This is a genomic window from Chryseobacterium sp. MP_3.2 (genome assembly GCF_035984805.1).
GTDB lineage: Bacteria > Bacteroidota > Bacteroidia > Flavobacteriales > Weeksellaceae > Kaistella.
Window position 1 is genome coordinate 1 of the sequence record NZ_JAXCHW010000008.1, and the last position, 57,671, is coordinate 57,671.

Below are 57,671 nucleotides of genomic sequence, written 5' to 3' on the forward strand. Positions count from 1 at the left end.
ATGTCGGACACCCAGACTTGTTCTGGCCGCTGAATCTCCAGATCTAAAATCTGATTCTGGTGTTTTCTAAACCGATGATGTGAGTTTGTAGTAATGTGATAAGCGCGTTTTGGCATAATCAACAGATGGTTTGCTCTTAAAATATTGATCAATTTATCTCTGCCAATTTTTAGGTCTAATAAATTTTTCTTTAATAGAAAATATAATTTCCTCGTGCCCATTCTTGGGTGTTCTTTCCTAATTTCTATTACCATAGAAACTACTGTAGAAGCAATAGATTGCCTTGCTTTTCTCTTTTTTAGTTTCCGATAATAAACCTGTCTATCCACCCCGAACAAATTACAGGCAAACATTATTGTTTGTTTTTGTTCTTCTCTAAAATGATCGATTGTTCGGGTGAGGAGTTTTTTCGTATGTCGATTTGATATTCTTTTTCCGCAATATCAATCATCATATCGAAAATAATGGCTTTCTTATCTGCCACAAAAGCTTGCTGTTCCAACAAAGCCTTCTGCTTTTCTAGTAATTTAACCTGGACTTCAAGTTCCATTACTCTCTGCTCTGGTGATTTTGGCATATTGTGAAGTGTTTGATTGTCCCAATCAAAGTTACCAAATTTCTTTAGCCAATTAACAACAGTCTTTCTGCATTGGATATCATACTTCTTTGCAGCATCGCTAACAGAGAGTTGACCTCTTTCCACCTCTTGTACAATTTGTAATTTAAAGGACATCGAATAATCCTTTTGAGTGCGCTTTACATAACGCGTAACTTCCTGTTCTTTCATAATGATACTTTTTGTGTATCGCTATTTCAGGACTAGACATCTTAAAAATAGAAAAGCCCTGAAAATTTTCAGGGCTTTTTTTATAATTTTTTTAGCCGCACAATTAACTTGTGTAGCCTGTGAAAGCCTCTTCTAAGGTGGCGTATTTGCCTTTAAATTCGTCCACGGGAGAATCTTGAATGATCTTCCCTTGGTGCAGTAAAATAACGCGTGTGCAGATTGCTTCTACTTCCTGCATGATATGTGTAGATAGGATAATCGTTTTCTCCTTGCCAATCTCTTTTATCACATTCCTTATTTCAATGATTTGATTAGGATCCAAGCCGTTTGTGGGTTCGTCTAAAATTAAAAGATCTGGGCGATGTAAAATTGCTTGTGCTAATCCCACACGTTGCTTATAACCTTTCGAAAGTTGACTTATTTTCTTGGATTTTTCTGGAGTGATCCCAGCTAAGTCAATCACTTCTTCAATTCGATCTCGGGAAACTTGATGAATCTCTGCCACAAAATTTAAATACTCCTTCACATACATCTCATTATAGAGCGGATTGTTCTCCGGAAGAAAGCCGATCTTTTGTTTGCTTTCAATTGCATTTTCCGAAACATCGATGTCCTGAAATAAAATGTGACCTTCATCAATTTTCAGCGCACCCACAATTGATTTCATTAAAGTAGATTTTCCCGCACCATTTGGACCTAAAAGACCAATAATTTCATTGGTGTTAATTTCTAAATTAATTTGATCCAAAGCGATTTGGTTTCCAAATTTTTTGGTGAGATTTTTTATTTGAAGGGACATAATAATAAATTAAAATACAAATTTAATCAAAGTGAAAGAATGGAGAGCTCAAAATTTCTATTAGAAGGTTTTTATTTGAATCAATATTTTCATTGATAGGCATAAAAAAAACTTCACAAATACATGTAAAGTTTAAGTGAGCGCGACAGGATTCGAACACCGAAAAACTGGTACAAGCTCTGTGACCGTCCCAATTAAAATCGGGGTGCTCTATCCAGCTGACATATTTAAATAAAAAAAACTCCACAAATAATTGTGAAGTTTAAGTGAGCGCGACAGGATTCGAACCTGTGACCGTCTGCTTAGAAGGCAGATGCTCTATCCAGCTGAGCTACGCACCCATTTCTGGGTTTTTAAATTCATTATTGGGATTCATGAATTTTTTAAAAAAAAGAAAACTCTCGAAAGAGTTTTCTTTAAAGTCGGGGCGGCAGGATTCGAACCTGCGACCTCCTGGTCCCAAACCAGGCGCGATGACCGGACTACGCTACGCCCCGAAGAATGTTTTACTGAGAATTGCGGAGAGTAAGGGATTCGAACCCTTGGTACAGTTTCCCGTACGCTTGTTTAGCAAACAAGTCCTTTCGGCCACTCAGGCAACTCTCCATTGCAATGTTTATAAGAGCTTCTGTTCTGTAATTGCGAGTGCAAATATAAAATAGTTTTCATGATTTACCAAAAGTTTTTACTTAATTTTTTTTGTATTTTTGGAACTCATTTTAACTCAACAAAATAAATATGCGTAATCCATTATATGTCATAGGTTTAGGAATTATGGTCGCTTCTTGCGGTTCCCAGAATAATGTTCAAAAAAACACAGTCAAGGCGAAAACTCCCGTTTCAAACATAAATACACCGCCAAAGCCGTTGGCAAAAGTTCCATTAAAAAAAGTTGTACAGAGAGAAGGCAACAATGATTTTTACAGAGTAAATATCGCAGATGTTACCAAAAATGACAATACCATCAGTTATGGATCTATCGTATCCGCAAATCCTCCTGGGTACAAAGTGGTTAAAACTTTCTTCCCCGCAGTAGGTCAGAATTTTAGACAGAAATACATCATTCTCCATTATACGGCTTTAGACGATGACAAATCGGTTAGAGTTTTAACAGAGCAATCTGTAAGTTCTCATTATTTGGTGAATAATTTAGGAGATAGAGAAATTTATCAATTAGTAGATGAAAATAAAAGAGCTTATCACGCCGGTATTAGTGCATGGAAAAATGATAAAATGCTTAATGATACTTCAATCGGTATAGAGATTGTGAATTCTGGATATACCGTAGATGCTTCTAATAACAGAATTTTCCCTGAGTTTGATGATAAGCAAGTGCAGAAAGTGGCCGCTTTGGTAAAAGATATTGCAAACAGATACATGATTTCTCCTAACAATATTTTAGGACATTCTGATATTGCACCCACAAGAAAGCAAGATCCAGGACCAAAATTCCCGTGGAAAAAATTATATCAGCAACACCAAATTGGAATGTGGTATGATGAAGCGACCAAAGAAAATTTTTTGAATCAAATCATGCTTGAAGATCATGCTTTTCAAATGACCACCCCTCCTTACATTTTTAAAGTTCAAACTGCTCTAAAAAAGCTTGGCTATGATATTAATCCTTCTGGAAGCTATGATGATGCAACTAAAAAAACGGTGGAGGCGTTTCAATTTCACTTTCGGCCCGAAAATTTTGATGGCTTGATGGATACAGAAAGTTGGGCTATTTTACAAGCTTTAAATCAAAAATATCCCTAAAAATAGGTGCGTGTCTCTTAATTCCTTATTATCTTTAAGGTTTTAATTTTTACATCTAAATACGGACGGTTTAGGCCGTCCGTATTTTTTTAGAGCATAAATACACCGCAATTATAAATAAAGTAATTTAAATAGTATCAAAATAAACTTATGGAACATTTTAGAAGTGAAAGTGATTTGCTAGGAAGCTTAGAAATTCCTGCAAATGCATATTATGGGGTTCAAACCCAGCGCGCCATAGAAAATTTTAAAATTTCTGGACAGTATTTGTCTTCCTATCCTTATTTTATCAAAGCTTTGGCAATGGTTAAAAAAGCCGCGGCCAAAACTAATTATGAATTGGGATTATTGGACGAAGGATTGTTTCAAAAAATCGCAGAAGCGTGTGATGATCTTTTGAATGGAAAATACCATAGCGAGTTTCCGATTGATATGATTCAAGGTGGAGCCGGAACTTCTGTGAATATGAATGCCAACGAAGTAATCGCAAACATTGTTTTAGAAAAGTTGGGTAAGGAAAAAGGAGACTATCAATTCTGTTCGCCTAATGATCATATCAACTTGTCTCAATCCACAAATGATGCTTATCCTACGGCGATAAAAATGGCACTTCTCCACATGAATAATGAATTGGTAGCGAAATTAAAAAAAACAATTACCGCTTTTCGGGAGAAAGGAGTAGAGTTTCAAGACGTTATCAAAATGGGAAGAACGCAACTTCAAGATGCCGTTCCCATGACTTTAGGTCAGGAATTTGAAGCATTTGCCGCAACTTTAGAAGAAGATATTTCTAAATTAAATGGAAATGCCAATCTTTTTGTAGAAATTAATATGGGAGCTACTGCCATTGGAACTGGATTAAATGCGCCAGTTGGCTACGCAAAACTCTGTGCAAAAAATTTAGCCGGTATTTCTGGTTACGCTATAGTTTCTGCACCAAATCTGGTTGAAGCAACACCCGATACAGGATCCTACGTCATTTATTCTTCTGCCATGAAGAGATTGGCGGTAAAACTTTCTAAAATTTGTAATGATTTAAGATTGCTTTCCTCTGGACCTAGAGCCGGATTCTTCGAAATTAATTTGCCGCCTATGCAACCTGGATCTTCCATTATGCCCGGTAAAGTAAATCCTGTAATCCCAGAAGTAGTTAATCAAGTTTGCTACAAAGTCATTGGAAATGATTTAACTGTGACTTTCGCGGCGGAGGCTGGTCAATTACAATTGAACGTGATGGAGCCTGTTTTATCCCATTCTATTATGGAAAGTATTAATTTCCTGGGGAATGCTTTGGATACTTTAACAGAAAGATGCATCACGGGAATTACCGCCAACAAAGAAGTGTGTTTGGCGCAAGTGAAACACAGTATTGGAATTGTAACTGCTTTAAACCCTTATATCGGGTATAAAAACTCTACGGAAATTGCAAAAGAAGCCTTAGAAAGTGGCAAAAGCGTTTACAATTTAGTTTTAGAAAAAGGAATTCTCTCTCAAGAAAAGCTTGATGAAATTCTGGATCCGAAAAATATGTTGAAGCCTCATCAATTCTAATTCTTCATGAAAAAAATTGCCACTTACTTAACATTAACTGCCGCGCTTACTATGACAAATGCTCAGAAATTTGAAACTATAAAAATAACAGACAACACTGGATATTCCTATGAAACCGTTCAGAATGACCCGAATGGAGTCCGAATTTATACCTTGAAAAATGGATTGGAAGTTTATCTCGCCCAAAATTTTGATGCACCGAAAATTCAAACCTACATTCCGGTAAAAACCGGAAGTAATAATGATCCTTCAGACAATACGGGTTTAGCGCACTATTTGGAGCACATGATGTTTAAAGGAACATCGAAACTTGCAAGTTCGGATTGGGCAAAAGAAAAACCGCTTTTAGATCAAATTTCCAATTTATATGAGCAGCATAAAGCCGAGCAAAATCCAGAAAAGAAAAAAGCGCTCTATAAAAAAATTGACGAAGTTTCCCAGGAAGCCAGCAAGTTTGCCATCGCGAATGAATATGACAAAGCAATTTCTTCTCTTGGAGCCTCTGGAACTAATGCGCATACATGGCTAGACGAAACAGTTTACAAAAATATTATTCCAAGCAATGAATTGGATAAGTGGTTAAAGGTTGAAAAAGAGCGTTTTTCGGAATTAACGCTGAGATTATTCCACACAGAACTAGAAGCCGTTTACGAAGAATATAATCGTGCCCAAGATAATGATGGAAGATTGGTCAACTATGAATTGATGGATGCACTTTTTCCGAAACATCCAAACGGTCAACAAACCACCATCGGAAAATCAGAACATTTAAAAAATCCTTCCATGGTCGCAATTCACAAATATTTTGATGAATATTATGTGCCTAATAATTACGCGATGGTTCTGGTTGGAGATCTAGATTTTGATAAAACCATAAAAGCTGTAGATCAATATTTCGGTACTTTTCAATACAAAGAATTACCGAAGAAGACAAAAATTGTGGAGAATCCAATGACAAAAATTGTTGAGAGAACGGTAAAAAGTCCTTCTGCACCGCGTTTACAGCTAGCTTGGCGCTCAGCCTCAAATGGAACGGGCAACGCAAGATTAGCCGATATGGTGGCGAATATTTTGAGCAATTCAGGTGATTCTGGTTTGATTGATTTAAATATTAACCAAAGTCAAAAAGCCCTGCGTGCCATGGCTTATGAATCTCCTTTTAAAAATTATGGTAATTTTTCCATGGTCATTATGCCCAAAAATGACCAAACTTTAGAGGAGGCAAAACAATTGCTTTTGGATCAAATTGATTTGGTGAAGAAAGGTGAATTTCCAGATTATTTAATTCCCGCCATCGTGAATGATATGAAAATCCAACGCATGAAATCGTATGAAACCGCAGATGGATTGGCTACCAATTTATACAGTGTTTACATCAATGATATCACGTGGGAACAGGAACTCAACGAGATTAACGAATATTCAAAAATCACGAAAGAAGATGTAGTAAAATTTGCGAATGAATTTTTCAAAGACAATTATGTAGTCATCAAAAAAGAAAAGGGAGTTAATGATAAATTGGTTCGCGTAGAAAATCCAGGAATTACACCTATTAAATTAAATAAGGAGTCTCAATCTCCGTTTTTGAAAAGCATTCTTGCCCAAAAATCGACCGATGTTTTACCTGAATTCGTGGACTACAGGAAAGTTATTACTACGGACACGATTAAAGGGAAAAAAGCAAGTTTTGTAAAAAATAAATACAACGATATTGCACAAGCTCACTTTATTTATCCATTCGGGAGTGATCACGACAAGGAATTAGGTTTGGCGACTCAAGTTTTACAATATTTGGGAACCAAACAACATTCCGCAGAAGAACTGAAAAAAGAGTTTTTCAAGTTGGGTATTTCGAATGATTTCCGAACGTCTAATGATCAGCTCATCATTTCCCTCAGCGGTTTAGAAGAAAATATGCCGAAAGGAATTGAGCTGTTAAAAAATTGGATGGCGAATGCAAAACCAGATCAAAAAATTTACGATCAAAATGTAAGAACTATATTAGAAAGTAGGGAAGTTGGTAAAAAAGACAAAGGCAGAATTATGGCCGCGCTTTCTAATTATGCTAAATATGGAAAGTTCTCTCGCTTTACAGATGTGCTTTCTGTAGAAACTTTAAAGGGAATTAAATCTGAAAAGATGACTGCAAAAATTCAGAATCTTCTGCACATGCCGTATCAGATTTTCTTTTATGGAAAAGATTTTAAGAATTTTAAAAAATATGCAGAAACCTTTGTAGAAAAGGAAACCCAGAAAGTTCCAGAGAAAAAAATCTATCCAGAACCAGGCATGGAAGGAAAAGTTTATTTCACCAATTATGATATGGTGCAAACTGAAATGAGTAAAATTGCGAAAGGCAAAATGGTGAATTTGAAAAATTTCGGAAAAATAAATGTGTTCAATGAATATTTTGGACGAGGTTTATCTTCCATCGTTTTTCAGGAAATCAGAGAAAGCAAGAGTTTAGCCTATTCTGCCTACGTTTCTTACTCTGCAAATGGTGAACTCAATCATCCAGATTACATCACCACTTATATCGGTACGCAAGCGAATAAATTACCTTTGGCAGTAAATGCGATGGATGAATTGATGGCCAATCTGCCGCAAGTTCCAGCGCAATTTGAAAATGCAAGAAATGCAGCTTTGAAACAAATTGGTGCGGGACGAATTAACAGAACGAATATTTTCTTTAGTCGATTAAATCTGCAAAAACTCGGAATTGATTATGATTTAAGAAAAGACATTTACGCAGAAATTGAAAAACTGACGCTTAAAGATCTTACGGAGTTTTACAACCAAGAAATGAAACCTTTAAAGTACAACACCGCAATTATCGGGAAAAAGGAAAATCTAGATATGGAAGCGATGCAGAAAATGGGAACCTTTCAAGAAGTCTCTCTAGAAGAAATTTTTGGGTACTAATTCTTTAGGAATATTATTTAAAATGAAACTTCGGTTTCATTTTTTTTTGTCTTTATATAATTGATGTGAAATAAATACCTTTTAAATTTGTTTTACCTAAAATCATCCTCTTGGGCCTCAAAAAAACTTTCTTCCTATTTTTAAGTTCCTTTGTATTGATCGATGCGCAAGAGAATTTAGCATTCAGCAATGATCAGTTTAGTGGAATTAATTCCGCGATTCTTACGCCTACCCAACCTTTTTTAAATCCCAATCCATGGGATATCAATTTATTTTCCGCGGATGTTTTTCTGCAGAATGACTATGCTTATATTTCTAATCAAAGTTTTCTTGGCCTCCGCAACGAAGAAATTATTTCCAGGGATTTAAAAAATGGAATTACCGGAGAAAATACAGCGGGCGTTTTAGATTTTTACAATGATGATTTTGGCTCTTACCATATCAGCTCCGATGTTTTGGGGCCTTCTTTTTCCTTAAAATCAAAAATTCGGAAAAAAGTTTTTCAGCTGGGAATATTCACCAGATTTCGTACCCAAACTTTTGCTTTAAAAGTGGACAACTATCTAAAATTCGGTAACCAAAGTTTATCCGAACCCAATAATTATACCTTGCAACCTTTGAAAATAAATCTCATGAATTGGGGTGAAATCGGAATGAATATCGCCACAGAGATTTTCGAAAATTCTTCTCAAAAATGGATTGTCGGTGCTAATTTTAAATATGAAATGGGTTATGATGCCTTCATGGTTAACAGTAAAGATGCCTTTCAGATCAACAGAACGAATGAAGAAGTGGCAGGAGTTCCAACGAAAACCATTGACGCGTCTGGATTTAACATTGAAACAAGTTTTGCCACTAATTACAATTTTGAAACTGAAAAATATGAATTCAAAAAAATTGGGCAAGGTTTCGGTTTAGATGTGGGATTGAGCATGATTGATAAGGAGGAGGATTCTGATGATTATAATTTAAAAGCGGGTTTTTCCATTTTAGATATTGGTCAAGTTAATTTTCAGGGGCAAAGGCATTTGCTTCAGGGGAATAATCTCCGCGTGGTGAATAATCCAAATCTAGACAATACGAAATTTGCGAGTCCACAGCAATATTTGGAATTGCTGAGCACAGAAGTTTACGGAGATTCGAAAGCTTCCTTCCAGGGAAATGACTTTTCTACTGGTCTGCCGACAAGTGTGCATTTCAACTTGAGTAAAAATATAAGACCCAATCATTATGTAAATTTTGATTGGATCCAACGAGCTCCAGTTTTTAGAAATTCATTGAAGAGAAGCAACATCACAAATGTTTCTTATACTGTGCAAAGGCCTGTGATTGGTTACGGTGCATCTGCAAGTTTGTATGAATACCAGAAATTGCAGTTTGGTGGTTACTTTAAAATTGGTCCTTTAATTTTAGGAAGCTCTAACGTTTTGCCCTTGCTTTTTAAACAAAAAAAATTACATTCTGGAGATTTTTTTATTGCCTTGAAAATATATCCATTTTGGGATAATGAGATGAAAAGGCATCGACGTGCAAATTGCAATTGTGATTAACTATTTCAACTTAAAACAAATTTAGGTTGATTTACCCTCTATTTTGGGGTGATTTAACTGAACCTCTTTTCAGTTTTACTTCCTAGATTTGTAATACAAATAAGGGGTAGAAGCTAAGAACACGCAACTTAAACTAAAAACCATGATCCTACCTGGAAACTTCAGATTTTTTCTGAAGTTTTTTTTTAATTATTATTCCAACAAAAAAAATCCCAACAGTGTTGGGATTTTCTACAATTACTAAAATGTAGCAAGTTTTATTTCACAATCTTCATTTCATTGATGAGCCATTTTGCGTCGGCAAATTTATCAATGATAAAAAGAATGTATTTGGTATCTACCATAATATTTCGGCTAAACCGCGGATCAAAATTAATATCACTCATGGTTCCTTCCCATTGTCTGTCAAAATTTAATCCGATAAGATTTCCGTACGCATCCAAAGCTGGACTTCCAGAATTACCACCAGTTGTATGGTTAGTTGCCGTAAAGTTCACTGGAACATCTCCGGTTTTATCTTTATAAATTCCATAATCTTTCGTATTATAAAGCTGAATTAATTTTTTCGGAACATCAAATTCATAATCTCCAGGAACATATTTTTCCATAATTCCTGCCACGTGCGTTTGGTAATTATAATGAACTGCATCTCTTGGCGATGAACCTTTTATTTGCCCATAACTCACTCTCAAGGTTGAATTAGCATCTGGGAAAAATTTGCGTTCCTTGTCAGTTTCCATCTGTTGCGCCATGTATTTTTTCTGCAGCACATCAATCTTCTCTTGAATTTCATTATTCGGACCGTCCGTAGTTTTCATATAATTCTCTCGCATTGCTGCAAAAAGTTTCATGAGTGGATCATTTTTAAGATTTTGAACCAAGGCATTTGGATCTGCAAAAACTTTGTTGATGTCTGTGTAAGTTGTCGCACCATTGATCATTCCACGTCCTGTAATTACGGAGTTCTTGGAAAGCTTTTCAATCGTTACTAAATTCTGACTTTCGTTTTTGTATTGTTCAAAGTCGGCTGGTAAAAATTTCACGGGAGTTTTATTAGCGTACAATGCCAATAGCTTTGCAGTAACTTTCGCGTCCAATACAGGATCGTAATCTTTATAGATTCCAGCAAGTCGATTTTTGAAAGTTTCTGTGGCCTTTGCATCTAATTTTCCACTTTCCATTGCTGGTAAGTAGTTGTAGTAGAAATTAGCGAGTGTGAGTGTTTCAGCATTTCGCACGGTTTCGGAATAGTAAGCTTTGTTCAACGCGTAAGGCGCTTGCTGAGCATATAAAATATTTAACTCTTCAATTGTAGACTTCAGAGCTGGGTTTTTCGCCATCAATGTTGCCTCATATTTTTTCTTTTTTCCTACAGCGTCAGATTTTTTTAAACCTTCTACTTCACCAATCCACTTTTTCCAATAATTCGCAACTGAAGCGTATTTCGAGGCATATTTAATACGAGTTTCAGCATCGGAACGCATTTTCTCATCTAAAGTTTTTAAAGCTACTTCTCGTACAGAAATCATAGCTGGATCAATCTCCGTCATGATTTTTTCTACTGCGATGGCAGGTAGATATTCTGTAGTTCTTCCTGGAAATCCAAAAACAAATGTGAAATCATTTTCTTGCTTGTCCTTAATAGAAATTGGTAAGAAATGTTTCGGTTTGTATGGAATGTTGTCTTTGGAATATTCTGCAGGTTTATTGTTTTTGTCCGCGTAAATTCTAAACATGGAAAAATCTCCCGTATGTCTTGGCCAAACCCAGTTATCCGTATCCGATCCGAATTTACCAATACTTTGCGGCGGTGCTCCTACCAATCGAATATCTTTGTAAGTCTCGATGAGATAAGCATAATATTTATTCCCGTAATAAACAGGTTTAACCGTCATTTTTTGCCATTCTTCTAATTTGAAAGTAGCTTTCACCGCCTCCATATTTTTATTGATGACATCTTGGTAGGCTTTACCTTCAAGACCTTGGGTTCCAGCCAAAACTTGGGCGGTAACTTCTTTAATGTCTGCAATGAAATCTACCGTAACGCCAGGATTAGGAAGTTCTCCGGTCATGTTTTTTGCCCAGAAACCATCACTTAAATAATCGTTTTCTAAGGTTGATAATTTTTGAATTTGTGCGTATCCACAGTGGTGATTGGTCAGTAGCAAACCTTGAGGAGAAATAATTTCTGCGGTGCAGCCGCCATTAAACTGAACCACTGCGTCTTTAATACTTGGTTTTGTGGTATCGAAAATTTCTTTTGCGGAAATTTTCATCCCTAAATTTTTCATTTCTTTTTCGTTGAGCTCTGTCGGAATCCACATTCCGCCATATTCCTGCGCATATGCCATGACCGCCGGAAAAAGAATTGCAGCAAGCAATATATTTTTTCTATTCATTTTTAAAAATTTCCCTAAAAATAAGCATTTTTTAATAATTACCAGGCAGGTAAAAGCTTGGGCAATTCTAAAATTAAAGATGAAAGATAAAAAATAAGGAAAAGGTATTATATTTGAATCTAATTTTTTTAAAAACGACCATGGATCTTTCTACTCAAATTACCTACCTTTTTATTTTAGCAATTCCTATTGCATGCATTGCTTGGACGGTGACCCATGAGGAAATTTTTCGGGAGCCGCGAGAATTTTGTGTCAGAAAATCGCAAGATTGTAAAAGCCTGGTCCAAAGAAAATTTTTCTATCTCTTCACCTGTGAGTATTGTTTCAGCCACTACATCACTGCCATATTCTTATTTATTGTAGAATATAAATTGCTTTTTACTGATTGGCGTGGTTATTTAGTTTCTCTTTTTGCGTTGGTTTTTGTGGCAAATGTGTACATGAGTTTGTTTGCTTTTATAAGACAAAGTTTAAAAGTAGAGAAAATTGAAGCCAAATTAAAAGACGATGAACTAAAGGAAGTAAAAGAGGAGAATAATTAAATCACCAAAAGCAATTAGTTATTTTCTACATGCTCATCAACTACAATATTTTTTGTGTTGCGATTAAGACTCGCTTGTTCTGCAAGTAATTTTGGATCATCTTGCGTATCGAAAAAGAGCCATTCCATGGCGCGTGGAAATTCTTGTGACCAGTAAAACTCTTGATGTCTTCCTTCTGGATTAATGCTGATTTTAAAAGTGAATTGCATAGAATGTGCACCTTCCCAACCTTCCATCGTTTGTTCAAAATCCTGAATTCTTTTCGTCATTTGTGATCCTTCCATTTCCCCACCGTACATATAAACTTTGATGTCGTAAGGATTTTTAAAGTTCATTTGAGGATAGTTATGTTCCGGATTTACCCATAGAGAAGGAGAAAATATTAGCAGTTTCGAATACACTTCTGGATAAAGAAAACCACTGTAAATACTTATTAAAGCACCCAAAGAACTGCCGCCAATTCCCGTGTGTTCTCTTTCTGGTTTTGTGCGATAGGTACTATCAACATAAGGTTTTAAAGTATCTGCCAAGAACCGGATGTATTTTTTACCCTCCGCATTTTTCGTAATGGAGTCATGATCCAAAACGTATTCTTTCATCCGATCTTCATTACCATTTTCGATGGCGATGATGATGACATCTCCACGACCATATTCCGTGAGGATAGACATTTTTTTATCAATTTCCCAGTTCCCGAAGGCAGAACCTTCATTGAAAAGATTTTGTGCATCTTGAAGATAAAGAACAGGGTAAGTTTTATCCGTAGAATGATAATCATGGGGCAATAGTGCCCAGATTTTTCGCGTTCGGTTGAGTTGAGGAATAAAAAAATCTTCCGAAATAATTTCAGCAAGAGGAAAAAATTCGCTTTTAAAGGGCGCCCAATTCGTTCGCCATTTCTCTACATTATCTATGGTTTCTTTTACAGACCTTGCTTTTTTTCTATTGCGGGTAATGTTACCTAAGCGATCAATTTCTACATTTTCCCAACCACCACGGGAATATTTATATTCTATAATTTTTGGGAGAATTTTATCCTCAATGGTAATGGTGTAGGTATTTGCATCTACCTCTGTAAGTTGAAAATTTGCATCGCGGGGATTCCACTGATTAAAATTTCCGGTAATATAGACTGGTCTTTCATCTTCTTCATTTGATATGAGGGTAAATTTCATAATCCTGCGGTAAATATTTTCAGGGGCTAAATTTAAGGTTTTTTTCATCAGGTCTAATTTCTTTGCATGATGATTTTAAGTGCAAAAAATACTTTATCGAAATAAAATCCTCAGCATTTTTGCAGATAATGCCGCTAATTTGGGCACTTATAGAATGGTTTATCCTTAATTTTTAAATATATTTGAAGAGCAATTATTTATAGCTCAAAAAATCCTCAATTGTAACAGTAAAATATGCACCTCATGGAAAATGTTATTGCTTTTTCGCTCTTTACGGAGCACGATATTTATCTTTTCCGAGAGGGCAAACATTTTAAATTGTATGATAAATTTGGGTCGCATAGTGTAGAAGTTCAGGGGGTAAAAGGTGTTTATTTCTCTGTGTGGGCACCGAATGCAAAAACAGTTTCCGTCATCGGAAATTTCAATCAATGGAATGATAATGCCCATGTTTTATTTCCGCGTTGGGATCAATCGGGTATTTGGGAAGGATTTATTCCCGACCTAAAATGGGGAGACATTTACAAATATGCCATTCGCACTCCGAAAGATGTTGTTTTAGAAAAAGGGGATCCGTTCGCTTTAAGTTGGGAACAAAATGTACAGGCTTCTTCCTTGGTTTCAACCACTTGGTTCGAATGGAAAGATGAAAATTGGATGGCAGATCGCTGGAAAAAAAACACTTTAGATGCGCCTATTTCTGTGTACGAAATGCATCTCGGTTCTTGGATGCGAGGTACAGATGATCCAGAAAAATTCTTTAATTACCGCGAAATTGCAGAACGCTTAATTCCCTATCTCATCGAAATGAATTTTACACACGTAGAATTTATGCCGGTGATGGAATATCCTTACGATCCGAGTTGGGGTTATCAAATTACAGGATTTTTTGCAGCAACTTCGCGTTTTGGTTCACCTCAAGATTTGATGTTTTTGATTAATGAACTGCATGAAAATAATATCGGCGTAATCCTGGATTGGGTTCCTTCTCATTTTCCGGGTGATGCGAATGGACTTCATTTTTTTGACGGAAGTTATTTGTATGAACATGAAGATCCCCGAAAAGGTTTTCATCCCGAATGGAAATCCCATATTTTTAATTACGGCCGACCAGAAGTAAAATCATTTTTAATCTCAAATGCTCTTTTTTGGCTAGAACGTTATCATGCGGACGGACTTCGTGTAGATGCCGTAACCTCAATGCTTCATTTGGATTACGCGCGAAATGAAGGAGAGTGGGAAGCGAATATTGAAGGCGGAAACGTGAATTTAGAAGCCAAGAAATTTCTTCAGGAATTTAATACTGCAGTGTACAAAGATTTTCCAGATGTAATGACCATTGCCGAAGAATCTTCGGATTTTCCTTTGCTTACGAAACCTGTTCACGATGGTGGAATTGGATTCGGTATGAAATGGATGATGGGTTGGATGCACGATACTTTGAAATATTTTAAGCAAGCTCCTATGGAGCGTAAATATGTCCACAATAAGATTACTTTCTCCAGCATGTATATGTTTAATGAAAATTACATGATGCCTCTTTCTCATGATGAAGTGGTACATGGGAAATCAAGTTTAATCTACAAAATGCAGGGTGACGAGTGGCAAAAATTTGCAAATCTTCGTGCGCTTTACACCTATATGTTCACGCACCCAGGTGCCAAACTTTTATTTATGGGTGGCGAATTTGCTCAGACCAACGAGTGGAATTTTACGCAGTCTTTGGATTGGCATCTACTGGATTTTCCTATTCATAAAGGATTGCAGACCTATGTGAAAGATTTAAATAAATTGTATAGAACAGAAAAGTCATTTTTCGAAAATCAATTTAAGCCCGATGGATTTGAGTGGGTGGAAGCAAATGATGCAGATAATTCCATTTTTATTTATTTGAGAAAAGGGAAAGATGAAAACGAAGTGACTATGACAGTTTTAAACTTGACTCCGCGCGTTTTCGATTATAAAATTGGCGTAGATGAAGGCACAAATTGGGAAGTAATTTTAAATTCTGATGAGGAAAAATACGGTGGAAGTGGAGTGAAAGCAGAAATTGTAGAAGAAGAAGATGATGAATGGATGTATCGGCCAAATGCTATTATTCTAAAAATACCAGCCTTATCTGGTGTAGTTTTAAAGCAATTGAAAACGCGGAAACCTAAAAAGGAAAGCGCAGTTTTAAAAACTACCAAACCTACAATGCAAAAAAAAGTAACAAAACCTTCCAGCAAAACTATGAGTAGAAACACTACAGAAATTTCTGTCAGTCAAATTTTTGAGTCAAATGCGGAAGAAAAAATTGATTCTAGAGCTGTGGAGCAGGGAAAACCAAAAGGTGGTTCTAAAGTCGGGAGTAAATTGCCTAAAGTTACCGCACCACCCGCCGCAAAAGTGATTCGCAAGAGTAAGGTCGGAATTTCTAAGATGCAAATTTTCGAACCCAATACCGAAAAAATGATAGACTCCAGAACAGTGGAGCGGAAGCAACCAAAAGCGATTAAAAAGAAAGCAGGTATTTCTAAGAAAAATGAAGCTGAATTTCCCCAAGATATATCCGGTATTAATACTGAAGATGTAAAAGAAAAAAATAAAAAGCCAGAATAACCTGGATTCAATATAACTAAAGCGCAATGAAAATTTTTAATCTTTCCATGGAATGTTATCCTGTTGCTAAGGTTGGTGGTTTAGCCGATGTAGTAGGAGCTTTACCGAAATATCTCAATAGAATTGAAGGTATTGAATCCAGCGTTGTGATGCCGTGGTATAACAAACCTTTTGTTCATGATCACTCCTTCGAAATTATTTTTGATGGTTGGATTCATCAGAGTCATCACACTTTTCAGGTGCAGGTGATGAAAGAGAGAGAAAATTCTTTAGGTTTTGATTTGTATTTGGTAAAAATTCCAGGACTTCTGGATCGAGATAATCCTTATGGTTATTGGGATGAAAGCCAGCAGTTTTTAGCATTTCAGCACGCGGTTCTGCATTGGTTAAGTGCCATGCAAATTCGTCCAGATGTTTTGCACTGCCATGATTATCATACAGGACTTGTTCCGTTTATGATAGAAAACTGTCCTGAATTTCGTTTTTTGAAAGGCGTAAAAACCATTGGAACCATTCATAATGGGGAATATCAAGGTCAGATGGTATGGGATATGGCGAAATATTTTCCTTGGTTTTATGGGGAGAATTGGGGGTTGCTGGATTGGAATGGTTACATCAATCCACTCACAACCATGATTAAATGTTGCACTGCTTTCAATGCAGTTTCTGGCGGCTATATGGATGAACTTTTTCAGGATTTCCGAGGTTTAGAATCATTAGTGCAACAAGAGTATTTAAAAGCAAATGGTATTATTAATGGCATAGACACGGAAGTTTGGGATCCATACATTGACCCGTTTTTAGATTTTAACTATAAAAAAGAAAATGCAGAGCAAGGCAAATGGCAAAATAAAAAAGCGCTGTGTGAGGAATATGGATTGAATCCAGATTTGCCCCTATTCAGCTTCATCGGCAGATTTGCAGGGGAGAAAGGTGCAGATTTTTTACCAGAAATTGTGTGGAAAAGTATTCAGCAAAGTCAAGGTCAACACAACATTATCATTTTAGGATCGGGTGACAAGAGCATAGAAAATGAATTGAGCAGTCTTAATGCTTCCTTCTCCAATTTCGCTTTGGACTTAGGATACAAAGAATATTTATCTCATAGAATTTATGCTTCATCAGATTTTCTTTTGATGCCATCTCGCGTAGAACCTTGTGGATTAAATCAGATGTATGCTATGCGGTATGGAACGATTCCCATTGTACGATATACGGGAGGTTTGCGAGATACGGTAGAAGATATTTCTACGGGTGGAAGTGGAATAAACTTTGGCTCGGCGTCTGCGGAAGATGCGGTAAATGCCATCCACCGCGCCCTGCATATTTTTAAAGATCGCGATTTAATGGAGCGTTTGGTTCAAACGAATATGTCCTTTGATTTCTCTTGGGAAAAATCCGCGGAGAAATATCTCGCGCTTTACCGAAAATAATTTATAACCCCTACCATAAATTTCTCTGGAAATTAGAAGTAATTCCCCACTGCGAAACCTTTGTGGTACCATTGTTGTAAAACATATGCTAAATACAATAATCTCAATCACCGTGCGCAAAATCAACTATTTTTTCTATTTTCTGCTCCCAATTATCAGTTTTTCCCTTCTTATTCAATGTAAAAAAAATCCCGATTTAAATGCGGTTTCCCAAAAGGATGATTTAGGTCAGTCGCAGAAAGATTCCCTAAAAAATGTTGAGCCAGAAAAACCTGCTATAAAATATTCTTCATTTATTTTTCCAAAAAATAAAAAAGATTCTGCCATGACAGTTTTTAATGAGAAGTATTCCGGGGAAGAACAAGACATTATTTTGGCTTTAAACAGATTAGATAGCAAAAACAAATGGCGTGCAGATACCTTAATGATTCCAGATCAAATGGATTCTACCTTGATGGCGTATTCGCCTTTTCCATCTACGCTAGAAAGTTTAAAAGAAGTGAAAAAGATTATCTTTTTTTCTTATCCCATTCAAGCTTTCGGAATGTATGAAAATGGTAGACTTGTGAAATGGGGACCAACAAGTTTGGGTAAAAAATCTGCGCAAACAAAACGTGGGTTGATGTTTGCAAACTGGAAAAAAGAATTGGCAATCTCTACTGTTGACAGTGATTGGAAATTACCATACAATGTCAATATTCATAATAAGCTCGGAATCGGATGGCATCAATATGATTTACCGGGATTTCCGGCGTCTCACTCTTGTTTAAGATTATTGGAAGCGGATGCTAAATTTCTTTACAGTTGGGCAGAACAATGGACTTTAACCAAAGGAGGCGGTTCAGTAGTTACTAATGGAACACCCGTAATTGTCTTCGGAGATTACAATTGGGGTGGTAAAAAAGCCTGGCGAAATTTAGCGGACAATTCCAAAGCCAATGATATTTCTGTAGAGGAAATGAACGAATTAATCCAACCTAATTTGGATAAAATTTTAGAAGAGCAAAAAAAGGCAGAAGCGGTAAAAGCTGAAAGGCAATCTATTTCTGCAGATGATCCTCAGAACTAATTGATTCAAATTTAAGAATAGATTCTTCGGCAAATTCCCGTAGTTTTTGCATTTCTTTTCTCGCTTTCAGTTGGCCTAATCTTGCAATAATGTATGTTGTAATCAATAATCCAAGCATCACAAAAGAAACAGATAATGCCCACGGAAAGTCATTGCTCTTGATTTGTTTTTCCACAAACCAAAGGGTAATCACCACCATCCAAAGAATACCCAAAATAAAATAAAGGAACATAAAGAAAGTCCAGACGGCGGACGTAGGACCAAAAATCCCTCGAATAACCGTTTTTTCTTCCTCGGAATCAAATTCTGTTCGCAACGCTAAACACGGTTTCCAATAAGGATCTTCCTCATTTTTAACGCAAATAATTGCGGCTTCACTATTGATATTCCCACTAAATTCCTCGGAATTTTCTACTAAAAATTTCTTCAAATGTTCCGTGTAATTTTCTTTAGACATCTCCGTAAAAATTTTAAAACGGGGTCTGGAGCGAATGCTATCTAATACGGTTTCTTCAATTTTCATCTTGGTAAGGAATAGGGTCTTTTAATATGAGTGTGCGTTCTTCTATCACGGATTTGTTTCGCATAATTTTAAATTTTATGGCTGTTCCATCTTCCTTCTTTAAATAGTCGTAAATCTTTTCTAAGGTTAAATTGCCAACTGGCCGTTTGTTAATCTCAATGATTTCATCGCCTTTTTTCATTCCAGCATCGGAGCATGGCGAATCTTTTCTGCAACCAGCAACAGAAAATTTTGGTTTCAAAACAAAATTATAGGCGAAATTCTCTGTTACTACTGTTTCATTGCGTGCATTGGTTGCTTTGCCGGTAGAAACTTTTATTAAGTCTTTTTCCCACGTCATTCCATCATGCTGAATATCTAAACCACTTTTATTAAAGAGAAAGGGATCAGCAAAGTGGGTGTTTTTCCTAAAATAAATTTTGTTTGCAGGGTAATCAAAAAGCACCGTAAAACGCCGTAAAATATCACTTCCAATTGAACCTTTTCGATTGGGAACAATTTTTAAACTTTGTATAGAATATTCATCTGGCATTGCAGTAAGAGGCTTTTCGAACTTATATTCACCAATGTGAAAACGGTGGATCCTGCTTCTTTTGCCGAAAATATCTCCATTAAATCCTTGGCCTAAATAATCATCAATATTGGGTCTGTTATAAACAAAATCCTTAATTAATTTTGGAAAAAGCCAAATTGCATCACTATTACCGAGGTCAATGAGCATTTTAGAACTCACCTTAGTATTGGTCATTTCTACTCCCGCTTCCATATAAGGCTTATTTCCCTCTATAGAAATAGGGAACTCCTGAAATCTTTTACGCGCGCTTTCTGCAGATTTTTCATCATTATAGACCGTAATTTTTTGGCTGATGTAATCTATTTTGATGGCATGATTTTTAAAAAACTGATACCCTAATATTCCATTGACAGGAATGCCGACATGTGACGAAAAGTTGATCCTCTCATCTAAAATGATAAAGATGGTGTGGTTATCATCTTGAAAATTTTTTCCAATCTTTACAATGTTGTTATCAGATCTTAATCCTTCAATATCTTTACTTTCTCCCAATCCAGAAAATTTGATTTTTTCAGTATCATTAAAGTTGATTTCCTTATTGTCTAAACTGAAAAGTATGGATTCATTAACGCCACTATCTAAGAGAAAAGTGACTTCAACACCGTTTATTTCTAAAGGAACAAAAATTAGATTATTGATTAATTTGAAAGGGATAACCGTCTTTTTTGCCTCACTAATTTCAAATCCTTTCTGTGCGAAAGAAAATGAAGCAAAAAGCAGGAAAATCCAGAGGAAAATTTTCATTGAATGAAGATACGGAATTTGACTCCACTTTTAGAAAATGATTCTTAAATATTACTCCTTTAAGGAACTTTATTTTATCTTAAATTTGTTACATGCAACACGAAGAACAAAAAGAAAAATTCCGCCAACTGGTAGAAAATAAATTTCAGATTTATAATTCCCTTTTCATGAGTTTGCCTTATGATAAAATGACCAACATAGGTATGCTTCTCCCGTTTTTGTATGAAGAAAGTAAAACGGGTTACGAGCAAGGAAAAAGTCCAGAAGAAATTGTAGAAGAATTTTTTTCTAAACATACGGAGCTGAAAACTGAAGATCAAAAAACTGAACTGCTTTTTAAAATAATTCAATATATCGAACGCCAAGTGGTATTGTTTGATAGTATAGAAGATGCCGCTTTCTCAGAATTGCATTCGGAAGGTGATACAGGAACAGTTTCCCAGTTGCATGAGCGAGCGACGCAGGAACATTTGCTAGATGCTGCGCGAGAAAAAATGAAAGACTTCTCTGCGAAAGTGGTTTTCACCGCCCATCCAACACAATTTTATCCCAATTCGGTTCAAAGAATTTTGCATGATTTGCGGACGGCAATTATTAATAATGACGTGTCTGAAATAGATTCGCTTCTACAGCAGTTAGGGAAAACGCCATTTGTGAACAAAGAAAAGCCAACTCCATTGGATGAAGCCATGAGTATTATCTTTTACTTGCGTTATGTTTATTATGACACCATCGGAGAATTGTATAAAAAACTAAAATCTTCTTTTGGAACGCCTGACTATATTCCCGCACATGATATCGTGCAGCTGGGATTTTGGCCCGGTGGTGATCGAGATGGAAATCCTTTCGTAACGGCAGATATTACCAAGCAAGTAGCAGAAGAATTACGAATTTCTATCTTAAAGTCTTACTATGAACACCTGAAAAATCTACGCAGAAGGTTAAGTTTTCGTGGAGTTTCGGAAATTTTAGAAACTTTGAGCCATGAATTGTATGATGCCATTTTTAAGGAAAATATTCTTTTGCCAGCGGAACAAATTATTGGGCATCTGGAAAAAGTTCAGGAAATTTTAGTCACGAAACATAACAGCTTGTTTAAAAATCTTCTAGATGATTATGTGGATCGCGTGAAGATTTTTGGGACCCATTTTGCCACCTTAGACATCAGACAAGACAGCCGAATCCATCAAAGTATTATTGATGAAATCATCGAAAAGAAATCAAATTTAGATTTAGCCACAATATCTGGAGATGAAAAATTAGACTGGCTTTTAAATACAGAGGTCACCATTGATCCCAATGATTTTCAAAATCTTACAAAAGATACGTTGCAAAATATTATCAATGTGAAAGAAATTCAAAAAAGAAATGGAGAGCGCGGTATGAATCGCTATATCATATCTAATGCAGAACACATTAAAGAAGTTTTAAACGTATATGGACTTTTTAGAGTTTGTGGTTATCAAATTGAAGATATTCACATGGACATTGTGCCACTTTTTGAAACCATGGGCGGATTGGATCAAGCAGAAAGTGTGATGAAAGAATTGTATGAATTTCCACTTTACAGAAATCATGTTGCGAAAAGAGGAAATATCCAAACCATTATGTTAGGTTTTTCTGATGGAACCAAAGATGGCGGTTATTTAAAAGCCAATTGGGAAATCTATGAAACCAAAGAACAGCTTTCTAAAATCTCTGCAGAATACGGCGTGAAAGTCGTTTTCTTTGATGGTCGCGGTGGTCCACCCGCAAGAGGCGGTGGAAAAACACATGATTTTTACGCATCTCAAGGTAAAAAAATTGCGAATCATAAAATTGAATTGACCATTCAAGGACAAACAATTACGAGTGTTTTCGGAAACAAAGCGCAGGCGAAATTTAACTTTGAGCAACTTCTCACCGCTGGAATAGAAAATGATGTTTTCCAAAATGCGAAGAAAGATTTGACGGAAGATGAAAGGGAACTCTTTAAAGAATTAGCAAACATTAGCTATCAAAAATATTCAGATTTAAAAGCGCATCCTATGTTTGTTCCCTATTTACAAAAAATGAGCACGCTGGAATATTATGGAAAAACCAACATTGGCAGTAGACCCACGAAACGTGGAGCAGAAGGTGAATTAAAATTTGAGGATTTGCGTGCCATTCCATTTGTGGGATCTTGGAGTCAGTTGAAACAAAATGTACCTGGATTTTTTGGATTTGGATTCGCGCTGAAAGAACTTCAAAATCAAAACCGCTTTCAAGAAGTCATTGATTTATATAAAGGTTCAGATTTCTTCAGAACTTTAGTTTTAAATTCAATGATGAGCATGAACAAGTCCTATTTTCCGCTGACCGCTTATATGCAGAAAAATGAAAAGTATGGTGCTTTCTGGACCATTTTATTTGAGGAATTTGAACTGTCTAAATCCATGATGTTAAAACTTACAGGATTTACCATGTTGATGGAAGAAGAACCACTTTCCCGAAAGTCCGTAAAAATCAGAGAGAAAATTGTACTGCCCTTATTGAGTATTCAGCAATATGCCCTCATTAAAATTCAAAAGGAAGAAGGCAGTAGAGAAAAGTATGAAAAACTGGTGATGAGGTCACTTTTCGGTAATATTAATGCGAGCAGAAACTCGGCTTAAATATTTTAGTCAAAACTTTTTCCATAAAAAAACGCTTCGAAAGGAAGCGTTTTTTTGGTTTAAATAAAGGGCTACTTATTTTTTGATGATTTTCTCAACCGTTGAATTTTTATCAGTCGTGATTTTCACAAAATACATTCCTTTTCCTAATTTTTCAATATCGTAAGAGGATTCATTGGTGAAATTTTTAATTTTTCTACCCAAAGTATCGTACAATTCTACCGAAATAATTTTATCCGTAGTGTTAATGCTGAAACTTGTCGTAACTGGATTAGGATAAACTTTAATTTTTGTGTTGGTAGTATTCTCACCAGTTGCTAAAGCAGTATTTAATGATTGACCAAAATTTAAAATTCCGTAACCCATTTGATCCGTATGGTTGGGAAAAAGAGAAGCGTTTCCACGCAATAAATTTTGAAGTTCATCAATGTTTTTATTGGGCAATGCTTGGATTAAACACGCAACGCCTCCAGCTGCAAGTGGTGTGGCAAAGGAAGTTCCGCTGCTAGTAGTGGCGCCGTTATTGTAAGCCATTGCAGTTCCAGTTCCACGTGCACTTGCGTCGGGTTTAATTTTTCCTAGGGCATTCGGTCCGAAAGAAGAAAAACTAGAACTTGCACCTGTACTTGTAACTCCACCAATGGTAAATACTTTTACATTGTCTGCCGGAGTAATAATGTAATGCCACGCGTTTTGAGCTTCATTTCCAGCGGCTGCTAAAACAAAAATTCCTTTTTCTGAGGCAATTTGAGCAGTTCTTGCGATGAAAGAAGTTGTTCCGTCCATATCTGCATACAATAAATTATATCGGGAATCATCAAATGAATAGTAACCCAAAGAAGTAGAAATTACATCAACGCCTTTTCGGTCTGCTTCTTCCGCTGCTTCTGTCCAGTACAATTGCTCTTCTGGGATTTCATTGGCGGCATCTTCTGTGGCGTATAAATAGAAATCCGCATCTGGTGCTGAACCTACAAAGGTGTTTTCTATATATCCCGCAATGGTTCCTAAACAATAAGAACCGTGATTGTTCAAAGTGGTGCTGTAAACATCTGTGGTTTTATTGATGAAGTTATAGGTTCCTTTTATTTGATTGTTATTTCTGATTCTTGCGTAGGCAGAACCCGTATTTACGCGGGGAAAACCCGTGTCAATTACAGCGATTGTAATTCCTGTTCCCGTATAACCTGCAACGTGTAAAGGTCTCAAGTTGATTTGATTTATTTGCGCTAATCCTGTTCCGTAAACAAATTCAGTTTTACCGAAGGTATTATTGAATTCTTCAAATTTATTGACTTTATCGGGATTAATTTTTCCGCCTCCATTTTTAATGAAACTTTCCACGGACGCTACGTAAGTTTGACTTTCAAGCTGCGTAATTTGCGCAACGGTTGCATTTACGGCAACTCCATTCATCCATTTGGAATAATCTTTCACTACAAATCCAAGATTTGCAATGTTTTGAATATAAGATTGCTCAATCGGCGCATCTTGATCGTTCAGAGTAATTCCCAAACGTGTTCTTCTGTCTAAAGCCTTTTGACTTAATTCCGTAGTAGGATTGGCGTAGAAGGCTGCTTTATTAGGCTTATCTTTAAAATAAACAAATACCAATTGCGTTTGAGCACTCAAAAAACTGAAGGCCGCAATTAGTAAAATGGATAGTAACTTTTTCATTAGATCAATATTATTTAATTCTGACAAATTTAGAAAATATCTTGAAATTAAAGGTCAAATTTTTGTCTTTTATTTCCATTTACGTAAGTAATTGTCCTATTTAATGGCTCATTTGTGAATTGGTAAAGTTTCTTTGTACCTACAACTGAAATGGTCTGTGATTTATATTTTCGGTACATCTTGATTCAAAAACAATATCGAAATAGAGCCCTACCAAATTTTAAATTTGCTAAATTTGAACAAATATTTTTTATGAAGAAAATTCAGATGGTTGACCTTCAAAGTCAATATTATAAGATAAAGCCAGATGTAGATAATGCCATTCTAAGTGTGATGAACAGTGCCATGTTTATTAATGGTCCCGAAGTAAAATCTTTTCAAACAGAATTAGAGCACTATTTAGATTCTAAGCACGTAATTCCTTGCGCAAACGGAACAGATGCCTTGCAAATTGCATTAATGGCGCTGGATTTACAAGAAGGAGATGAAGTAATTACAGCAGATTTTACTTTCGCGGCAACCGTAGAAGTTATTGAGTTATTAAAATTAAAATCTGTTTTAGTAGATGTAGATTATGATACCTTTACCATTGATCCAGATAAAATTAGAGCAGCAATTACTTCCAAGACGAGAGCCATCATTCCCGTTCATATTTTCGGTCAATGTGCCAATATGGAAGAAATTATTAAAATTGCAAAAGATCATAATCTGCACATTATTGAAGATAATGCACAGGCAATCGGATCAGAATTTACTTTTTCTGATGGTACGGTAAAGAAATCTGGCACGATGACAAAAATTGGAACTACTTCTTTTTTTCCGTCGAAAAATTTAGGTTGTTACGGTGATGGCGGTGCTATTTTTACAGATGATGATGAGTTAGCCTACAAAATGCGAGGAATTGTAAATCACGGAATGTATGAAAGATATTACCATGATGAGGTGGGAGTTAACTCCAGATTAGATAGCGTTCAAGCTGCGGTTTTAAGAAAAAAACTTCCCCTTTTAGATACCTACAATGAAGCCCGAAAAAAAGCTGCAGATTATTATGATGAAGCTTTTGCCGGTCATTCAAATATTTTGACCCCGAAAAGAGCTCAATATTCCACGCACGTTTTCCACCAGTATACTTTGAGAATTTTGAACGGACAACGGAATGAACTGCAGAAATTTTTGACCGAAAAAGAAATTCCGGCCATGATTTATTATCCAGTGGCTTTAAGAAAGCAGAAAGCCTATTTTCAGGAGAGTGATGATGCGGATTTTGTGAATACGGATAAACTTTTAGAGCAAGTGATTTCATTGCCAATGCACACAGAGCTTGATGAAGAGCAGTTGAAATATATTACGGAGGCGGTTTTGGAATTTATGAATAAGTAGTTTTGAGAAGAAAGATTTTTTGATTTAAATGGATTTTTATAGTTTAAGCAGGGATTCACATTGTAATTACTTTGCTTTTCACTTTATTTCTGCTCAGATTATCAAAGAAATCATTCATTTTAGAAGACTTTATCTTCGACGTAATTTTTTTAATTTTAAATATTGCAATTACTATTTCATTATTTGAAAAATTTCGTAAAACTGTTCTTCTAATTAACATCACTTTTCTGCCTTTGTTTATCTGGTATTTCTCAATGGTTTGCTGGAATTTATATTTTGGAATTTTCAGTGATCAAAGTTTTAAAAAATCGATATTTATTGGTTTGTATCTAATTATTATTAACATATTTAAATACAAAGAAGTATACAATGAAATTAACGAAATAGGAAAAAATGAAAACTAAATCTTTCTTTTCAAATTTATAGAACTTATTATTAAATTTACTCTTATGAACACAGAAACCTTAAAAATAAATTTAGCTCAAAGAATTTTATCTTTGAATGATTTGCCACTTTTGGAAAAAATAAAAAATCTTCTAAAAGCAGATGATGTTATTTATTACACTGTTGAAGGCAAACCAATTAATGAAGACGAATTTATTACTGAAATGGATGCTCAACAAAATGATATAGAAAACGGCACAGCAAAATTTCACACGACTGATAATGTCCGAAAAATGGTGAAGAAGGGAAATAGTTTGGGAAGATAGAGCAGTTTTGGATTTGCAAAATGCTATTTCTTTCATTCCATTAAAAAGTCCGAAAAATGCTGAAATGCTTTTAGAAGAATTGGTAAAACTCTCCGAAACTCTGTCGAATATGCCCTTTAAATTTCCAAAAGAACCTTATTATAACAAAGGAAATATTCGTTTTGTCACGAAATGGAGTTTTAAAATGATTTATCAAATTGAAGAAGAAAAGATTATTGTTTTAAGAATTTTTAGTACTCATCAAAATCCAAAAAAAATAACGGAATAGGTAGGAAACCTAAAACTTAAAATCAATTTTAATTTATTATTAATCACTCATAAAAAATGACAATACTCGTTACCGGCGGACTCGGATATATAGGTTCTCACACGGTTGTAGAACTTTTGAAAAATAATTTTCAAGTCATCATTGTTGATGACATGTCCAATTCTGAGAAATTTATCCTCGATAATATTGAAAAGATCGCAGGTAAAAGACCTGTTTTTTTCCCATTTGATTTAAGACGAAAAGAATTGCTTGCGCAGGTTTTTGATGCGTATGAGATTGATGGCTGTATTAATTTTGCAGCCTATAAAGCAGTAGGAGAGAGCCAGGAAAAACCTTTGGATTATTACGAAAATAATCTTTACACTTTAATCAATGTGCTTCAGGAATTCAAGAATAGGAACATTTCCAATTTTATTTTCAGTTCCAGTTGCACCGTTTATGGTCAAGCCGATGAACAACCTATTGATGAAAATACGCCGTTGAAAACACCTGAATCTTCCTACGGAAAGACCAAACAAATGGGTGAGGAAATTCTGAAAGATTTTGCAACTGCTTACCAAAAGAAAGTTTCTTTGCTGCGGTATTTTAACCCGATCGGATCGCATCCAAGTGCTCTTTTGGGAGAATTGCCAATTGGTGTTCCCAATAATTTAGTTCCTTACGTTACGCAAACTGCCTCTGGAATTCGGGGAAAATTATCAATCTGGGGAAACGATTATCCAACGGAGGATGGAACTGCGGTTCGGGATTATATTTATGTGGTCGATTTGGCAAAAGCGCACGTAAAAGCTTTGCAAAAATTAATGAATGAAACTTCTGAAACCGTGATTGATATTTATAATCTCGGAACTGGTAAAGGATCTTCAGTTTTGGAAGTTGTGAATGCTTTTGAAACTGCAAATAGTGTAAAAGTTCCCTATCAAATCTGTGAAAGAAGAGCCGGAGATATTACGGTTGCTTATGCAAATGCGGATAAAGCGGAAAGAGAACTGGGTTGGAAAGCAGATACTTCCCTGGAAGAAGCCCTAAGAACAACCTGGGAATGGCAAAAATATCTGGAGAGCAGAAATAATAAGTCTTAAATATATATTCAGATGAGGATTAAAAACTTTATTTTCTTGATTCCGATTTTTATTTTTAGCAGTACTCTGTTTTCTCAAAATAAAGCTGAAAATGTAGTTTATGTCGTGGACAACATTACTGTAAGAGAAAATCCTGAAAGAGAAAATGAAATTAATAATGATGATATTGACAAAGTTAATGTTATTAATAATAAAGATTCTCTGGCAAAATATGGTCTTGAAAAATTTGATAAGGCCATTTTCTTTTTTACCAAAGAATTCAAAAACAGACCTACTGAAAATAAAAAAATTCCATCCACCAAACAGATGGAAATGAAAAAGGGGAATGTTTGGTATTATAACAATCAAATTTATACTGGAAAGTTTATTGATTATTATTACAGTGGAAGAATTCAGGGAGAAGGTTTTTTAAAAAATGGAAATTTAAATGGTTTAACAAAAAAATATTTCCAAAATGGAAAAGTTTCTTTGGAGAGAAACTATGTAAGTTCAATTCCAAATGGTTTAGATAAAGAATATTTTAAAGATGGTTCTTTAAAGCATAAAGGAGAATTTGTGAATGGAAAGGAGGATGGAATTTGGGAAATGTATTTTCCTAATGGGAAACTGAAGCAGCAAACAAACTTTCAAAATGGAAAAATGATTGATGAGTCAAAAACTTATTATTCCAATGGAAAAATTGCTAGAACTGAAAAGATTGTTAACGATAAAATTCTTCCCGATCCAAATTTTGCAGAATTAGATAGGCAAATGAATAAAGCAAACGAATCTTATAAAAATAAAAACGAAAATTCTGCAACAAAAATACTATCCAAGGTTATTGAAGATTATCCAAATTATAAAGATGTTTATTTTTCAAGAGGGACTATTCTTTTAAATCAAATGAAATTTGATGAAGCAATTTTAGATTTTGATAAAGCGATAGAAATTGAACCGTATTACGATTCTGCGATTGCTAATCGTGCTTTTGCAAGCATTCGAAAATATGAATTAGGAGTTAATCGTAAATTAAGTGGTAATTCAGAAATTACAGTTTTGGCAGAAAAAAAAGATATTGAAATTCCTGAAAATGAGAAATCAAAAATTTGTTCTGACTTAAAAATGGCGATATTTCTCGGTGATAGAAATGATATGAATTATGAAGCCTTAGATAAATATTGCGCGAAAAAATAAGCTCCCTTGGAAATGTATTTACGAAGCAGAAAATAGAAAATGGAAATTAGAATTTCCTTAAATAATAAATCCTGAAAAAATTAATTTTCAGGATTTTTTTAATGTTATTTCTTGTCATCCATCATCCATCATCCTACATCGGCGGTCCGTCTTCACCACCCTGACTATTAGAATTAATATCTTTTTTACGTTTCGGTTGATCTACTTTATCACCTTGTTTAAATCGGTACGTGAAAGAAAGGGAAAACTGTCTTGGCGAAAATTGATTGTAAGAATATTGAGAATATTCTGCACCAGTGAACGTAAATTCACGGGCTCTGGAATTAAAAATATCCTGAATATTAAAAGCCAAAGTTCCGTCTCCTTTCAGAATTGTTCGGGACGCGCCAAAACTTACGGCATACATTCCTTTTCGATCATTACTCACTGTTTTCTCCGCGCCACGATAAAATCCCTGAACTTGCAGGGACGTATTTTTATCGGGTTTAAAAGTGGTTGTTAAACGCGCTCTGGAAGAAAATCCCTGGCCTTCAAAACTTACGCCCTGAAAATTACCGGTATTGTTATATCCAAATAAATCTAAACTTCCCATCAATCGTAACCACTTTGCTGGATCGTAGGTCGCGTTCAAATCCAAACCATACTGTGTTTCGGAACCTGCATTTACGGGTTGCGTTACAATAAGCGTATTTCCATTTTCAAGGATCGGAAGCTGAACAAAATTGACTTCATCCTGAGATTTTTTGTAGTATAAAGTTGGGTTCAGCGTAATTTTTTTGGTAACTAAACTGTATCCCAATTCAAAGGAATTTTCATACGTTGGATCCAAATCTGGATTTCCGCGGAAAATACTTCTGCTGTCATAAGAATTAAAGGGTACTAAGAAAAAAGATCTGGGACGCTGAATTCTGCGGGAATAATTTAATAGCAACTGATTTTTTCCCAGCTCATAAGTAAAGAAAACACTTGGAAAAAATCCGGTGTAGCTTTTCTGATCCTGAACCTGTAAACCAGTTCCTACATTTTTGTAACTGATATCGATATTGGTATTTTCTACCCGAGTTCCGACTTGATACCCAAAATTGCCAATTTTACTTTTAAACTGCGCATAAGCTGCAGCAATTTTTTCGCCATACGTTGTGGTGCTGGTAAAATCTAATACAGGCTGAAACGGTAGATTGTTTTTGCTTTGATCAACAGAATAATCATAAATATTTTTGGTGTAATCATATCTTGCTCCAGCTTCAATTTTAGATTTTTCGCCTAGAGGCAATTCATAATCTCCTTTTCCGATGTAGGTTGTATTATCTGTGGTACTGAAAACATCACTTGCAATTGTCGTTGCAGTATTTCCCGTTAAACTGTTTTCTGTAATCATCGTCGTGTTTTCTCCCTTGCTATTTTGAAAACTTCCAGAAAGTGAAAATAATTGACCTTTTTCCCCAATTTTTTGATCGAATCCTAGATCTGCCTGGAAAGAATTATTTTTTCTAACGCCCACATCATTCTGAGTTGTTGCCTTTGCAAGTCGCTGAAAAAATTTTTCATAAATATCGGTCTGGTCATTAGACTCATACTGGAAATTTCTAAAAAGAACAGAGGCATTAAGAGAAGATTTCTCTGTAAGATCCACTACAAATCCGGTGTTTGCATTGTAATTTCTACTTTCCCCATTATTTTCTCCATCTTTTCTTCGATAAAGCAAAGTATTGTCTACTAATTGATTATCACTTAAAAGGGTGCGGTATTCTAAATTATTTTTAGATCTATTTTTGCTATAACCACCACCACCATTGAGGTAATAAGTCCAGGCTCCTTTTTTCCAGCTTAGATTGGTGTTTAAACTTGTTAAGGGTAAGTAACCGATTGTTCCGGTTACACTTCCATTAAAACCAAGTTTTTTAGATTTTTTCAGAATAATATTTAAAATTCCGGCAGTTCCTGAAGCTTCATATTTAGAGGAAGGATTGGTGATCACTTCAATTCGATCAATTTGATCTGCGGGAATTGTTTTCAGCGCATCTGCGCCGTCATCAATTCCTAAAAGGGAGGAAGGTTTTCCGTTAATTAAAAATTTAATATTAGAATTTCCCCGCATAGAAACGGTTCCATCTGTATCTACCGCAATGGAAGGAACATTGCTTAAAACATCTTGCAAAGTCCCACCTTTACTGATCAAATCTGTGGAAGGATCATATACTTTTTTGTCAATTTCTACACGATAAGGCTTTGTGGTCGATGTAATGACAACACCTTGAATATCCGAAGTTTTCGTATTGGTAACTGAACTTTCTGCTTCTACTGAAAAATTTCCGAGATTTCCTGCGCTAGAAATTTTTCTATTCAATGTTGCTTTCTGATAGTCGATCGCCTCAATTGTAATGTCATAATTTCCGGGAGTCAGCGCGAGTTGATAATCTCCTTTTTCATCGGTTAAAGCTGCATCGCTAAAGAGTTTGTTCGCTTTGTTACTAAAGGTTACCGATGCGTAAGGAACTGCATTGTTTTCTTTGCTTACAATTTTTCCGGTTACATTTATTTTCTCTTGCGCGAAAGCTAAACTTGCTGCTCCCAAAACGAAAGTCAGCACTAAAGTTTTTGTTCTGATAATTGATGAAAACTCAATTTTGTTGATCATAATCTTATTTTAAACGATACAGATTGTAATTTTTAATGGAGGTTAAATTAAACAGGTGTTTAATGAGATGAACACAAGAATTCCTCCTTTCTAATTTTTATTATTTAATGTTTTTGGAATTCAGCCAATTTTGATAATCTTTGGCATTTTTCGCATGTTCGATGTCACTTGCGGTGAAACGGTGGAATCCAAATTTATCTGGATCTGCCGCCATGAAAATGAAGTTATTTTTTTCCGCATTTAAAACCGCGTCTACAGAATTTTTGTCAACCATACAAATTGGTCCAGGTGGAATTCCAGCAGAAAAGTAGGTGTTATACGGAGAAGGTTCCCGCAAATGTTTGTAGAAAACTCTTTTTAAGGTTTCTCCCTGAAAATTATTGGCTTTACTCACCGCATAAATTACGGTAGGATCACTTTGCAATTTCATGCCTTTGCGATATCTGTTCAAATATAAACCCGCAATTGTCTTCATTTCATCGGGTTTTCCGCCAGTTTCTTTATAAACCAAAGACGCCAAAGCATAGATCTGATCTCTCGTCAAACCGGAATTTTTTTCTTTCACTTTGCGTTCTGCGGTCCAAAAACCATTGTAATCATCTTCAAATTTTTTAAAAAATTCTTTCGGAGTTACGGTCCAGAAGAAGTTGTAAGAATCGATGAAGAAATATTTTTTTAGATCTTCTGCGTTGGTCAAACCTTTACCGTTAGCAATTTTATCTAAATCATTTGCAAATCTCAAAGAATCGAGTTCCGTTTTTTTAGCAACTTTTCCGACCATTTGATAAACCGTAAAAAAATCTCCAATTCTAAAAGTATTTTCGGTTTGGTTTCCTGCTTTGATCATATTCACCAAATCAGAATTATTAGTTCCGGACTTAATCCGATATCGACCTGCATTGAAAAACTGATTTAAATTTTTGCTTTTCGCGACCTCAGAAAAACTTTCTTTATTTTTGATGTAAGGTGCAATGGAATCTAATATCGAATTGAAATTTGCAGAATGCGGGATCAAAACGTACCCTTCTTTTTCTACGTTATTTCCGTAATATTTCTTGTAATATTGATAACCGAAGAAACTCCCAACTGCAAAGAGTAGAAATACAATCACCAATACGATTCCCGAAGATTTTTTCATTGCTATTCTGAAATTTTCTATAAATTAAATTTTCCTTTAAATACTTGTTTTGCTGGACCTTCTAACCAAATATTTTTAAAGGTTTCTCCGTTCTGTTCTGCGTAAACTTTTAGATTTCCACCCAAAACTTTAACTTTTACAGCAGGTAGATTTTTATCTTTCGAAAAAACCAAAGCTGAAGCTGTTGCGCCAGTTCCACAACTGAATGTTTCATCTTCTACACCTCTTTCATAGGTTCGGATAGAAATTTCATCTTCGGATATCTCTTCCACAAAATTCACATTGATTCCTTCTTGACAATAAGACGCTGAATTTCTGATTTTGTTACCGTTATCGAAAACTTTAAAATCCTTTAACATTTCCACAAACGTGACATAATGCGGAGATCCGGTATTTAATTCAAAATCATTTTCAACATTTTTAATGATATCAACGTCAATCATTTTCAGTTTGATGATTCCGTTGTGAATCTCTGCTTCATGTTTTCCATCAATGGCTTCAAACGTCGTCTTGTCTTCAAAAACATCCAGAAAATGAGCAAAAGCAACGATGCATCTCCCACCGTTTCCGCACATGGTGCTTTCATTGCCGTCGGAATTAAAGTAGACCATTTTAAAATCGAAACCATCCTGATTTTCAAGTAAAATCAAGCCATCACCACCAATTCCAAAACGTCTATCACAGAGTTTTTCGATTATTTCTTTGTTTTTTGGAAATTGCATATCCCGATTATCGATCATAACGAAATCATTTCCAGTGCCTTGATATTTAAAAAATTCGATGGTGTTTTGCATAAAACAAAAAGGTTTTTTGTCCCATTATTTTTGGGTCAGCAAAGATAATGAAATCTTTAGGATGCATTTTAAAACCTAATCGATTAAATCAGTTGATGTGATAGGTTTCAAGGACTTTTTCCATTCGAAATAACCTATAATTGCCAATCCTGTAAATACAAAATATTGAATCGAAGTAATTCCTAAACCTTTGTAAATCATCATGGGAACTACAATAATATCGCCGACAATCCAGAAGATCCAGTTTTCGATCTTGCGTTTCGCCATGAGCCACATTCCTACCAGGAAAATTGCGGTGGTCAAAATATCCAGCCAGTTCGCCCAATCCAAATGATATAATCCGAGTTGAACATCCGTCATTGAAAAATGATTGTCGATAAAAGGTTTGTAATAATAAACGAGGGTGACTAAAATTAAACTCAAGAAAAATAAAATTCCGGAAAAAATCCATTCTTTTTTTGTTGCCCAGAAAACTTCTACGTGAATATGATCTTCCGAACTTTTGGACCAAAGAATCCAGCCGTAAATGCTCATGATGCTGTAATAAAAATTGATCATCATATCGCCAAGAAGTCCGAATTTATAAAGAATATAAACATAAAGGACGGTGGAAATAATTCCCGTAGGATAAACCCAAATATTTTTTTTTATAGAAAAGAAAACACTTAGCAAACCGAAAATGGTAGCAACTGCTTCCAGAATAATTTGATAGGTTTCATAAGATTTGTAAGGTTTCAGGAAGAGTTCGTAGAAATTCATGAGTTCAAAGATAAGAATTTCAGGGAAAAAACCGGTTTGTGACATCGGTTACACTAGTTGTTGGAAAGTCTCTTTATCTTTGAATAAATTAAAGTCATGCAAAAAGTTTTATTATTTAGTGGTTTCGCCTTCCTATTTCTGCAGTGCGGAAATAAAATCGTTCAAAAGGATGTTTCAGGTAAAGAAATAATCGGCAATAAATCCGAAATCTCCTCTGACTCTTTACATAATTTTGCGACTGAAACCAAAAGATTATTAATGAAAAATGTAGGTCAACAAATTGCAATGGGTGGAGCGGAAATGGCTTTGGATTTTTGCAATATTGAAGCTATGCCTTTAACAAAATCAATGTCGGAGAAACACGGTTTGGTGATTTCCAGAGTGACTGACAAAACCAGAAATGAAAGAAACTTGGCTAATTCTGAAGAGTTAAAATTAATTGAGCAATACAAAAAACAATTGTTAGCAGGTGAAACTTTAAAACCAGTTCGCACTGCAACTCATTATTATGAACCGCTTGTAACGAATGGAATGTGTTTGCAATGTCACGGCGAAATTGGAAAAAATATCCAGCCAAAAGTGGCGGCGAAAATTGCACAATTGTATCCGAAAGATTTAGCAACAGGTTACAAAGAAAACGAAGTCCGCGGATTGATCAGTATCAAAACTAAATAGTTTAATTTCCATATTTTTTATTTGTTAAGATGGACCGTCGCATTTTGTGGCGGTTTGTTTTTTGTGGTTTAATATAATGCAAAGTGAATTGATGTATTAGTTAAATTAATTGATGCAAAATTTTGTTATTTGATAACTATTAAGTTAACTTTGTAAAATGAGTTGTTGTTTCGACAAAGGAAACTTGGTTGTTCTGTTTAATGGCTTTCAGAAAAAATCTCAGAAAACTCCTAAGAATGAAACTGGCCTGGCTTTGAAACTCAAAGATGAATACTTTAAAAATAAAAAATAATGGATACAAAAGATATCAAAAATGCTATAAACTTTGACGAATTATTAGACTTAAAATACGGAGAAATTGGTTCTGAAAACCGTGATGTTTTTGAAGAGAAAGCACAATATTTTGTCATTAGTCAAATGTTGAGAGAAGCACGAAAAGAAGCGAATATGACCCAGGAACAATTGGCTGTAAAAGTGGGTACTAAAAAAAGTTATATTTCAAGATTGGAAAACGGGAAATGTGATATTCAACTATCAACATTGTACCGTATTTTTGAGGTTGGACTTGGTAAAAGAGTGAGTTTAGTATTCGGTTAGTATATATAAATCCCAGCAAAATTAATTGCAAGGATTTATCATTTTCAAAATTTTCGGTTAAACCCCGCAAGAACCACCTTCATTGGTATATCCCAACTTTCCTAAAATCTTATCCAGCAAACACCAATTCGTCATTGAGGATTGAAGCAAATTAATTCCTACAAATCCAGTCAGCCATAACCAATTTTGGTTTACATAAACGGAAAGAAGGATACTTACTAATACCATCGTTCCGGCAAATGCGTGTATTATTCTATTTTTCATAATATATTTTTTATTGTTCTTTATTGAATTAAAATTGTTGTTCCAAAGCGATTAAAGCAATATGAACTTTGGAAAGTGTTTCCTGATGGCTGTTGAAATCTTCGATTTTTTTAATGATGATCTCGGTGTTTTCCAAAGGAACAAAAACCGTGAAGAGTAGGGAATCGGTTTCGGCGTAAGAAGATGCGAACCAATTGCTTGTTTTATTGCTTTCCCCTTCGTTTTTAAAACCTTTCACGGAGTTGTAAGTAAAAGATTTTGCGCCTGATTTTACTAAAATATTTTTGATATTGCTTTCAAATTCCTTGATCGCGGTGATGAGTAATAATTTCATTTGTATAGTTTTAAAATTCTCTGCCGAAATAGTTGACGGCAGAGAATTGAGTTAATTAATCCTGAAGTTCTTCTTCAATGACAACTGGTTCTTGTTCTACGGGTTCGTTTTGTAGCCAGTTTTTCTTTTCAGACATGTAATAAATCAAGGGAATTACAATTAGTGTCAAAAGCGTAGAAACAATGGCTCCAAATACCAATGAGATTGCCAAACCTTGAAAAATAGGGTCAAATAAAATCACGACTGCTCCAATTACTACCGCTCCAGTTGTTAATAGAATCGGTGTCGTTCTTACTGCTCCGGCTTCGATGATCGCTCTTTTAATGGGCGCTCCTTCATTCAAACGAATTTCAATAAAGTCAATCAAAAGAATCGAGTTCCTCACCATAATTCCTGCCAAAGCAATCATTCCGATAAATGAAGTTGCCGTAAAGAAAGCGCCTAATAACCAGTGTCCGAGTACAATTCCGACCAAAGAAAGTGGAATAGGGATCATCATCATAATTGGCGTTTTGAAGTTTTGGAACCAACCCACGATCAACATATAAATAATGATGATCACGACTAAAAATGCGGCTCCCAAATCGCGGAAAACTTCTAGAGTAATTTGCCATTCTCCATCCCATTTCACGGTGTAATCCGATTCATCTTTTGGCGTATTCATGTACAGTTCATTCAAAGAATATCCCGCCGGAAGTTTGATTTTTTTCAATTTCTCCTCCATTCCCAGGATCGCATAAGCCGGACTTTCTAATCCTCCTGCCATATCTGCGAGAATATAAACGACGCGTTTCTGGTCTTTTCTGTAGATTGATTTCTCCAAAGTTTCCCTTTGAACTTTTACAATGTCACTTATCGGAACCATTCCGGCTGCACCTTTTACTTTTAAATCTGTAATGTTAGAAATGCTGGTTTTGTCACCATCCTCTAACTTCATCACAATATCGACCGCGTCATTTGATTTTGGATCAAGTAAATTTCCGATTGAATGTTCGCCAATTAAATAGGTGAGATTTCCTACAATTTGTTGTGGCGCAACACCATTCAACATGGCTTTTTCTTTGTCGGCTACGATTTTAAATTCCGTTTGTGGAGATTCTACCATCCAGTCTACATCCACGACATCATCTGTATTGATGAGAATTTTCTGAACTTCATCTGCAATCCGAACTTGCTCCTCATAATCTGGTCCATAAACTTCTGCAACGATCGTTGATAAAACGGGTGGTCCCGGCGGAACTTCTACGATTTTCACATTCGCGCCATATTTTTTGGCAATCTTGTGAATTTCCGGACGAATAGTTTTTGCGACATCATGACTTTGATTATCGCGATCTTCTTTATGCAAAAGATTCACCTGAATATCCGCAGAATTACTGCTTCCACGCAAATCGTAATGACGAACCAAACCATTAAAAGTGATCGGTGAAGCGGAACCAATATAAGATTGATAATTCACCACTTCTGGAACGGTTTTCAGATATTGTGCAATGTCTTGCGTAACGGCCGCAGTTCTTTCCAAAGTCGTTCCTTCCGGTAAATCGATAACTACCTGAACTTCATTTTTATTATCAAACGGAAGCATTTTTACAGCCACCCATTTTGCCGCAAAAGCAAACATAGAAATCATTAGCAATACACCCGTAATTCCGAGCATGGTCCATCTTTTCTTGCTATTATCAAGCAAAGGTTGCTCAACTTTTTTGTAGATTTTATAGATGAAACCAGTTTCCAAACCTTGCTCTTCTTTATGTTCCTCGCTGTCTTTTACTTTTAATAAGTGGAAACCTAAATATGGCGTAATCGTTAAAGCCACAAATAGGGAAAGTAACATCGCAATCGACGCACCGATCGGCATCGGAGACATATAAGGTCCCATCATTCCAGATACAAATGCCATGGGTAAAATCGCGGCAATTACCGTAAATGTTGCTAAAATGGTTGGATTTCCAACTTCATTAATGGCGAAAATAGCGGCTTGTTTAAACGGTAATTTCTTCATGTGGAAATGCCGGTGCATATTCTCCGCAATAATAATACTGTCGTCAACGACGATTCCCACTACAAAAACGAGGGCAAAAAGCGTGATTCTGTTCAGCGTATAACCCAACATATAATACGCGAAAAGCGTCAATGCAAAGGTCAATGGAACTGAAAAGAAAACAACTAATCCGCCTCTCCATCCCATTGCGAGCATCACCAAAAGCGTTACGGCAACAATCGCAATTCCCAAATGCCCCATTAATTCTGAAACTTTATGAGAAGCAGTTTCGCCATAATTCCGGGTGACTTCTACATGAACATCATTTGGAATTAAAGTTTTCTTTAAAGTTTCTACTTTATTTAAAATCTCTTCTGAAATATGCATTGCATCGGCTCCTTTAACTTTCGAAATAGAAAGCGTTACAGCAGGATATTCCGATAAAAAACTCTTGCCTTTTTCCGTGGCATTTCCATAACCAAAGTTTACATAATTGGTTGTAGAAGAAGGGCCATCTTCAATTTTCGCGACTTGTTTCAGATAAACCGGCATATTTTGAGAAGTCCCGATCACTAGATTTCCAACATCTTCTGCGGTGCTTAAAAATTCGCCTGTTGTTACCAAATATTCGGCGTCATTGCTTGCGAAGCTTCCAGATTGGGAACTTCCGTTTCCGGCTTGAATCATTTGCATAATTCCCAACGGATCCACATTTGATTCCGCCATTTTATCTTTGTCAACAATCACTTTTAATTGACGATTTCTTCCACCGATCACGTTGGTGAGGGAAACATCTTTAATTTTTTTGACTTCCGAAGAAAGTTCTTCAGTCATTTGTCTTAACTGAAAATCGCTGTATTTTTCACTCCAAAGCGTTAATCCCAACATCGGTACATCGTCAATGGAGCGGGTCTTAACTAAAGGTTCGTAAACTCCTTTTGGAAAAATATTTTTATTTTTCATCAACTCATCGTAGAGTTTCACATAAGAACGTTCGGTATCTTCACCCACGTAAAATTGAACAATAATCATGGCTTTTCCATTCATCGCCATACTGTGAACATGCTCAACTCCTTTGATGTTGGAGATGAGTTTCTCTAAAGGTTTTACCACGCGATTTTCTACTTCCGTAGGATTTGCACCGGGATAACCGACCATTACATCGGCCATTGGAACAATAATCTGTGGTTCCTCTTCTCTTGGTATTAAGGTGGAACTGTAAGCGCCGATCACCATCAACGCAACCATCAACAGAATTGATAATTTTGAATTGATGAAGACTTCGGCTATTCTTCCTGCGATTCCTTGTTGCATAATATTTTTTTAAATAAGTGAGGAAATTATTGTTTTACTTTTGCTCCGTTAAAGAGTTTTCCTTGAGCCGAAACGATATAAGGTTCTTTAGAATTTAAACCCGATAAAATTTCTACCTGATCTCCAAAATTTTTCCCTGTTTTTACCCAGCGGAGAATTGCAGTATTGCTTGAACTCACCGTGTAAACTCCTGTTAACTGGCCTTTTTCTACCAAAGCAGATTTTGGAATCATCACGCCTTCCTGGAAATCCTGATTTACTTTTCCGGTATTTTTAAAAGGAAACTGGATATTCACAAACATTCCCGACAATAAATTTTTGCTATTAGAAACATTTACTTTCACCATGTATTGACCACCTGTGTTTGCGGAAGATCGGCTGATTTCTGCGACGGTTCCGGCAACTTCTTCGTTGTTGGATTTTAGCGTGATTTTCACCGGCATTCCCTGTTCTATTAAAGTAATATTCTGCTCCGAAACCAAAACTTGCGCTTGTAATGCGGAAGGAGATTCGATGGTTAGCAAAGGCATTCCTGGACTTGCCATATCTCCTTGTTCTGCAAATTTCGCCGTAATTACTCCAGAAATTGGAGCCGTAATATTGGTGTAACGGTATTGTGAATTTACTTCACTTTTCATGGCTTGAGCTGCTTGTAATCCAGCTTTTGCCATTTCGTAGCGCGCTCTCATATCATCCAATTCTTTTTGAGAAGCACTTTGACTTTTATATAAATTGGAGAAACGCTCGTAATCTTTTTTAGAAATATTATAATTTGCTTGCGCTTGAGAAATCTGCGCATTGGCTTGTCCACCTTTTGCTTGGATATCTGTTGCGTTTATGCTCACTAATAATTGTCCGGCGCTTACATTTTGTCCAACTTCGGCTTTCATTCCTGTGATGTAACCCATCATTCGGGTGCTTACATTTACAGAATTTTTCGCCACTAATTTTCCACTTGCACTTGCATAAGCACCTTCGGAATTAGCACCGGACTGATTCACGGTTACTTGAATCGGCTTCTGAGAAAGGGTTGCATCTTTTTCGTCGGCGGAGCAACTCATGGTCAATCCTAATATGAGGACGGAATAAACTAATATTTTCATTGTATTGATTTTAGAAATTAGAGGTTAGAAATTAGAGGTTAGAAATTAGAAAGTAGAGGTTAGATTTTATCGTATTATCTAATGTCTAACATCTCATATCTAACTTCTATCTTAAAAATTTAAAGTATTCAAGCGCCGAATTATATTCGAAGATCGCCTGTTGATGCTCCAGTTCTTTTTGGGACATCATTGTTTCTGCAGAAAGCAAATCAGAAGATTTTTCTAAACCTTGATTGTATCTGTTTTTTCGAATTCTGTACGCTTCTGCACTTTGATCCCAAGATAATTTAGTTAAAGAAACTTTTTGATCCGCATCTAAAACCTGTCGGTAAGATTTGTTGAGCTCCAACTGATTCTGTTTTTGATATTGCTGAATTTCGGTTTGTGCTTTTGACAGATCTGCTTTGTATTTTTCCTGTTCGCTTTTTGCTTTTAGACCATCGAAAACATTCCAGGATAATTGCAGTCCGACCAAATATCCGTTTGCATCAAATTGATAAGGTTTATTGTCATAGACTTCAAAACTTCCAAAGGCATTTAATTTGGGAAGAAATTTCGCTTTGGAGGATTTGATCATCCAATCGTACGCTTCAAGAGATTTTTCATACGCTTGCAAATCTTTTCTGTTCGGATTTAAAGTCGGATTTTGCTCCAAAATATTTTCCTGATAAGAAAATTCATCCTGCGGTTTTAAAACTTTATTTTGAGAATCTTCATTCAATAAAAAATATATATAATCCGAAGCGTTTCTCACATTGGATTTTGCATATTGAATCTGGCTTTCAATTTCGGAAACTCTTACGTCCATGTACAAAACTTCAGATTTCTGGATCATTCCGTTTTTGTAATAATTGTCGATTACTTTTTTATTGGCAAGTGTTGTGTTTTTCGCTTCTTCTAAAACTTTCACCACTTTATACGTCATTTGCAATTGCAGATAAGCTTTATTCAAATCAAACTGAAGATATTCTTTCGTCCGTTCTTCTTTAATTTTTAAAACATCCACTTTTACTTCACCCGCTTTCTTTTGGTACACCGCATCTTTATTAAAAATCGGTTGCTGAACTTCTAATTTAGTCGCGAAATTGAAAATATTGTCTGGACTGTTTAATCTCGCCGGATCAAAATCCATCATCGTAATTCTTTCCTGATTCAGTTTTGACCCAAAAGCCATCAAAGGATTATTGGTAGAAATTCCCGTATAAGACGCAGTGATGTTTGGCAAATACATGGCGCGACTTTCGAGCAAACTTGCTTTGGCAATATTCACTTCGTCATTTGCTAATTTTACGGATAAATTCTGGCCTTCAATTTTCGCTTCTAAATCTTTTTTAGAAATTTGAATGGTATCCTGAGCGAAAAATTGAGTTGATATAAATAATAGGAATAATACTTTTTTCATGTCTTATTAATTTGATGACAAAAGTATTGCAGTAAAAAATCCTACACAGTGACAAAGGTTACATAGAAAGAAGCAGTGGGAATAGTGAGAACTAAAATAAAATCGCAGTCTGGTTATTGGTAACTTACCTCACAAGAAATAATAAAAAATTTTAATGTCAGTAAAAACCCTATTTTTACAGTAAACAACTAAATAAAAATGATGACAACTCTTTTACTTTTAGCACAAATTATTGTAGCAGCTGCCGTTTTCTACGTTTGGATTTTCAGATATGATGTAATTGTCAAAGAATTTAAACAATTCGGATTGAGTGATCTAACAAGAACCTTTGTTGGAGCAGCAAAGATTTCCTTAGCAACGTTGCTGGTTGCAGGAATTTGGTTTCCGTCCTTAGTTGCGATTCCCGCCATTTTGATGGGATTATTTATGGTAGCTGCACAGTACTTTCATTTTAAAATTAAAAATCCATTCATTAAACACTTGCCATCGCTCGTTTTATTGATTCTTTGCATTTTCATAGCAGTCGTTTCGATGGACATTATTTAAACATGAATTATTTGTTGATTTCCTGTGTGTTAATTTCAAGTCTCTCTTTTGCGGGTTATGCTATTTCCTATTTTGTGTCACCGAATATGAAAAAAGAATTTAATCGATTTGGCTTAAAAGGTTTTGGAATTTATGTGATTGTCTTAGAAATTTTGGGCGCCGCGGGTTTGCTCATTGGGTTATTTAATAAACCCCTTTTACTTATTTCAGCTGCTGGACTTGCCCTTTTGATGTTATTTGGTGTATTAACGAGAATTAAAACAAAGGATAGTTTATTAATCTCTACACCAGCAATTTTTTTTATGATTCTTAATGCCTTTATATTTTATTTGGCAATAACTCAAACCGTTTGAGAGGTATCATTTCAATATAAAAAAATGTCGAAAAAACAAGGGTTTTCTGCTGATCGGTCAGTTTGTTTTTAAATGTTATGGATGTGTGGTAACCATCACGATGTTTAATTTAATCGAATTTTGATCTTTTCAAAATGCACTTCGGTAAAGCCTCTCTTTTTCTAGAATTAATAATATATATCTTTTATATAAAGCTTTGTTGATTCATCAGAGCTTTTTTAAGTTTGGAGGCGGAACCGAATGAAAAATGAAAAAGTTTCAATTGCCTTTCGCAGGAAATGATATCTTTAACATCAATTAAAACTTCCAAAGTTTGAATATTTTCTTTAATTGCGGACCCTTTCTAAATAGTAACCTCAAAATGAAAAAATATAGCATGAAAAAATTCTTTAATGCAAGTTTCTTATTAGTATCTCTTACGATTTCATTCTTTAATGCAAATGCCCAGACTACTCTGAAAGCCGCGCCTGTTTTTGAAAATGGAGAAACTCAAATCGTCCCCGAATTTAAAGATGCGGACAAATGGATTAGAACCGATCTTTGGGTTGAAACCCCTTTTGATACAGATGGTGATGGTAAAAAGGACCGCATGCATGTTGATGTGACCCGACCGTATCAAACCGAAACTGAAGGATTGAAACTTCCTGTGATTTATGAATCGAGTCCGTATTATTCCGGCGTTGCACCTGATGTAGAAGGTGGTTTTTGGGATGTTAACCATGAATTGGGACAAGCTGGAAAAGCGCGCGTCCACGCTGAAGTTGTTCGAACTGGTAAACGTCCTATTATATCAAACTCACTCATTGCAACTTGGGTACCTCGTGGTTTTATTGTGGTCCATTCCTCTTCGCCGGGTACTGGTTTGTCTCAAGGTTCCCCAACGGTTGGTGGTGAAAATGAATCCTTAGCTCCAAAATCAGTCATCGATTGGCTCAATGGAAGAGCTAAGGGATATACTTCTGCAGATGGTACTGAAAAAGTGAAAGCTTATTGGACAACGGGAAAAGTAGGGATGACGGGAACTTCCTACAACGGAACAATTCCACTAGCTGCCGCAACAACTGGTGTCAAAGGTTTAGAAGTGATTATTCCTATTGCGCCAAATACATCTTATTATCATTACTACCGCTCAAACGGATTGGTTCGTTCACCTGGTGGGTATTTAGGGGAAGATGTTGATGTTTTGTATGATTTTATTCACAGTGGTGATGAATCCAAACGCGCCTATAATAATGCGAATACCCGAGACACCGAAATGAAAAACGGTATGGATAGAATTACCGGCGATTATAATGATTTTTGGTCGGACCGTGATTATCTTAACCAAATGCCGAAGATGAAAGCTGCACTATTAATGGCTCACGGTTTTAACGATTGGAATGTGATGCCGGAGCACAGTTATCGCATTTATAAGAAAGCCAAAGAGATGGGCTTAGAAACAGCCATCTACTACCACCAAAATGGTCACGGTGGACCGCCACCACTTGAAATGATGAACAAATGGTTTACTCATTATTTATTTGGGATTGAAAACGGCATAGAAAAAAATACAAACAAAGCCTTTATTGTTCGGGAAAATGATGCGGTTGATAAACCAACTTCTTACCAAGATTTTCCAAATCCAGAAGCTAAACCGGTAACCTTTTATTTAACGAAAGGTGCGCCGAAAGTTGGAGGATTAATTACCGAAAAATCATCTGGGGAAGGGAAAGAGACCTTGGTTGATAATTATTCATTTAACGGTGAAAGTTTAGCCAGAGCTGAAAATACGGATCACCGCTTATTGTATGTGAGTCCAAAATTCACAAAAGATATTCATCTATCTGGCGTGCCAAAAATCACCATTAAATTAGCTAGTAACAAATCTGCAGCAAATTTATCAGTTTGGTTGGTATCATTACCCTGGAATGAAGGAAGAACTGCAAAAATTACTGACAATAACATTACCCGTGGTTGGGCTGATCCGCAAAATCATGCGTCGATAAGAAAAGGCGAACCCTTAGTTCCAGGCAAGAAGTATGAAGTATCTTTTGATTTGCAGCCCGATGATCAAGTCGTTAAAAAAGGACAACAAATAGGATTGTTGATTTTCTCCAGTGATAAAGAATTCACCTTACATCCAGAACCAGGTACGGAATTAACAGTTGATTTGGAAGGAACTCAATTAACATTGCCAATTGTGGGTGGTAAGAAAGCGTTTTCGGATGCAATCAGTGATAATTAAATTTAGTACATCTATCAAAACAAATAAAACCTCGATTATTCGAGGTTTTATTATATAGAATATCGTGATGTGTTTAAATTTTTTCGTTTAAACTTGCCCAACCGCCACCATTATGTACATCGGTATAGCCATTTTTCAGAAGAATTGTTTTCGCTGTGCCACTTCTCATTCCAGAAGCGCAACACGTAATGATGGTTTTATTTTTGTCTTTCAGTCGGGACAAATTATTCAGAAGTTGATCCACCGGAATATTGAGGGAGTTTTTAATATGACCTCCTGCATATTCGTCTTTGCTGCGAACATCCACGATAATGGCTCCTTTTTTAAGAAGGTCTGCGTAATCTGTTTTTGTGAATCCGAAGAGATTGTTGATTGTATCTAACATCAATTTGCTATTTAATTGGTTTAATACTGCAAATTTAGGTCAGACAAATTCTCGATACAGTAATCAATATCACAGAAGCTCAATTTTATTTCGGGAAAGAATTAAGAGATGATCTTTTTCCATTTGTTTCAAAACGCGGCTCGTTGCTTCACGTGTAATCCCCAATTCATCTGCTAATTGCTGATGCGTAACGGAGATTTCTTTAGAATTGTACAGTTGAGATTTCTGTTTGATGAGGTGCAACAATCGTGCATCAATTTTTTGGAAAGCCACAGAATTCACTACCTCCAATAATTCTTCAAACCGTTTTTGATATAAATTGAAAATAAAATCCGTCCAGTCTGGATATTTTCTCACCCATTCTTTCGCTTTATCAGACGGGATCAACATAATTTCTGCATCTTCCTCTACGATAGCTTTGATTTTGGAAGTCTCATTTTTCATTCCTGCCAAAATAGAAACAATGCAACTTTCGCCCGGCGTTAAATAATAGAGCAGGATTTCCCGTCCATCTTCTTCAGTTCTGATGACTTTGATGCTGCCTGAAATGACAACCGGAATATGTTTGATGTAAGAATCCATATTCACAATAATTTCACCCGCTGAGAAATGTTTTAAGTTGCCAGATTCTTCAATTTCTTGTACTAAATCTGACTGGAAAATATCTTTTAAAATCATAATTTCAAAGTTAAGCATTAATTCAACTGAAAAAAAAGTGCAAAACTTTGAACCATATTTTTAAACATGATTTAAACTGCATCTTAAATCAAAACCGATTTGTCCGTTTTCATTTCTCTTATGAAACTCAGCTTTTTATAGATTTGAATAGACTTTGGTGAAATTTTTTTAGTGAGTTATACTTAATAACTCCTAATTTTTTATACTTTTGGGAATCTTAAACAAATAAAAAATGTCAAATCTTTGGAAAACAAAATCCCTTGCGCAGCTTCTAGAAACGGCTGAAGACTCGGAAAAGGGACTTAAAAGAACATTGAGTGCTACTTCACTCGTGGCGCTCGGAATTGGAGCCATCATTGGAGCTGGTTTATTTTCTCTTACCGGAATTGCTGCAGCAGAAAATGCTGGTCCTGCGGTAGTCTACTCATTTATATTAGCGGCTTTGGGTTGTGCGTTTGCAGGACTTTGTTACGCAGAATTTGCTTCTATGATTCCTGTGGCAGGTAGTGCTTATACCTACTCTTACGCCACCATGGGAGAGTTTATGGCTTGGATTATTGGTTGGGATTTAGTTTTAGAATATGCTTTGGGAGCTGCAACAGTTGCTGCCTCTTGGTCACAATATGTTTCTAAATTTTTGTTAGGTTTTGGTATAGATTTACCCACTTCTCTGGTACACGGTCCCTGGGATCCGACGCCAGGATATTTAAATTTACCTGCAATATTAATAATCTGTCTGCTGTCTTTACTTCTAATAAGAGGGACGAAAGAATCAGCTTTAATCAATAATATTCTTGTTATTTTAAAAGTAACCGTAGTTATAGTATTTATTGCTTTAGGTTGGGGTTTCATCAATCCAGAAAATCACACCCCTTTTATACCTGTCAATGAAGGAGAAGTTTTGATGAAGCAAGGTCAAATGGGCTTCTTTGAATTTTTCCAAAGTGATTATTTTGGCCATTATGGTTGGAGTGGAATTTTACGTGGAGCTGGAGTTGTTTTCTTTGCCTTTATCGGTTTTGATGCCGTAAGTACTGCCGCTCAAGAAGCGAAAAATCCGCAAAAAGGGATGCCAATTGGTATTATTGGTTCATTGATTATCTGTACCATTTTATATGTATTGTTTTCTTACGTATTAACAGGTTTAGAAAACTATGTGAATTTTAAAGGTGATGCAAGTCCTGTTACAACTGCCTTCGCGAAGACGGGTTATACCTTCCTTAATTCTGCCTTAACCATTGCAATTATTGCAGGATACACTTCTGTAATGTTGGTGATGTTAATGGGTCAAAGTCGTGTATTTTACAGTATGAGTGTTGATGGTCTATTGCCGAAATTCTTCAGTGATGTACACAGTACGCGTCATACTCCATGGAAAACCAATCTTATATTTATGGTGTTTGTAAGTTTGTTCGCGGGATTTGTACCTGTGTCAGATTTAGGTCACATGGTAAGTATCGGAACATTATTTGCGTTCTCTTTAGTTTGTATTGGAGTAATTGTAATGAGAAAAACTAATCCAGATGCAGTTCGAGGTTTCCGCGTGCCATTGGTGCCATTCTTACCAATTTTAGGAGTAATTATCTGTGTCGCTTTGATGGCGGGATTACCTATAGAAAGTTGGGAGCGATTGGGAATTTGGCTCGCGCTCGGTTTCATTATTTACTTCGCTTACAGTAAAAAACATTCTAAATTAAATGATCCTCGATAACTAATATAATCCCGTCACTTGTGGCGGGATTTTTAAATACTCAACTAAAATGCAAAAATTCTTTATCCTTTTATTCGTAAGCTTAGGTTATTTGTCTTTTGCCCAAAAAGTCCATTTCGAAACTTTATTAGAAGATAAAATCTCCATTCGGGCTTTGCAAATTAATGATGGTAAAGTTTTCTACACGGGAACAGATTCAAAGTTTGGCTACGTAAATTTGAAGGACACTGCAGATAAAAAGCAAATTAAATTGTTTTACAAGAATTTGCAGTTTCGAACTTTGGGACAAAATAAGAATGCTTTCTATGCTATTAATATTGAAAGTCCAGCTTATTTTTTCAAGATTGAAAAAAAGTCTTTGAAGGCAAAACTGGTTTTTACAGACACGGTAAAAAGTGCTTTTTATGATGCGCTTCACTTTGGAAAAGATGGTTTTGGAATCGCATTAAGTGATCCAAATGGTACAAAAGCCGCAATCTCCACCTTTAAAAAAAATTGGGATCGATGGCAAAAATGTGCAGAAGGCTGTTTGCCAGATTTTCACGTTGGAGAAGCCGCTTTCGCCGCAAGCAATTCCAATATTGCTTCGTCGAAAAAGTATATGTGGTTTGCCACTGGCGGCATGTCTTCCAGGATTTTTAGGCAAAATATTAAAACCTGTACCTGGGAAATTTTTGAAACGCCTTTTATCCAAAGAACATCTTCTACAGGAATGTATTCCCTCGATTTCTTAGATGATAATTTCGGTATTGCAGTGGGTGGAGATTACACGAAACAAGCAGAAAATATCAACAATATTGCTACTACAAATGACGCTGGAAAAACATGGCAAATTCAAGCTTCGGGAAAAAATGGCGGGTACAAAACCTGCGTAAAATTCCGTCCGAAATTCAAAGGAAAAGACATCATCGCAGTTGGCGATCAAAATATCGAATTTTCTAATGATTACGGAAAAACCTGGAAAATAATTTCCGAAGAAAAAGGATTATACGTCTGCGAGTGGATTGATGAAAATACCGTGGTTTTCGCAGGTAGAAATCGAATTGTGAAGATGGAATTTATGCTGCTGTAATTTTCTCTAAATGTACAATCCTTTTTTATTTATATTTGGCTCCTAAATTTTTATAAATATTTCGCGTCCTTTTAATTATTTTCTATGAAAAAAATCTACTTTATTCTTTTCCTTATTTCGATCAGTTTTAGCTTCCTGAAGGCGCAAAATTTAAATATTCCCGATGCAAATTTCAAGCAGTATTTGGTTTCTGAATTTGATACCAGTGGAGACGGCGAAATTCAAACAAGTGAAGCATTAGCTGTTACCTCCATTTCTTGTTCTTCAAAAAATATTTCTTCGATGGAAGGAATTAAAAGTTTTTCTAATCTACAGATCCTTAATTGTAGCAGTAATAATATTGTTAATTTAGATTTGCGAAGTTTAAACAAACTTAAAAAGATTTCTTGTTCTTATAATACTATCGCAATGCAATCTTTAAACATATCAGGATTAACCAACTTAGAAGATTTGAATTTCCTTTATAACAGATTACCCACTCTAAATGTTCTTGGATTATTAAATCTTAAAAATCTGATTGTTACTGGTAATTATTTGACATCGTTAGATGTGAGTGGTCTTAGTAAGTTAACTATTTTGCGCTGTAACAGTAATTTTTTAACTTCCTTAACAGTAAATAATGCTGTAAACTTACAGGAAGTAAATTGCAGTACTAATAAGCTTGCTGTTCTAGATGTTAGTAAACTTTCAAATCTCAAGTATTTATACAGCTCATATAATCAATTAACTTCTGTAAATGTTGCTGGCTTAGCAAATTTAATTGGCTTGGATTGTGAACAAAATATGCTTACCACCATTAATCTGCAAGGATTGACAAGTCTTTTAAATTTAGAAATCGGTCATAATCGGTTAACTACATTAAATGTGTCAGGCTTAAAAGGTTTGGGAGCGATATTATGTTACAATAATAAATTAACTTCGATTATTTTTTCGGGAGAATATCCAATTTTAAATAATTTGTTTTGCTATAATAATGAGTTCACAGCACTCGATCTGAATCATTTACCTCTTTTGCAAACTTTGGAAGTTTATAATAATCCTAATTTGGAGCGGTTACTTATAAAAAATGGGATGGATCAAAATTATTTTTTGAAAATAGAAAATACTAATTTAAAGTATATTTGTTGTGACGATTTTGAATATGAATATGTTCAAAACATGATTAATCAACTTGGCTTTCAGAATCAGTGTGCTGTTAATACCTATTGCTCATTCACTCTAGGTGGAAATTACAATACAATTGGAGGAATTACAAAATTTGATAAAAACGGCAATGGTTGCGAAGCAGGTTCCGAATTAATTTCGTCAATTAAATATGCTTTTTCCGACGGTACAAATACGGGGTTCATTTTGGGTGATTACAATGGTTCCTATAAAAATGAGGTGGGTTCTGGGACATTTGTAATCAGTCCAATTTTCGAAAATCCTGACTATTTTACTGCTTCACCTCCGACCATGCAATTTGTTTTTGCCAATAACAACAATAATAGTCAAACACAGAATTTCTGCATCACTCCAAAGGGAACCAAAAATGATCTTGAAGTGAATATCATTCCAGTGAATTCTGTTCGTCCAGGTTTCAATACTACTTTTAAGTTAATTTATAAAAACAAAGGAAATACGATTTTGAGTGGAACGCTGAATTTTAAGTTCGATCAGACCAAATCGCAGTTTATTGCTGCTGATCTTTCTCCGGATTCTCAAATATTAAGCACGCTCAGCTGGAATTTAACAGACCTGAAACCTTTCGAGACTAAAACTATTTCTATTACGCTAAAAACAAATACACCACCTGTCGTAAATATAAATGATGTATTAAATTATTCTTCGAAAATTAAGCCTGTTATGAGTGATGTTACAGAAGATGACAATACTTTCAATCTGCAACAAATGGTCATTGGTTCTTTTGATCCTAATGATAAAACATGCTTGCAAGGAAGTGTAATCACTCCAGATCTGATTGGAAAATATGTGACCTACAAAATCCGTTTCGAAAATACAGGAACAGCCAACGCAGAACAAGTTGTGATTAAAGATGTCATTAATACTTCAATGTTTGATGTGAGCAGTATTATTCCGATTACAGCAAGCCATTTTTACCAAACCAAAATTACGGGAAACCGTGTAGAATTTATTTTTGATAATATTGATCTACCTTTTGAAGATGATTACAATGATGGTTATATCGTTTTTAAAATTAAAACTTTGCCATCTCTGATGGTTGGTTCGCAAATTAAAAACAAAGCAAGTATTTTCTTTGATTATAATTTACCCATTGTAACTAATGAATTTTCATCTGTTTTTCAGACTTTAAGTAATGCTGAATCGTTTTTAAAAAATGAGGAGGTGAAAATTTATCCAAATCCAGTGAGAGATTTTTTACATTTTGAAACAGAAAGCAAAGTAAGCTCAGTTACAATTTATGATGTTGCCGGAAGAATGGTGCAGAAAGACTCTGTAGACGAAAGCAGACTTGATGTACGTGTGCTGAAAAAAGGATACTATTTCTTAAAACTTGAAACGGATAAAGGATATTTTGTAAAAAAAATTATGAAAGAGTAAGCTTGAAAGTTTTGATTTTTAGTTTCTTTAGAAATTGTCAAATGTCATGTGTAATATTCACATCTTCTTTTTCATAATTCGACCACTCTTAACTTATTTCGTATTTTTGCCAAAGGAAATTTTAAAGGAAATTTCAGAAATAGTTTTAAAAATAGAGTCAAAAATGAATTCTTTAATCGATAAATATAATATTCCGGGACCGCGTTACACTTCTTATCCCACCGTTCCTTTTTGGGATGATGCCAATTTTACCAGTGATTTATGGCAAGAATCTGTCATCAGAACTTTTGATGAAACCAACGAATCCGAAGGAATTTCTGTTTATATTCACCTTCCTTTCTGTGAAGCTTTATGCACTTTTTGTGCCTGTCACAAAAGAATTACAAAAAAACATTCTGTAGAAACTCCCTATTTAGAAACCGTTTTGAAAGAGTGGGATCTGTACGTGAAATTATTTGGCAGAACTCCAAAAATTAAAGAACTTCACTTAGGAGGCGGAACTCCAACTTTTTTCTCCCCGGAAAATTTGACCTTACTAATAAATGGTATATTTTCTAAAGCCGAGATCGCAGAAAACCCAGAATTCTCCTTCGAAGGTCATCCTAATAATACCACGAAAGCGCATTTACAAACTTTGTACGATCTAGGTTTTAGACGTTGCAGTTTCGGGGTTCAGGATTATGATCCGATTGTTCAGAAAGCCATTAACAGAATTCAGCCTTTCGAAAATGTAAAGAATGTGACAGAATGGGCAAGAGAAATCGGGTACAAAAGCGTTTCGCATGATCTGGTTTTCGGTTTACCTTTTCACACCTGGGAAAAAATGGAATTTTCCATCCGCAAAACTTTAGAACTGAAACCGGATCGACTGGCGTTTTATTCTTACGCACATGTTCCCTGGATCAAAGGAGTCGGACAACGTGGTTTCGATGAAAACGATCTACCAAGTGGCAAAGAAAAACGTAAACTTTACACCAACGGAAAAAAATTATTAGAAGAATTAGGCTACATCGAAGTGGGAATGGATCATTTCGCGTTGGAACATGATGACCTTTATCAATCCATGGTTTCCGGCGATATTCACCGAAATTTTATGGGATATTCTTCCAGTAAAACGCAATTAATGGTCGGTTTAGGAATGTCTGCAATTTCTGATTCCTGGTATGGTTTTGCGCAAAATGATAAAAGTGTAGAAGAATATCAACACATTGTAGAACAGGGAATTATTCCTGTTGTTAAAGGTCATATTTTGGACAAGGAAGATTTGATCATCCGGAAACATATTTTGAATTTAATGTGCCGTTTAGAAACTTCCTGGGATTTACAGACCAGTTTCCCAGAAATCGAAAACGCCCTGCAATCATTAAAAGAAATGGAAAAAGACGGTTTGGTAGAAATCTCCGACAACACGATAAAAATCACAGAAAAAGGCCGCGCTTTCACCCGAAATGTTGCCATGACTTTTGATTTAAGAATGTTGCGGAATAAGCCTGAAACAAGAATCTTTTCGATGACGATATAATTGATGAGGCGACTTTAATAAGTCGCTTTTTTATTTAATGATTTCTTAATATCAGTAAAGCTTTGATGGTAAAACTTTCCTCAGATTTAATTATCTTTAAGGAAATAAAAACTTACAAAATTCCTTTTCTATGACCATTTCGAACAGCACGCTCGATGATATTTTAGAGATATTCCGACTTTACAAATTAGCGACTGATTACCAAAAAGCAGCTTTTCCTGGAAATGTTTGGCCGGAATTTGATAAAGATTTTATTGCGTCAGAAGTTATTGAAAACCGACAATTCAAAATAGTGATCGATAATCAAATTGCCTGCATTTGGGCGATTACTTTTTATGATGCCCAAATTTGGGAGGAAAAAGAAAATAATGATGCGATCTATCTTCATCGCATCGCCACAAATCCAGAATTTAGGGGAAAGAATTTCGTCCAACTTGTTGCAGATTGGTCGAAAGATTTTGGAAAAAAAGAAAACAAAAAGTTCATCAGAATGGATACTTGCGGACAAAACAATCGCTTAATCAACCATTACAAAAGTTGTGGTTTTCAATTTTTAGGAATGAAAAAGCTGAAAGATTCTTCTGGATTGCAGGAACATTATCAAAATGCGGAGGTTTGTTTTTTTGAGATGGAACTTTAGAACTAAAGAAAAAATTTACCTAGAAATTAATCAAAGTCAACCTTAGAAAATTATTGATATACATGATCGATTTTATTGGAGATATTCACGGACACGCAGATAAACTGGAAGAATTGCTCCTTAAATTGGGTTATTCAAATGCAAAAGGTTTTTATGAACATCCTAATCTGGAAAGAACCGTTCTATTTGTGGGTGATTACATCGATAGAGGTCCGAAAATTAAAGAAACTTTAGAAATCGTGAAATCCATGGTCGAAAATGGGAGTGCAATTGCATTGATGGGAAACCACGAATACAACGCGCTTTGTTTCCATTATCAGGAAAAAGAAGGAGGCCATTTAAGAAAACATCTTATTAAAAATATTATTCAGCATTTTGAAACCCTGAAACAATTTCAAAATAGACAAGAAGAATATGAAGAATATTTAGACTGGTTTAAAACCTTACCGCTTTTTTATGAAACAGAACAGTTTCGCGCCGTTCATGCTTGTTGGGACGATGAAACAATTGACTATTTAAGGACCCGATTGGTGAATAATTGTTTGACCGAAGACTTACTTATCGAATCTGTGCAAAAAGGAACAAAGCTTTATGAGGCGATTGATCAAACTTTGAAAGGAAAAGAGATTAAAATGCCGAAAGGATTAGATTTCTCTGATAAAGACGGTACAATAAGAACAGATATCAGAATTAAATGGTGGGAAAATCCCACAGAAATGACCTACAAAAAAATTAGTGTGGAACCTTTGGATCATTTACCCGAAACCCAAATGGATCTGTCTCTTTTAAAAAATAAAAACTTTTACGGAGAAGATGAAAAGCCAGTTTTCTTCGGGCATTACTGGTTGAAAGATAAAGCACCTTTTTTATACAAAAAAAATATTTGCTGCTTGGATTACAGTGTTGCGAAGGAAGGATATTTAGCCGCCTATACTTATGATGGAGAACTTAAATTAAATCCTGAAAAGTTCTTTGTTTGAGAACTTTTAAATAAAATTTAAAATTAATTCGAGCTCTTTTTATTTCAATGATTTACAGGGCGTATTTCTATATATCTAAGTTTTGAAAATTCTATTTCTATTCAAAATTTTTTTCAAGGTCACCTAATTAAAGCCTAAATTTATATAAAATTTAAAATCAATGTCCAATATAGACACTTACCTCGATTCCCACTTTATTCACCGCAGCAATTGGTTAAGAGCCGCAGTTCTCGGTGCCAATGACGGAATAATTTCTGTTTCCAGTCTTGCGATTGGGGTTGCCGCTGCAAGTTCCACGTCAGAACCTATTGTTTTAGCAACAGTCGCAGCTTTGGTTGCCGGAGCTTTATCTATGGCGGCAGGAGAATATGTTTCCGTGAGTTCCCAAACCGACATCGAAACAGCAGATATTGCCAGAGAACAGGAAGAGCTTTTGGAAATGCCCGAAGAAGAACTGCAAATGCTCGCAAAAATTTATGAAAATAGAGGTTTGAAAAAGGAAACCGCCTTGCAGGTTGCCCTGGAATTAACGGAACACGATGCTTTAGGAGCCCATGTTCGGGATGAACTTGGTATCAATGAAATCAGTCAGGCAAATCCAATTCAGGCGGCGCTCGCTTCTGGAAGTGCGTTTACGGTGGGAGGAATTTTGCCACTTTTGGTCGTTTTGTTCGCGCCTGTAAAATCCATGGAATATTGGCTCTACGGTTTTACGATTCTTTTCCTCATCATCTTGGGTGCATTTGCCGCAAAAACAGGTGGTTCGAAAATTTCTAAAGCCATCATCAGAATCACCATTTGGGGAACCATCGCCATGGGATTATCCGCATTTGTAGGGTATCTTTTTGGGGTGAAAGTTTAAAAATTAGGGATTTTAAATACTTGAATTTTTTTTTAACTGCGGTTTCTTATTTTACAATTAATTTTTGAGAATACACTTTTATCTCGTTCGATTTTAAATTTACAAAATAAACTCCCGATTTTAAAGATGAAATATCAACGCTTCCGTCTGCATCTACATTTGATTCGAAGATTTTTCTGCCTTCAATATTGATGATTTCTGCCGCGTAATTCTTTGAATTCAAACCTTTAATAAAAACTTTTCCCGAGGCGGGATTTGGATACATAGAAATTTGATTTCGAGAACTGTTTTCGGCCACCAAAGTCGTGGTAGATAATTTGTAAATTTTTCCATTATTTACGGCCGCAACGTAAATTTCCTTGTTAAGATCTTCCCCAAATGTCGCAAAATTATTACCCGAATAGGGCGTAGTCCAAACAATTGAATTATCTGTATTTAACATTCCGATCTGTGTAGAACAATAATCAGCGAAAAAATATTTACCCGAAAAAGCCGGATAAGCACTTCCTCTGTAAACATAACCACCTGTAATGGAGCATTTCCCGCCGGAATGATCATAGACCACAAGAGGAAAAGTCATGGTGTTCATTGGCGCACAACCGGTTAAAATATTGCTTGCGTTTCCTTCATAGCAGCGCCATCCGTAATTTATTCCCGCCTGAGAAATTGGCATTTTATTGATTTCTTCAAACTGACTTTGACCTACATCTGCGATCAGAACGTTTGAAGTACTTAAATCAAAGGAAAATTTCCAGGCATTTCGCAAACCATAAGACCAAATTTCATCGGCTCCAGCAATTCCTACGAAAGGATTATCAGCTGGGATTTCATAATTTCCGGTAGAATTTACATTAATTCTGAGCATTTTTCCTAAAAGCGAATTTTTGTTTTGGGAATTATTGTTCGGATCATTGGAACTTCCGCCATCACCCGTAGAGATCCATAAATTTCCATCGGGCGCGAAATGCATGCTTCCGCCATTGTGATTGGAAAAGGGTTTCACAATATTCAAAAGTATTTTTTCGGTTCCGATATCTGCAATATTTTGATTCGTAGAATTTACGTTATATCTCGCCACTATAATGTTTCCAGCAGTATTGTTGTAATAGACAAAAAAATATCCGTTTGTGGTATATTGTGGATGAAAAGCCAAACCTAAAAGTCCTCTTTCTCCCGAAAAAGTGATCTTTGAACTTAAATTGATAAAATTGGCAGCATTTGTAGTTCCGTTCGGAAGTAGAATTTTGATCGCGCCATTTTGCTGTACCACAAATAATCTGCTGTCTCCTGCATTTGTGATTTCTACCGGAGCCGTGAAACCATTTGCAAACTCTGTTAAAACAATATTTTGACCATAAAAAATTGCAGAGGTGCCTATTAATAGAATAAGTAATAAATTTTTCATAATTCTATAATTTTTTGATTAATGTAAATTTAGTGTATAAAGTTTAAGAAAAATAATTTTCCGCAGAATCCTGAAATAATATTTCGGATTTAATCGGTGGTCAGTGATTTTGTTTAAGATTATGAGGTCCTAAAAATAATTTGTTAAAAATTCTTAATTCTACTGAAAATCATTATATTTGCCGACTATAATTTTAACGTTGTAAACTATTAACAATGCAAGGAAAAGGACTTATTACGCTGGTTGCGGTTATTCTGGGACTGATCTGTTTAAATGAATTGTTACCAACTTGGTATGCTGGTAAAATTGAAAAACAAGCCACTGAATATGCGGGGAATGATCCCGTAAAATATAATAAAGAGTTAGCTCGACTTTC

47 protein-coding genes, 3 tRNA genes and 1 pseudogene (1 of these 51 running past the window's edge) are annotated in these 57,671 nt (G+C 35.5%); 28 read left to right on the top strand and 23 right to left on the bottom strand.

Annotated features, from left to right (window positions below; all coding sequences use genetic code 11):
* From RCH13_RS10360 to RCH13_RS10385, 6 genes and pseudogenes are all read right to left on the bottom strand, one after another.
* Nucleotides 1-353: pseudogene (locus RCH13_RS10360) on the bottom strand (IS3 family transposase); the annotation flags it as partial.
* Nucleotides 353-787 carry a transposase gene (locus tag RCH13_RS10365; protein WP_326987170.1) on the bottom strand — a complete coding sequence of 145 codons (435 nt, stop codon included), beginning with the start codon at nt 785-787 and terminating at the stop codon, nt 353-355. The pseudogene RCH13_RS10360 and the gene RCH13_RS10365, both read right to left, overlap by 1 nt.
* Nucleotides 788-890: 103 nt before the next feature.
* A complete protein-coding gene (locus RCH13_RS10370; RefSeq protein WP_326987171.1) occupies nt 891-1,586 on the bottom strand; it encodes an ABC transporter ATP-binding protein in 696 nt (231 codons plus the stop codon).
* 267 nt (nt 1,587-1,853) lie between these two features.
* A tRNA-Arg gene (locus RCH13_RS10375) sits at nt 1,854-1,927 on the bottom strand.
* Between the two features lie 81 nt (nt 1,928-2,008).
* Nucleotides 2,009-2,083: transfer RNA gene (locus tag RCH13_RS10380), tRNA-Pro, on the bottom strand.
* A gap of 22 nt (nt 2,084-2,105) precedes the next feature.
* Nucleotides 2,106-2,192: transfer RNA gene (locus RCH13_RS10385), tRNA-Ser, on the bottom strand.
* 132 nt (nt 2,193-2,324) lie between these two features.
* On the opposite strand from RCH13_RS10385, the gene RCH13_RS10390 reads away from it, so the two are divergent.
* The 4 genes from RCH13_RS10390 (at nt 2,325) to RCH13_RS10405 (ending at nt 9,370) form a co-directional block, all read left to right on the top strand.
* Nucleotides 2,325-3,347 carry an N-acetylmuramoyl-L-alanine amidase gene (locus tag RCH13_RS10390; RefSeq protein ID WP_326987172.1) on the top strand — a complete coding sequence of 341 codons (1,023 nt, stop codon included), beginning with the start codon at nt 2,325-2,327 and terminating at the stop codon, nt 3,345-3,347.
* 150 nt (nt 3,348-3,497) lie between these two features.
* The gene (gene aspA, locus RCH13_RS10395) at nt 3,498-4,898 is read left to right on the top strand and encodes an aspartate ammonia-lyase (protein WP_326987173.1); all 1,401 of its coding nucleotides are present in this window, start codon (nt 3,498-3,500) and stop codon (nt 4,896-4,898) included.
* A gap of 6 nt (nt 4,899-4,904) precedes the next feature.
* Entirely contained in the window at nt 4,905-7,820 is a 2,916-nt protein-coding gene (locus RCH13_RS10400; RefSeq protein ID WP_326987174.1) for a M16 family metallopeptidase, read from the top strand.
* Between the two features lie 110 nt (nt 7,821-7,930).
* Nucleotides 7,931-9,370 (top strand): hypothetical protein, encoded by a 1,440-nt coding sequence (locus RCH13_RS10405; protein WP_326987175.1) that lies wholly within the window; start codon nt 7,931-7,933, stop codon nt 9,368-9,370.
* Between the two features lie 257 nt (nt 9,371-9,627).
* Here the strand turns inward: RCH13_RS10405 and RCH13_RS10410 are convergent, their stop codons facing one another.
* Complete coding sequence (locus tag RCH13_RS10410; RefSeq protein WP_326987176.1) at nt 9,628-11,769, bottom strand: S46 family peptidase; 2,142 nt, start codon at nt 11,767-11,769, stop codon at nt 9,628-9,630.
* A 140-nt stretch (nt 11,770-11,909) separates the two neighbouring features.
* Between RCH13_RS10410 and RCH13_RS10415 the strand changes: the two genes are divergently transcribed.
* Nucleotides 11,910-12,311: a hypothetical protein gene (locus RCH13_RS10415; protein WP_326987177.1), complete on the top strand. Its 402-nt coding sequence runs from the start codon at nt 11,910-11,912 to the stop codon at nt 12,309-12,311.
* A 14-nt stretch (nt 12,312-12,325) separates the two neighbouring features.
* On the opposite strand, the gene RCH13_RS10420 is transcribed toward RCH13_RS10415, so the two are convergent.
* A complete protein-coding gene (locus tag RCH13_RS10420) occupies nt 12,326-13,534 on the bottom strand; it encodes an alpha/beta hydrolase-fold protein (RefSeq protein WP_326987178.1) in 1,209 nt (402 codons plus the stop codon).
* 195 nt (nt 13,535-13,729) lie between these two features.
* Here RCH13_RS10420 and glgB point away from each other — a divergent pair, with 195 nt between their 5' ends.
* The 3 genes from glgB (at nt 13,730) to RCH13_RS10435 (ending at nt 18,589) form a co-directional block, all read left to right on the top strand.
* Entirely contained in the window at nt 13,730-16,087 is a 2,358-nt protein-coding gene (gene glgB, locus RCH13_RS10425) for a 1,4-alpha-glucan branching protein GlgB (protein ID WP_326987179.1), read from the top strand.
* Between the two features lie 26 nt (nt 16,088-16,113).
* Nucleotides 16,114-17,520, top strand: coding sequence for a glycogen synthase (locus RCH13_RS10430; RefSeq protein ID WP_326987180.1), 1,407 nt, complete (start codon nt 16,114-16,116; stop codon nt 17,518-17,520).
* An 85-nt stretch (nt 17,521-17,605) separates the two neighbouring features.
* Nucleotides 17,606-18,589, top strand: coding sequence for a L,D-transpeptidase (locus RCH13_RS10435; RefSeq protein ID WP_326987181.1), 984 nt, complete (start codon nt 17,606-17,608; stop codon nt 18,587-18,589).
* Here RCH13_RS10435 and RCH13_RS10440 read toward each other — a convergent pair.
* Both RCH13_RS10440 and RCH13_RS10445 read right to left on the bottom strand, forming a co-directional pair.
* Complete coding sequence (locus tag RCH13_RS10440) at nt 18,561-19,046, bottom strand: hypothetical protein (RefSeq protein ID WP_326987182.1); 486 nt, start codon at nt 19,044-19,046, stop codon at nt 18,561-18,563. The two genes, RCH13_RS10435 and RCH13_RS10440, sit on opposite strands and share 29 nt — an antisense overlap.
* A 55-nt stretch (nt 19,047-19,101) precedes the next feature.
* Complete coding sequence (locus RCH13_RS10445) at nt 19,102-20,430, bottom strand: aspartyl protease family protein (protein WP_326987183.1); 1,329 nt, start codon at nt 20,428-20,430, stop codon at nt 19,102-19,104.
* 92 nt (nt 20,431-20,522) lie between these two features.
* Here RCH13_RS10445 and RCH13_RS10450 point away from each other — a divergent pair, with 92 nt between their 5' ends.
* The gene (locus tag RCH13_RS10450; RefSeq protein WP_326987184.1) at nt 20,523-23,066 is read left to right on the top strand and encodes a phosphoenolpyruvate carboxylase; all 2,544 of its coding nucleotides are present in this window, start codon (nt 20,523-20,525) and stop codon (nt 23,064-23,066) included.
* A 75-nt stretch (nt 23,067-23,141) separates the two neighbouring features.
* Here RCH13_RS10450 and RCH13_RS10455 read toward each other — a convergent pair whose 3' ends face one another.
* Nucleotides 23,142-24,743, bottom strand: coding sequence for a S8 family peptidase (locus tag RCH13_RS10455; RefSeq protein WP_326987185.1), 1,602 nt, complete (start codon nt 24,741-24,743; stop codon nt 23,142-23,144).
* A 252-nt stretch (nt 24,744-24,995) separates the two neighbouring features.
* On the opposite strand from RCH13_RS10455, the gene RCH13_RS10460 reads away from it, so the two are divergent.
* From RCH13_RS10460 to RCH13_RS10480, 5 genes are all read left to right on the top strand, one after another.
* Entirely contained in the window at nt 24,996-26,123 is a 1,128-nt protein-coding gene (locus RCH13_RS10460; protein WP_326987186.1) for a DegT/DnrJ/EryC1/StrS family aminotransferase, read from the top strand.
* A gap of 449 nt (nt 26,124-26,572) precedes the next feature.
* Nucleotides 26,573-26,833, top strand: a complete 261-nt coding sequence (locus tag RCH13_RS10465; RefSeq protein WP_326987187.1) for a hypothetical protein — start codon at nt 26,573-26,575, stop codon at nt 26,831-26,833.
* A gap of 13 nt (nt 26,834-26,846) precedes the next feature.
* Nucleotides 26,847-27,101 carry a type II toxin-antitoxin system RelE/ParE family toxin gene (locus RCH13_RS10470; RefSeq protein ID WP_326987261.1) on the top strand — a complete coding sequence of 85 codons (255 nt, stop codon included), beginning with the start codon at nt 26,847-26,849 and terminating at the stop codon, nt 27,099-27,101.
* Between the two features lie 56 nt (nt 27,102-27,157).
* Nucleotides 27,158-28,183 (top strand): UDP-glucose 4-epimerase GalE, encoded by a 1,026-nt coding sequence (gene galE, locus RCH13_RS10475; protein ID WP_326987188.1) that lies wholly within the window; start codon nt 27,158-27,160, stop codon nt 28,181-28,183.
* Nucleotides 28,184-28,195: 12 nt separating this feature from the next.
* Nucleotides 28,196-29,356 (top strand): hypothetical protein, encoded by a 1,161-nt coding sequence (locus RCH13_RS10480; RefSeq protein ID WP_326987189.1) that lies wholly within the window; start codon nt 28,196-28,198, stop codon nt 29,354-29,356.
* Nucleotides 29,357-29,489: 133 nt separating this feature from the next.
* Here RCH13_RS10480 and RCH13_RS10485 read toward each other — a convergent pair whose 3' ends face one another.
* The 4 genes from RCH13_RS10485 to pnuC all read right to left on the bottom strand — a co-directional run bounded on the left by RCH13_RS10485 (nt 29,490) and on the right by pnuC (nt 34,685).
* Nucleotides 29,490-31,994, bottom strand: a complete 2,505-nt coding sequence (locus RCH13_RS10485) for a TonB-dependent receptor domain-containing protein (protein WP_326987190.1) — start codon at nt 31,992-31,994, stop codon at nt 29,490-29,492.
* Between the two features lie 100 nt (nt 31,995-32,094).
* Nucleotides 32,095-33,132: an endolytic transglycosylase MltG gene (gene mltG / locus RCH13_RS10490; RefSeq protein ID WP_326987191.1), complete on the bottom strand. Its 1,038-nt coding sequence runs from the start codon at nt 33,130-33,132 to the stop codon at nt 32,095-32,097.
* A gap of 17 nt (nt 33,133-33,149) precedes the next feature.
* Nucleotides 33,150-33,926 carry a diaminopimelate epimerase gene (gene dapF / locus RCH13_RS10495; RefSeq protein ID WP_326987192.1) on the bottom strand — a complete coding sequence of 259 codons (777 nt, stop codon included), beginning with the start codon at nt 33,924-33,926 and terminating at the stop codon, nt 33,150-33,152.
* 75 nt (nt 33,927-34,001) lie between these two features.
* A complete protein-coding gene (pnuC, locus tag RCH13_RS10500; RefSeq protein WP_326987262.1) occupies nt 34,002-34,685 on the bottom strand; it encodes a nicotinamide riboside transporter PnuC in 684 nt (227 codons plus the stop codon).
* Nucleotides 34,686-34,781: 96 nt separating this feature from the next.
* Between pnuC and RCH13_RS10505 the strand changes: the two genes are divergently transcribed.
* The 3 genes from RCH13_RS10505 to RCH13_RS10515 all read left to right on the top strand — a co-directional run bounded on the left by RCH13_RS10505 (nt 34,782) and on the right by RCH13_RS10515 (nt 35,957).
* On the top strand, nt 34,782-35,360 hold the full coding sequence (locus RCH13_RS10505) for a Tll0287-like domain-containing protein (RefSeq protein ID WP_326987193.1): 579 nt from the start codon (nt 34,782-34,784) through the stop codon (nt 35,358-35,360).
* A gap of 157 nt (nt 35,361-35,517) precedes the next feature.
* The gene (locus RCH13_RS10510; protein WP_326987194.1) at nt 35,518-35,652 is read left to right on the top strand and encodes a type II toxin-antitoxin system RelE/ParE family toxin; all 135 of its coding nucleotides are present in this window, start codon (nt 35,518-35,520) and stop codon (nt 35,650-35,652) included.
* Nucleotides 35,652-35,957 carry a helix-turn-helix transcriptional regulator gene (locus tag RCH13_RS10515; RefSeq protein ID WP_326987195.1) on the top strand — a complete coding sequence of 102 codons (306 nt, stop codon included), beginning with the start codon at nt 35,652-35,654 and terminating at the stop codon, nt 35,955-35,957. Before RCH13_RS10510 ends, RCH13_RS10515 begins: the two co-directional genes overlap by 1 nt.
* A gap of 57 nt (nt 35,958-36,014) precedes the next feature.
* On the opposite strand, the gene RCH13_RS10520 is transcribed toward RCH13_RS10515, so the two are convergent.
* The 5 genes from RCH13_RS10520 to RCH13_RS10540 form a co-directional block, all read right to left on the bottom strand.
* Nucleotides 36,015-36,221 (bottom strand): YgaP family membrane protein, encoded by a 207-nt coding sequence (locus tag RCH13_RS10520; protein WP_326987196.1) that lies wholly within the window; start codon nt 36,219-36,221, stop codon nt 36,015-36,017.
* A 28-nt stretch (nt 36,222-36,249) separates the two neighbouring features.
* A complete protein-coding gene (locus RCH13_RS10525) occupies nt 36,250-36,555 on the bottom strand; it encodes a hypothetical protein (protein WP_326987197.1) in 306 nt (101 codons plus the stop codon).
* A 55-nt stretch (nt 36,556-36,610) separates the two neighbouring features.
* A complete protein-coding gene (locus tag RCH13_RS10530; RefSeq protein WP_326987198.1) occupies nt 36,611-39,850 on the bottom strand; it encodes an efflux RND transporter permease subunit in 3,240 nt (1,079 codons plus the stop codon).
* Between the two features lie 26 nt (nt 39,851-39,876).
* Nucleotides 39,877-40,953 carry an efflux RND transporter periplasmic adaptor subunit gene (locus RCH13_RS10535; protein WP_326987199.1) on the bottom strand — a complete coding sequence of 359 codons (1,077 nt, stop codon included), beginning with the start codon at nt 40,951-40,953 and terminating at the stop codon, nt 39,877-39,879.
* Between the two features lie 106 nt (nt 40,954-41,059).
* On the bottom strand, nt 41,060-42,355 hold the full coding sequence (locus RCH13_RS10540; RefSeq protein WP_326987200.1) for a TolC family protein: 1,296 nt from the start codon (nt 42,353-42,355) through the stop codon (nt 41,060-41,062).
* Between the two features lie 198 nt (nt 42,356-42,553).
* Here RCH13_RS10540 and RCH13_RS10545 point away from each other — a divergent pair, with 198 nt between their 5' ends.
* The 3 genes from RCH13_RS10545 (at nt 42,554) to RCH13_RS10555 (ending at nt 45,478) form a co-directional block, all read left to right on the top strand.
* Nucleotides 42,554-42,901, top strand: coding sequence for a DoxX family protein (locus RCH13_RS10545; protein ID WP_326987201.1), 348 nt, complete (start codon nt 42,554-42,556; stop codon nt 42,899-42,901).
* 2 nt (nt 42,902-42,903) lie between these two features.
* Nucleotides 42,904-43,254, top strand: a complete 351-nt coding sequence (locus tag RCH13_RS10550) for a DoxX family protein (RefSeq protein ID WP_326987202.1) — start codon at nt 42,904-42,906, stop codon at nt 43,252-43,254.
* 376 nt (nt 43,255-43,630) lie between these two features.
* Nucleotides 43,631-45,478, top strand: a complete 1,848-nt coding sequence (locus RCH13_RS10555; protein ID WP_326987203.1) for a Xaa-Pro dipeptidyl-peptidase — start codon at nt 43,631-43,633, stop codon at nt 45,476-45,478.
* A 73-nt stretch (nt 45,479-45,551) separates the two neighbouring features.
* Here the strand turns inward: RCH13_RS10555 and RCH13_RS10560 are convergent, their stop codons facing one another.
* Complete coding sequence (locus RCH13_RS10560) at nt 45,552-45,863, bottom strand: rhodanese-like domain-containing protein (protein WP_326987204.1); 312 nt, start codon at nt 45,861-45,863, stop codon at nt 45,552-45,554.
* Between the two features lie 69 nt (nt 45,864-45,932).
* Nucleotides 45,933-46,541 (bottom strand): Crp/Fnr family transcriptional regulator, encoded by a 609-nt coding sequence (locus RCH13_RS10565; protein ID WP_326987205.1) that lies wholly within the window; start codon nt 46,539-46,541, stop codon nt 45,933-45,935.
* Nucleotides 46,542-46,773: 232 nt separating this feature from the next.
* On the opposite strand from RCH13_RS10565, the gene RCH13_RS10570 reads away from it, so the two are divergent.
* The 7 genes from RCH13_RS10570 to RCH13_RS10600 all read left to right on the top strand — a co-directional run bounded on the left by RCH13_RS10570 (nt 46,774) and on the right by RCH13_RS10600 (nt 55,890).
* Nucleotides 46,774-48,252, top strand: a complete 1,479-nt coding sequence (locus RCH13_RS10570; protein ID WP_326987206.1) for an amino acid permease — start codon at nt 46,774-46,776, stop codon at nt 48,250-48,252.
* A gap of 49 nt (nt 48,253-48,301) precedes the next feature.
* Nucleotides 48,302-49,324, top strand: a complete 1,023-nt coding sequence (locus RCH13_RS10575) for a WD40/YVTN/BNR-like repeat-containing protein (protein ID WP_326987207.1) — start codon at nt 48,302-48,304, stop codon at nt 49,322-49,324.
* Between the two features lie 84 nt (nt 49,325-49,408).
* Nucleotides 49,409-51,886, top strand: coding sequence for a DUF7619 domain-containing protein (locus tag RCH13_RS10580; RefSeq protein WP_326987208.1), 2,478 nt, complete (start codon nt 49,409-49,411; stop codon nt 51,884-51,886).
* A gap of 163 nt (nt 51,887-52,049) precedes the next feature.
* Complete coding sequence (gene hemN / locus RCH13_RS10585) at nt 52,050-53,408, top strand: oxygen-independent coproporphyrinogen III oxidase (protein WP_326987209.1); 1,359 nt, start codon at nt 52,050-52,052, stop codon at nt 53,406-53,408.
* Nucleotides 53,409-53,538: 130 nt separating this feature from the next.
* On the top strand, nt 53,539-54,048 hold the full coding sequence (locus RCH13_RS10590; RefSeq protein ID WP_326987210.1) for a GNAT family N-acetyltransferase: 510 nt from the start codon (nt 53,539-53,541) through the stop codon (nt 54,046-54,048).
* Between the two features lie 62 nt (nt 54,049-54,110).
* The gene (locus tag RCH13_RS10595; RefSeq protein WP_326987211.1) at nt 54,111-55,028 is read left to right on the top strand and encodes a metallophosphoesterase; all 918 of its coding nucleotides are present in this window, start codon (nt 54,111-54,113) and stop codon (nt 55,026-55,028) included.
* 160 nt (nt 55,029-55,188) lie between these two features.
* The gene (locus tag RCH13_RS10600; RefSeq protein WP_326987212.1) at nt 55,189-55,890 is read left to right on the top strand and encodes a VIT1/CCC1 transporter family protein; all 702 of its coding nucleotides are present in this window, start codon (nt 55,189-55,191) and stop codon (nt 55,888-55,890) included.
* A gap of 46 nt (nt 55,891-55,936) precedes the next feature.
* Here RCH13_RS10600 and RCH13_RS10605 read toward each other — a convergent pair whose 3' ends face one another.
* Nucleotides 55,937-57,295, bottom strand: a complete 1,359-nt coding sequence (locus tag RCH13_RS10605; protein WP_326987213.1) for a PQQ-dependent sugar dehydrogenase — start codon at nt 57,293-57,295, stop codon at nt 55,937-55,939.
* 215 nt (nt 57,296-57,510) lie between these two features.
* Here RCH13_RS10605 and secD point away from each other — a divergent pair, with 215 nt between their 5' ends.
* Nucleotides 57,511-57,671, top strand: the 5' end (the start) of a protein-coding gene (secD, locus tag RCH13_RS10610) for a protein translocase subunit SecD (RefSeq protein ID WP_326987214.1). It continues 2,758 nt past the right edge of the window; the window shows 161 of its 2,919 coding nt (coding positions 1-161); it begins with the start codon at nt 57,511-57,513; its stop codon lies beyond the right edge, outside the window.

Bases quoted from the DNA above. Each gene is read 5' to 3' on its own strand.
- RCH13_RS10365 (WP_326987170.1), bottom strand. From the start codon at position 787: ATGAAAGAACAGGAAGTTACGCGTTATGTAAAGCGCACTCAAAAGGAT.
- RCH13_RS10370 (WP_326987171.1), bottom strand. From the start codon at position 1,586: ATGTCCCTTCAAATAAAAAATCTCACCAAAAAATTTGGAAACCAAATC.
- RCH13_RS10390 (WP_326987172.1), top strand. From the start codon at position 2,325: ATGCGTAATCCATTATATGTCATAGGTTTAGGAATTATGGTCGCTTCT.
- aspA (WP_326987173.1), top strand. From the start codon at position 3,498: ATGGAACATTTTAGAAGTGAAAGTGATTTGCTAGGAAGCTTAGAAATT.
- RCH13_RS10400 (WP_326987174.1), top strand. From the start codon at position 4,905: ATGAAAAAAATTGCCACTTACTTAACATTAACTGCCGCGCTTACTATG.
- RCH13_RS10410 (WP_326987176.1), bottom strand. From the start codon at position 11,769: ATGAATAGAAAAAATATATTGCTTGCTGCAATTCTTTTTCCGGCGGTC.
- RCH13_RS10415 (WP_326987177.1), top strand. From the start codon at position 11,910: ATGGATCTTTCTACTCAAATTACCTACCTTTTTATTTTAGCAATTCCT.
- RCH13_RS10420 (WP_326987178.1), bottom strand. From the start codon at position 13,534: ATGAAAAAAACCTTAAATTTAGCCCCTGAAAATATTTACCGCAGGATT.
- glgB (WP_326987179.1), top strand. From the start codon at position 13,730: ATGGAAAATGTTATTGCTTTTTCGCTCTTTACGGAGCACGATATTTAT.
- RCH13_RS10430 (WP_326987180.1), top strand. From the start codon at position 16,114: ATGAAAATTTTTAATCTTTCCATGGAATGTTATCCTGTTGCTAAGGTT.
- RCH13_RS10435 (WP_326987181.1), top strand. From the start codon at position 17,606: ATGCTAAATACAATAATCTCAATCACCGTGCGCAAAATCAACTATTTT.
- RCH13_RS10440 (WP_326987182.1), bottom strand. From the start codon at position 19,046: ATGTCTAAAGAAAATTACACGGAACATTTGAAGAAATTTTTAGTAGAA.
- RCH13_RS10445 (WP_326987183.1), bottom strand. From the start codon at position 20,430: ATGAAAATTTTCCTCTGGATTTTCCTGCTTTTTGCTTCATTTTCTTTC.
- RCH13_RS10450 (WP_326987184.1), top strand. From the start codon at position 20,523: ATGCAACACGAAGAACAAAAAGAAAAATTCCGCCAACTGGTAGAAAAT.
- RCH13_RS10455 (WP_326987185.1), bottom strand. From the start codon at position 24,743: ATGAAAAAGTTACTATCCATTTTACTAATTGCGGCCTTCAGTTTTTTG.
- RCH13_RS10460 (WP_326987186.1), top strand. From the start codon at position 24,996: ATGAAGAAAATTCAGATGGTTGACCTTCAAAGTCAATATTATAAGATA.
- RCH13_RS10465 (WP_326987187.1), top strand. From the start codon at position 26,573: ATGAACACAGAAACCTTAAAAATAAATTTAGCTCAAAGAATTTTATCT.
- galE (WP_326987188.1), top strand. From the start codon at position 27,158: ATGACAATACTCGTTACCGGCGGACTCGGATATATAGGTTCTCACACG.
- RCH13_RS10480 (WP_326987189.1), top strand. From the start codon at position 28,196: ATGAGGATTAAAAACTTTATTTTCTTGATTCCGATTTTTATTTTTAGC.
- RCH13_RS10485 (WP_326987190.1), bottom strand. From the start codon at position 31,994: ATGATCAACAAAATTGAGTTTTCATCAATTATCAGAACAAAAACTTTA.
- mltG (WP_326987191.1), bottom strand. From the start codon at position 33,132: ATGAAAAAATCTTCGGGAATCGTATTGGTGATTGTATTTCTACTCTTT.
- dapF (WP_326987192.1), bottom strand. From the start codon at position 33,926: ATGCAAAACACCATCGAATTTTTTAAATATCAAGGCACTGGAAATGAT.
- pnuC (WP_326987262.1), bottom strand. From the start codon at position 34,685: ATGAATTTCTACGAACTCTTCCTGAAACCTTACAAATCTTATGAAACC.
- RCH13_RS10505 (WP_326987193.1), top strand. From the start codon at position 34,782: ATGCAAAAAGTTTTATTATTTAGTGGTTTCGCCTTCCTATTTCTGCAG.
- RCH13_RS10510 (WP_326987194.1), top strand. From the start codon at position 35,518: ATGAGTTGTTGTTTCGACAAAGGAAACTTGGTTGTTCTGTTTAATGGC.
- RCH13_RS10515 (WP_326987195.1), top strand. From the start codon at position 35,652: ATGGATACAAAAGATATCAAAAATGCTATAAACTTTGACGAATTATTA.
- RCH13_RS10520 (WP_326987196.1), bottom strand. From the start codon at position 36,221: ATGAAAAATAGAATAATACACGCATTTGCCGGAACGATGGTATTAGTA.
- RCH13_RS10525 (WP_326987197.1), bottom strand. From the start codon at position 36,555: ATGAAATTATTACTCATCACCGCGATCAAGGAATTTGAAAGCAATATC.
- RCH13_RS10530 (WP_326987198.1), bottom strand. From the start codon at position 39,850: ATGCAACAAGGAATCGCAGGAAGAATAGCCGAAGTCTTCATCAATTCA.
- RCH13_RS10535 (WP_326987199.1), bottom strand. From the start codon at position 40,953: ATGAAAATATTAGTTTATTCCGTCCTCATATTAGGATTGACCATGAGT.
- RCH13_RS10540 (WP_326987200.1), bottom strand. From the start codon at position 42,355: ATGAAAAAAGTATTATTCCTATTATTTATATCAACTCAATTTTTCGCT.
- RCH13_RS10545 (WP_326987201.1), top strand. From the start codon at position 42,554: ATGATGACAACTCTTTTACTTTTAGCACAAATTATTGTAGCAGCTGCC.
- RCH13_RS10550 (WP_326987202.1), top strand. From the start codon at position 42,904: ATGAATTATTTGTTGATTTCCTGTGTGTTAATTTCAAGTCTCTCTTTT.
- RCH13_RS10555 (WP_326987203.1), top strand. From the start codon at position 43,631: ATGAAAAAATTCTTTAATGCAAGTTTCTTATTAGTATCTCTTACGATT.
- RCH13_RS10560 (WP_326987204.1), bottom strand. From the start codon at position 45,863: ATGTTAGATACAATCAACAATCTCTTCGGATTCACAAAAACAGATTAC.
- RCH13_RS10565 (WP_326987205.1), bottom strand. From the start codon at position 46,541: ATGATTTTAAAAGATATTTTCCAGTCAGATTTAGTACAAGAAATTGAA.
- RCH13_RS10570 (WP_326987206.1), top strand. From the start codon at position 46,774: ATGTCAAATCTTTGGAAAACAAAATCCCTTGCGCAGCTTCTAGAAACG.
- RCH13_RS10575 (WP_326987207.1), top strand. From the start codon at position 48,302: ATGCAAAAATTCTTTATCCTTTTATTCGTAAGCTTAGGTTATTTGTCT.
- RCH13_RS10580 (WP_326987208.1), top strand. From the start codon at position 49,409: ATGAAAAAAATCTACTTTATTCTTTTCCTTATTTCGATCAGTTTTAGC.
- hemN (WP_326987209.1), top strand. From the start codon at position 52,050: ATGAATTCTTTAATCGATAAATATAATATTCCGGGACCGCGTTACACT.
- RCH13_RS10590 (WP_326987210.1), top strand. From the start codon at position 53,539: ATGACCATTTCGAACAGCACGCTCGATGATATTTTAGAGATATTCCGA.
- RCH13_RS10595 (WP_326987211.1), top strand. From the start codon at position 54,111: ATGATCGATTTTATTGGAGATATTCACGGACACGCAGATAAACTGGAA.
- RCH13_RS10600 (WP_326987212.1), top strand. From the start codon at position 55,189: ATGTCCAATATAGACACTTACCTCGATTCCCACTTTATTCACCGCAGC.
- RCH13_RS10605 (WP_326987213.1), bottom strand. From the start codon at position 57,295: ATGAAAAATTTATTACTTATTCTATTAATAGGCACCTCTGCAATTTTT.